Origin of the sequence: Lysinibacillus sp. NPDC094403, from assembly GCF_050278745.1 — a bacterium.
GTDB lineage: Bacteria > Bacillota > Bacilli > Bacillales_A > Planococcaceae > Lysinibacillus.
Genome location: NZ_JBNNTL010000002.1, coordinates 173,015 through 230,062, shown reverse-complemented (window position 1 = coordinate 230,062; position 57,048 = coordinate 173,015). Strand labels below are relative to the sequence as shown.

67 protein-coding genes (2 of these 67 only partly in view) are annotated in these 57,048 nt (G+C 35.1%); 7 read left to right on the top strand and 60 right to left on the bottom strand.

The window, feature by feature from the left end:
• The 4 genes from ACQKMV_RS05400 to ACQKMV_RS05385 all read right to left on the bottom strand — a co-directional run.
• Positions 1-470, bottom strand: partial view of a DUF2785 domain-containing protein gene (locus tag ACQKMV_RS05400; RefSeq protein ID WP_427502753.1) — the 5' portion only. It extends 376 nt beyond the left edge of the window; 470 of the gene's 846 nt are visible here — the first part of the coding sequence; its start codon is at positions 468-470; the stop codon falls past the left edge of the window.
• Between the two features lie 175 nt (positions 471-645).
• Positions 646-1,608 carry a DUF3221 domain-containing protein gene (locus ACQKMV_RS05395; RefSeq protein WP_427502751.1) on the bottom strand — a complete coding sequence of 321 codons (963 nt, stop codon included), beginning with the start codon at positions 1,606-1,608 and terminating at the stop codon, positions 646-648.
• On the bottom strand, positions 1,601-2,122 hold the full coding sequence (locus ACQKMV_RS05390) for a sigma-70 family RNA polymerase sigma factor (protein WP_427502750.1): 522 nt from the start codon (positions 2,120-2,122) through the stop codon (positions 1,601-1,603). Before ACQKMV_RS05390 ends, ACQKMV_RS05395 begins: the two co-directional genes overlap by 8 nt.
• A 111-nt stretch (positions 2,123-2,233) precedes the next feature.
• On the bottom strand, positions 2,234-2,671 hold the full coding sequence (locus tag ACQKMV_RS05385) for an Lrp/AsnC family transcriptional regulator (RefSeq protein WP_427502749.1): 438 nt from the start codon (positions 2,669-2,671) through the stop codon (positions 2,234-2,236).
• 141 nt (positions 2,672-2,812) lie between these two features.
• On the opposite strand from ACQKMV_RS05385, the gene ACQKMV_RS05380 reads away from it, so the two are divergent.
• Positions 2,813-3,397, top strand: coding sequence for a DJ-1/PfpI family protein (locus tag ACQKMV_RS05380; RefSeq protein ID WP_427502748.1), 585 nt, complete (start codon positions 2,813-2,815; stop codon positions 3,395-3,397).
• A gap of 48 nt (positions 3,398-3,445) precedes the next feature.
• Here ACQKMV_RS05380 and ACQKMV_RS05375 read toward each other — a convergent pair whose 3' ends face one another.
• A complete protein-coding gene (locus ACQKMV_RS05375) occupies positions 3,446-4,297 on the bottom strand; it encodes a LysR family transcriptional regulator (protein WP_427502747.1) in 852 nt (283 codons plus the stop codon).
• 169 nt (positions 4,298-4,466) lie between these two features.
• Here ACQKMV_RS05375 and ACQKMV_RS05370 point away from each other — a divergent pair, with 169 nt between their 5' ends.
• Complete coding sequence (locus tag ACQKMV_RS05370; protein WP_427502746.1) at positions 4,467-5,609, top strand: MFS transporter; 1,143 nt, start codon at positions 4,467-4,469, stop codon at positions 5,607-5,609.
• Between the two features lie 353 nt (positions 5,610-5,962).
• On the opposite strand, the gene ACQKMV_RS05365 is transcribed toward ACQKMV_RS05370, so the two are convergent.
• The 4 genes from ACQKMV_RS05365 to ACQKMV_RS05350 all read right to left on the bottom strand — a co-directional run bounded on the left by ACQKMV_RS05365 (position 5,963) and on the right by ACQKMV_RS05350 (position 13,129).
• Positions 5,963-7,375, bottom strand: a complete 1,413-nt coding sequence (locus ACQKMV_RS05365) for a YcdB/YcdC domain-containing protein (protein WP_427502745.1) — start codon at positions 7,373-7,375, stop codon at positions 5,963-5,965.
• 74 nt (positions 7,376-7,449) lie between these two features.
• Positions 7,450-10,155: an aconitate hydratase AcnA gene (gene acnA / locus ACQKMV_RS05360; RefSeq protein WP_427502743.1), complete on the bottom strand. Its 2,706-nt coding sequence runs from the start codon at positions 10,153-10,155 to the stop codon at positions 7,450-7,452.
• 630 nt (positions 10,156-10,785) lie between these two features.
• Positions 10,786-11,718 carry a DUF4435 domain-containing protein gene (locus ACQKMV_RS05355; RefSeq protein ID WP_427502742.1) on the bottom strand — a complete coding sequence of 311 codons (933 nt, stop codon included), beginning with the start codon at positions 11,716-11,718 and terminating at the stop codon, positions 10,786-10,788.
• Positions 11,708-13,129 (bottom strand): AAA family ATPase, encoded by a 1,422-nt coding sequence (locus tag ACQKMV_RS05350; protein ID WP_427502741.1) that lies wholly within the window; start codon positions 13,127-13,129, stop codon positions 11,708-11,710. Before ACQKMV_RS05350 ends, ACQKMV_RS05355 begins: the two co-directional genes overlap by 11 nt.
• 293 nt (positions 13,130-13,422) lie before the next feature.
• On the opposite strand from ACQKMV_RS05350, the gene ACQKMV_RS05345 reads away from it, so the two are divergent.
• Both ACQKMV_RS05345 and ACQKMV_RS05340 read left to right on the top strand, forming a co-directional pair.
• Positions 13,423-13,674, top strand: a complete 252-nt coding sequence (locus ACQKMV_RS05345; protein WP_427502739.1) for a hypothetical protein — start codon at positions 13,423-13,425, stop codon at positions 13,672-13,674.
• Between the two features lie 311 nt (positions 13,675-13,985).
• Positions 13,986-15,251, top strand: coding sequence for a hypothetical protein (locus tag ACQKMV_RS05340; protein WP_427502738.1), 1,266 nt, complete (start codon positions 13,986-13,988; stop codon positions 15,249-15,251).
• A gap of 200 nt (positions 15,252-15,451) precedes the next feature.
• On the opposite strand, the gene ACQKMV_RS05335 is transcribed toward ACQKMV_RS05340, so the two are convergent.
• The 35 genes from ACQKMV_RS05335 to ACQKMV_RS05165 all read right to left on the bottom strand — a co-directional run bounded on the left by ACQKMV_RS05335 (position 15,452) and on the right by ACQKMV_RS05165 (position 43,280).
• Complete coding sequence (locus ACQKMV_RS05335) at positions 15,452-16,114, bottom strand: EcsC family protein (protein ID WP_427502736.1); 663 nt, start codon at positions 16,112-16,114, stop codon at positions 15,452-15,454.
• A 329-nt stretch (positions 16,115-16,443) separates the two neighbouring features.
• Positions 16,444-17,178 (bottom strand): lysozyme, encoded by a 735-nt coding sequence (locus tag ACQKMV_RS05330; protein WP_427502735.1) that lies wholly within the window; start codon positions 17,176-17,178, stop codon positions 16,444-16,446.
• Positions 17,175-17,597: a phage holin family protein gene (locus tag ACQKMV_RS05325; RefSeq protein ID WP_427502734.1), complete on the bottom strand. Its 423-nt coding sequence runs from the start codon at positions 17,595-17,597 to the stop codon at positions 17,175-17,177. Before ACQKMV_RS05325 ends, ACQKMV_RS05330 begins: the two co-directional genes overlap by 4 nt.
• A 62-nt stretch (positions 17,598-17,659) precedes the next feature.
• A complete protein-coding gene (locus tag ACQKMV_RS05320) occupies positions 17,660-17,965 on the bottom strand; it encodes a hypothetical protein (RefSeq protein WP_427502733.1) in 306 nt (101 codons plus the stop codon).
• Between the two features lie 171 nt (positions 17,966-18,136).
• The gene (locus ACQKMV_RS05315) at positions 18,137-18,334 is read right to left on the bottom strand and encodes a hypothetical protein (protein WP_427502732.1); all 198 of its coding nucleotides are present in this window, start codon (positions 18,332-18,334) and stop codon (positions 18,137-18,139) included.
• A gap of 405 nt (positions 18,335-18,739) precedes the next feature.
• Positions 18,740-19,225, bottom strand: coding sequence for a hypothetical protein (locus ACQKMV_RS05310; protein ID WP_427502731.1), 486 nt, complete (start codon positions 19,223-19,225; stop codon positions 18,740-18,742).
• 254 nt (positions 19,226-19,479) lie between these two features.
• Positions 19,480-19,785: a hypothetical protein gene (locus ACQKMV_RS05305; RefSeq protein WP_427502730.1), complete on the bottom strand. Its 306-nt coding sequence runs from the start codon at positions 19,783-19,785 to the stop codon at positions 19,480-19,482.
• 21 nt (positions 19,786-19,806) lie between these two features.
• Positions 19,807-21,000: a phage tail protein gene (locus tag ACQKMV_RS05300; RefSeq protein WP_427502729.1), complete on the bottom strand. Its 1,194-nt coding sequence runs from the start codon at positions 20,998-21,000 to the stop codon at positions 19,807-19,809.
• A gap of 2 nt (positions 21,001-21,002) precedes the next feature.
• On the bottom strand, positions 21,003-21,632 hold the full coding sequence (locus tag ACQKMV_RS05295) for a putative phage tail protein (RefSeq protein ID WP_427502728.1): 630 nt from the start codon (positions 21,630-21,632) through the stop codon (positions 21,003-21,005).
• Positions 21,616-22,725, bottom strand: a complete 1,110-nt coding sequence (locus tag ACQKMV_RS05290) for a baseplate J/gp47 family protein (protein WP_427502727.1) — start codon at positions 22,723-22,725, stop codon at positions 21,616-21,618. The genes ACQKMV_RS05295 and ACQKMV_RS05290 overlap by 17 nt, the downstream gene beginning before the upstream one ends.
• Positions 22,703-23,167: a DUF2634 domain-containing protein gene (locus ACQKMV_RS05285; protein WP_427502726.1), complete on the bottom strand. Its 465-nt coding sequence runs from the start codon at positions 23,165-23,167 to the stop codon at positions 22,703-22,705. Before ACQKMV_RS05285 ends, ACQKMV_RS05290 begins: the two co-directional genes overlap by 23 nt.
• Before the next feature lie 14 nt (positions 23,168-23,181).
• Positions 23,182-23,520 (bottom strand): hypothetical protein, encoded by a 339-nt coding sequence (locus tag ACQKMV_RS05280; protein ID WP_427502725.1) that lies wholly within the window; start codon positions 23,518-23,520, stop codon positions 23,182-23,184.
• Positions 23,517-24,548 (bottom strand): XkdQ/YqbQ family protein, encoded by a 1,032-nt coding sequence (locus tag ACQKMV_RS05275; RefSeq protein ID WP_427502724.1) that lies wholly within the window; start codon positions 24,546-24,548, stop codon positions 23,517-23,519. The genes ACQKMV_RS05280 and ACQKMV_RS05275 overlap by 4 nt, the downstream gene beginning before the upstream one ends.
• Positions 24,545-25,198 (bottom strand): LysM peptidoglycan-binding domain-containing protein, encoded by a 654-nt coding sequence (locus ACQKMV_RS05270; RefSeq protein ID WP_427502723.1) that lies wholly within the window; start codon positions 25,196-25,198, stop codon positions 24,545-24,547. The genes ACQKMV_RS05275 and ACQKMV_RS05270 overlap by 4 nt, the downstream gene beginning before the upstream one ends.
• 4 nt (positions 25,199-25,202) lie before the next feature.
• On the bottom strand, positions 25,203-28,418 hold the full coding sequence (locus ACQKMV_RS05265; RefSeq protein ID WP_427502722.1) for a hypothetical protein: 3,216 nt from the start codon (positions 28,416-28,418) through the stop codon (positions 25,203-25,205).
• Positions 28,419-28,591: 173 nt separating this feature from the next.
• Positions 28,592-29,077, bottom strand: coding sequence for a phage tail assembly chaperone (locus ACQKMV_RS05260; RefSeq protein WP_427502720.1), 486 nt, complete (start codon positions 29,075-29,077; stop codon positions 28,592-28,594).
• A gap of 58 nt (positions 29,078-29,135) precedes the next feature.
• The gene (locus ACQKMV_RS05255) at positions 29,136-29,579 is read right to left on the bottom strand and encodes an endoglucanase (protein WP_427502719.1); all 444 of its coding nucleotides are present in this window, start codon (positions 29,577-29,579) and stop codon (positions 29,136-29,138) included.
• 53 nt (positions 29,580-29,632) lie between these two features.
• Complete coding sequence (locus tag ACQKMV_RS05250) at positions 29,633-31,033, bottom strand: phage tail sheath subtilisin-like domain-containing protein (RefSeq protein WP_427502718.1); 1,401 nt, start codon at positions 31,031-31,033, stop codon at positions 29,633-29,635.
• Between the two features lie 3 nt (positions 31,034-31,036).
• On the bottom strand, positions 31,037-31,222 hold the full coding sequence (locus ACQKMV_RS05245) for an oligoribonuclease (protein ID WP_427502717.1): 186 nt from the start codon (positions 31,220-31,222) through the stop codon (positions 31,037-31,039).
• Entirely contained in the window at positions 31,219-32,064 is an 846-nt protein-coding gene (locus ACQKMV_RS05240; protein ID WP_427502716.1) for a hypothetical protein, read from the bottom strand. Before ACQKMV_RS05240 ends, ACQKMV_RS05245 begins: the two co-directional genes overlap by 4 nt.
• Positions 32,061-32,483 (bottom strand): hypothetical protein, encoded by a 423-nt coding sequence (locus ACQKMV_RS05235; protein WP_427502715.1) that lies wholly within the window; start codon positions 32,481-32,483, stop codon positions 32,061-32,063. The genes ACQKMV_RS05240 and ACQKMV_RS05235 overlap by 4 nt, the downstream gene beginning before the upstream one ends.
• The gene (locus tag ACQKMV_RS05230) at positions 32,483-32,863 is read right to left on the bottom strand and encodes a hypothetical protein (protein WP_427502714.1); all 381 of its coding nucleotides are present in this window, start codon (positions 32,861-32,863) and stop codon (positions 32,483-32,485) included. The genes ACQKMV_RS05235 and ACQKMV_RS05230 overlap by 1 nt, the downstream gene beginning before the upstream one ends.
• Complete coding sequence (locus ACQKMV_RS05225; protein ID WP_427502713.1) at positions 32,863-33,216, bottom strand: hypothetical protein; 354 nt, start codon at positions 33,214-33,216, stop codon at positions 32,863-32,865. The genes ACQKMV_RS05230 and ACQKMV_RS05225 overlap by 1 nt, the downstream gene beginning before the upstream one ends.
• Positions 33,217-33,229: 13 nt before the next feature.
• On the bottom strand, positions 33,230-34,288 hold the full coding sequence (locus tag ACQKMV_RS05220) for a hypothetical protein (RefSeq protein WP_427502712.1): 1,059 nt from the start codon (positions 34,286-34,288) through the stop codon (positions 33,230-33,232).
• Positions 34,288-34,689, bottom strand: a complete 402-nt coding sequence (locus tag ACQKMV_RS05215) for a capsid cement protein (protein ID WP_427502711.1) — start codon at positions 34,687-34,689, stop codon at positions 34,288-34,290. Before ACQKMV_RS05215 ends, ACQKMV_RS05220 begins: the two co-directional genes overlap by 1 nt.
• A 13-nt stretch (positions 34,690-34,702) precedes the next feature.
• On the bottom strand, positions 34,703-35,887 hold the full coding sequence (locus tag ACQKMV_RS05210; protein WP_427502709.1) for a hypothetical protein: 1,185 nt from the start codon (positions 35,885-35,887) through the stop codon (positions 34,703-34,705).
• The gene (locus ACQKMV_RS05205) at positions 35,884-36,258 is read right to left on the bottom strand and encodes a hypothetical protein (protein ID WP_427502708.1); all 375 of its coding nucleotides are present in this window, start codon (positions 36,256-36,258) and stop codon (positions 35,884-35,886) included. The genes ACQKMV_RS05210 and ACQKMV_RS05205 overlap by 4 nt, the downstream gene beginning before the upstream one ends.
• The gene (locus ACQKMV_RS05200) at positions 36,258-37,220 is read right to left on the bottom strand and encodes a hypothetical protein (RefSeq protein ID WP_427502707.1); all 963 of its coding nucleotides are present in this window, start codon (positions 37,218-37,220) and stop codon (positions 36,258-36,260) included. Before ACQKMV_RS05200 ends, ACQKMV_RS05205 begins: the two co-directional genes overlap by 1 nt.
• The gene (locus tag ACQKMV_RS05195; protein WP_427502706.1) at positions 37,217-38,713 is read right to left on the bottom strand and encodes a phage portal protein; all 1,497 of its coding nucleotides are present in this window, start codon (positions 38,711-38,713) and stop codon (positions 37,217-37,219) included. Before ACQKMV_RS05195 ends, ACQKMV_RS05200 begins: the two co-directional genes overlap by 4 nt.
• Positions 38,706-40,133 carry a terminase B gene (locus ACQKMV_RS05190; RefSeq protein WP_427502705.1) on the bottom strand — a complete coding sequence of 476 codons (1,428 nt, stop codon included), beginning with the start codon at positions 40,131-40,133 and terminating at the stop codon, positions 38,706-38,708. The genes ACQKMV_RS05195 and ACQKMV_RS05190 overlap by 8 nt, the downstream gene beginning before the upstream one ends.
• Positions 40,126-41,079: a terminase small subunit gene (locus ACQKMV_RS05185; RefSeq protein WP_427502704.1), complete on the bottom strand. Its 954-nt coding sequence runs from the start codon at positions 41,077-41,079 to the stop codon at positions 40,126-40,128. The genes ACQKMV_RS05190 and ACQKMV_RS05185 overlap by 8 nt, the downstream gene beginning before the upstream one ends.
• A 124-nt stretch (positions 41,080-41,203) precedes the next feature.
• Complete coding sequence (locus ACQKMV_RS05180) at positions 41,204-41,674, bottom strand: hypothetical protein (protein WP_427502703.1); 471 nt, start codon at positions 41,672-41,674, stop codon at positions 41,204-41,206.
• A 146-nt stretch (positions 41,675-41,820) separates the two neighbouring features.
• The gene (locus ACQKMV_RS05175; protein WP_427502702.1) at positions 41,821-42,315 is read right to left on the bottom strand and encodes a hypothetical protein; all 495 of its coding nucleotides are present in this window, start codon (positions 42,313-42,315) and stop codon (positions 41,821-41,823) included.
• 162 nt (positions 42,316-42,477) lie between these two features.
• Positions 42,478-42,759, bottom strand: a complete 282-nt coding sequence (locus ACQKMV_RS05170; protein WP_427502700.1) for a YjcQ family protein — start codon at positions 42,757-42,759, stop codon at positions 42,478-42,480.
• 284 nt (positions 42,760-43,043) lie between these two features.
• A complete protein-coding gene (locus tag ACQKMV_RS05165) occupies positions 43,044-43,280 on the bottom strand; it encodes a DUF3953 domain-containing protein (protein ID WP_427502699.1) in 237 nt (78 codons plus the stop codon).
• A gap of 439 nt (positions 43,281-43,719) precedes the next feature.
• Here ACQKMV_RS05165 and ACQKMV_RS05160 point away from each other — a divergent pair, with 439 nt between their 5' ends.
• Positions 43,720-44,916: a hypothetical protein gene (locus ACQKMV_RS05160; protein WP_427502697.1), complete on the top strand. Its 1,197-nt coding sequence runs from the start codon at positions 43,720-43,722 to the stop codon at positions 44,914-44,916.
• Between the two features lie 92 nt (positions 44,917-45,008).
• Here ACQKMV_RS05160 and ACQKMV_RS05155 read toward each other — a convergent pair whose 3' ends face one another.
• Together ACQKMV_RS05155 and ACQKMV_RS05150 are read right to left on the bottom strand one after the other, a co-directional pair.
• Positions 45,009-45,446 carry a LuxR C-terminal-related transcriptional regulator gene (locus ACQKMV_RS05155; protein ID WP_427502696.1) on the bottom strand — a complete coding sequence of 146 codons (438 nt, stop codon included), beginning with the start codon at positions 45,444-45,446 and terminating at the stop codon, positions 45,009-45,011.
• Between the two features lie 328 nt (positions 45,447-45,774).
• A complete protein-coding gene (locus ACQKMV_RS05150) occupies positions 45,775-47,097 on the bottom strand; it encodes a PIN-like domain-containing protein (RefSeq protein WP_427502694.1) in 1,323 nt (440 codons plus the stop codon).
• A 287-nt stretch (positions 47,098-47,384) separates the two neighbouring features.
• Here ACQKMV_RS05150 and ACQKMV_RS05145 point away from each other — a divergent pair, with 287 nt between their 5' ends.
• Positions 47,385-48,587 (top strand): AAA family ATPase, encoded by a 1,203-nt coding sequence (locus ACQKMV_RS05145; RefSeq protein WP_427502693.1) that lies wholly within the window; start codon positions 47,385-47,387, stop codon positions 48,585-48,587.
• Between the two features lie 31 nt (positions 48,588-48,618).
• Complete coding sequence (locus tag ACQKMV_RS05140; protein WP_427502692.1) at positions 48,619-49,170, top strand: hypothetical protein; 552 nt, start codon at positions 48,619-48,621, stop codon at positions 49,168-49,170.
• 307 nt (positions 49,171-49,477) lie between these two features.
• Here ACQKMV_RS05140 and ACQKMV_RS05135 read toward each other — a convergent pair whose 3' ends face one another.
• The 14 genes from ACQKMV_RS05135 to ACQKMV_RS05070 all read right to left on the bottom strand — a co-directional run.
• Positions 49,478-50,641 carry a helix-turn-helix domain-containing protein gene (locus tag ACQKMV_RS05135; RefSeq protein WP_427502691.1) on the bottom strand — a complete coding sequence of 388 codons (1,164 nt, stop codon included), beginning with the start codon at positions 50,639-50,641 and terminating at the stop codon, positions 49,478-49,480.
• Positions 50,642-50,674: 33 nt separating this feature from the next.
• Positions 50,675-51,430 carry a DUF5986 family protein gene (locus ACQKMV_RS05130; RefSeq protein ID WP_427502690.1) on the bottom strand — a complete coding sequence of 252 codons (756 nt, stop codon included), beginning with the start codon at positions 51,428-51,430 and terminating at the stop codon, positions 50,675-50,677.
• A gap of 286 nt (positions 51,431-51,716) precedes the next feature.
• A complete protein-coding gene (locus ACQKMV_RS05125; protein WP_427502689.1) occupies positions 51,717-51,896 on the bottom strand; it encodes a hypothetical protein in 180 nt (59 codons plus the stop codon).
• A 175-nt stretch (positions 51,897-52,071) separates the two neighbouring features.
• Positions 52,072-52,644: a single-stranded DNA-binding protein gene (gene ssb / locus ACQKMV_RS05120; protein WP_427502688.1), complete on the bottom strand. Its 573-nt coding sequence runs from the start codon at positions 52,642-52,644 to the stop codon at positions 52,072-52,074.
• Positions 52,641-52,865 (bottom strand): hypothetical protein, encoded by a 225-nt coding sequence (locus ACQKMV_RS05115; protein WP_427502687.1) that lies wholly within the window; start codon positions 52,863-52,865, stop codon positions 52,641-52,643. Before ACQKMV_RS05115 ends, ssb begins: the two co-directional genes overlap by 4 nt.
• 104 nt (positions 52,866-52,969) lie before the next feature.
• Positions 52,970-53,947 (bottom strand): DnaD domain-containing protein, encoded by a 978-nt coding sequence (locus ACQKMV_RS05110; protein ID WP_427502686.1) that lies wholly within the window; start codon positions 53,945-53,947, stop codon positions 52,970-52,972.
• Positions 53,948-54,128: 181 nt separating this feature from the next.
• Positions 54,129-54,854 carry an ERF family protein gene (locus ACQKMV_RS05105; RefSeq protein ID WP_427502685.1) on the bottom strand — a complete coding sequence of 242 codons (726 nt, stop codon included), beginning with the start codon at positions 54,852-54,854 and terminating at the stop codon, positions 54,129-54,131.
• A 312-nt stretch (positions 54,855-55,166) separates the two neighbouring features.
• Positions 55,167-55,340: a hypothetical protein gene (locus ACQKMV_RS05100; protein WP_427502684.1), complete on the bottom strand. Its 174-nt coding sequence runs from the start codon at positions 55,338-55,340 to the stop codon at positions 55,167-55,169.
• A 79-nt stretch (positions 55,341-55,419) separates the two neighbouring features.
• Complete coding sequence (locus tag ACQKMV_RS05095) at positions 55,420-55,554, bottom strand: hypothetical protein (RefSeq protein WP_427502683.1); 135 nt, start codon at positions 55,552-55,554, stop codon at positions 55,420-55,422.
• A 60-nt stretch (positions 55,555-55,614) separates the two neighbouring features.
• Positions 55,615-55,827, bottom strand: a complete 213-nt coding sequence (locus ACQKMV_RS05090) for a hypothetical protein (protein ID WP_427502681.1) — start codon at positions 55,825-55,827, stop codon at positions 55,615-55,617.
• The gene (locus ACQKMV_RS05085; RefSeq protein ID WP_427502680.1) at positions 55,824-56,099 is read right to left on the bottom strand and encodes a helix-turn-helix domain-containing protein; all 276 of its coding nucleotides are present in this window, start codon (positions 56,097-56,099) and stop codon (positions 55,824-55,826) included. The genes ACQKMV_RS05090 and ACQKMV_RS05085 overlap by 4 nt, the downstream gene beginning before the upstream one ends.
• A gap of 182 nt (positions 56,100-56,281) precedes the next feature.
• The gene (locus ACQKMV_RS05080) at positions 56,282-56,584 is read right to left on the bottom strand and encodes a hypothetical protein (protein ID WP_427502678.1); all 303 of its coding nucleotides are present in this window, start codon (positions 56,582-56,584) and stop codon (positions 56,282-56,284) included.
• Between the two features lie 59 nt (positions 56,585-56,643).
• Entirely contained in the window at positions 56,644-56,802 is a 159-nt protein-coding gene (locus ACQKMV_RS05075) for a BC1881 family protein (protein WP_427502677.1), read from the bottom strand.
• A 66-nt stretch (positions 56,803-56,868) separates the two neighbouring features.
• Positions 56,869-57,048, bottom strand: partial view of a helix-turn-helix domain-containing protein gene (locus tag ACQKMV_RS05070; protein WP_427502676.1) — the 3' portion only. It continues 81 nt past the right edge of the window; 180 of the gene's 261 nt are visible here — the last part of the coding sequence; its start codon lies beyond the right edge, outside the window; its stop codon occupies positions 56,869-56,871.

Genomic DNA, 57,048 nt, shown 5'->3' with positions numbered 1-57,048 from the left:
GCAACACTATGAGCCCATCCTTTCACCGGCACGTAGCCTCTTACATCCGTTTCTGCAGCTAAATAAGCTAGTACTTTATCTTTACAATCAGCGATTTTCTGTTGGGATAAAAAATCGTCTGCGTTATCTCTAAATAATATTAGGGCAATCAATAGCGACGTAAATGTACGGGTAAAAACTAAATCTGATTCACTTTCTTCAATACCCTTACATAATAAATTATTTAAAGAATCCTCTAAAAGCTCCGTTAAAAGTGAATGCTCTAGTAAGTTTTTTTCATGGATCAATTCATAAAACAATCCATAAATTAAGTTATCTCGTAGTTCACTATCTAGTGAGCCGATATGTAGCATCATTGATTGTACGAGATGTGTTTGGTCTTCTTGTTGCCACGTTTTATTTCCACTGTTTATGTCTGTTAATATTTTTTTTAATTCAATTTCCTTCAGTAAGTTTTTATTTAGTATCATATTCAATCATTCTCCCCATACCTTTTTGTTTTGGTAAAGAACTTGCATAATCATCCTTTACTACTCCCCCCTGATTATACAAATACTTACAATAATTGTACCATAATACAAATGTAAAAACAGCTTAACAAAAAAAGCTAGACATTCTTGAAACTTTTGAATGTCTAGCCTTGATTCATTGATGCTCTTCCAATATTTCCATACTCTCTATATCCGCAATTCTTACTATATTTTTACCTTCTATGTTTAAATCTTGGTTATATTTAACTTCTACATAATCCCCAGGTGACAATGTTTTAGGAGGATCGATTAACGGGAACCACATACCATTACCATGTTTTTCAACGATTTCATCTATTGATAATTTCCCAATATTTGATTCATCAGCATGTGAAACTACTAAAAATTCATGTTCTTTGATTGCTACAACTGCCCCACGTTTTGAATGGATTCCTTTTTCGCCCACTGGAATATCATATTTTTCACGTAGGGATGCTATTTCTTGACTATAATGTTCTTCAAAATAGTTCAAAGCATCTCTTTCCACTAGGAAAAGTAGCATCATTCTTTCTACGTCTTTGTATTGATTTTTTTCCTGATCTAATAGTGAATTGATAGTAGTAAATTTATAATTCATTGGTTTAGTATATTGTTCAATATATTCTTCTTTTGTAAGATTCACCTTCTCCAATTGTTCAGTGAATTTCGCATTGTTCTCATTTATACTAAGTTCAATCAATGTTTCAAGCTCTTTATCTATTTTTTCTTGAGTAGGTACTATCCCCTTTGATTGTGCGTAAGCATATAAAGATTCCAACTGTAAATAGGATTCAAATTCTAGTTTTTCATCAGACGTTAATATTGGATCCTTTTCCTCAGGATCTATTCCCAGAGAGAACTTTAAAAACTTTTCATCAAAAACAATTGGTATACTTGCTGATTGCTCCTGACTTCCGCTGAATTGAGTATACAGAAATATGCCAATACAAACTGTCAATATTATAGACATTACACTATATTGCCAACGCCAAGACCTTTTTTTCATCTCACGCTGTTCTAAATGCTGTACAACATTGGTCATAACACGTTTTTTGCTTTCGGTTAAATCCTTTATTACCCTCACATCTACCTTACTCATGCAGCAGGACCTCCCATTCTATATGCTGTAGCTTTGGCTTTAAAAGCTCTCGTCCACGACGTAGCCTTGTTTTCACCGTACTCTCAGGAATACTTAAAAGCTCGGCAATTTCAATAACAGAGATTTCCTCAAAATAAAAATAAATAAGGACCTCGCGCTGTTTTAATGGTAGTGCTAAGATGGCGTTTTCTACTAAGGTTTGTTCATCCTGTTGCACTAGCATGTCCCTTTTCGTGACAGCCTGCTTGGCAAAGATCTTCTGTTGCACTTGTATTTTACGGTATGTCCAGCTACGTAAATAGTCTTTACTTTTGTTAATGACGAGCCTCGATAAATATGCCCGTAATTCTCCTCTTTCTTCATAGTTTTGCTGATTATCGTAAAATTTAATAAATACATCTTGAACGATATCTTCAGCACTTTGTAAATTCTTGACGTAATAAAAGGCAAGTCGGATGAGCCTTTCTGTATGCTGCTGCATTATTTCTTCGAGTTCGTTAATTTCAAGCAACATCTCTCCCCCTCTCTGCCCTATAAACGGTGCTCAATGAATAGAGGTTTGCTTTTTTTGTATTTTTTAAATAAAGATCTGGATTTAAGGATTACTCGAGCAACTCCGAATTCACTAATTTTTATCAGGAAAAGGAGCAATGACCGCTTTTTCATTTGAAGAAAGCACAATATTTGTTGATGGGGTCCCATAAGGCATGGCTTCATCAATAAACTGCTCCAATGTTTCCACTGAATTGGTTGCAATTTTTACAATATAACTTATTTCACCCGCTACACGATAGCATTCTAGGACATCAGGATGTGCATTACAAAAATCCGAAAGACTTTTACAATCAATTGATTTAAATAAAATAATGGCTTGAATGTCGCGATTCAACTTTTTTAAATTTACCTTTGCGCTATAAGCCTCAATAATCCCCTGTTCTTCTAGCTTTTTGACACGCTCAATAACTGCTGGAGATGATAAATGAACCTTCGCTGCTAATTCCTTCATCGACATTTTTGCATTTCGCTGCAATTGCTGTAAAATTTCTGTATCTATTTGATCCATATGTATCCACCTTTTTAAATAAATTAGATTTAATAAAATTCCTTTTATTATAAAGCAATTCATCTAAATTACATTATACAGATTCTGTCATTGAATAGCCTTATTCATTAAAATTAAACATATAAAGGAGGCATTTACAACATGAAAAAAATATTATTACTATTAGCAAATGGATTTGAAGCTGTTGAAGCGAGTGTTTTTACTGATGTACTTGGCTGGAATAAATGGGAAGGCGACGGCACTACAGAGGTCGTGACCGTTGGATTACATCAACAATTGCAATGTACATGGAATTTTAACGTAGCCCCCGAAAAATTGCTTCATGAAATTTCATTAGAGGAGTTTGATGCACTAGCGATTCCTGGAGGCTTTGAGGAAGCTGGTTTTTATGATGATGCCTTTAGCGAGGAATTCCAGGCGGTCGTTCGCCATTTCGATGAACACAAAAAACCGATTGCTACGGTTTGTGTAGCTTCCCTAATTTTAGGTCAAAGCGGAGTACTACAAAATCGAAAAGCTACTACTTATAATCATCCAACAAGTAAACGATTAGCACAGCTACAATCCTATGGTGCAAACATCGTCAACGAACGAATTGTTCAAACTGGACATATTATTACATCCTCAAATCCCGGTACTGCATTCGACGTTGCATTCAGCTTACTGGAAATGCTGACATCTGTGGAAAATACTAAAAAGGTAAAAGATTTAATGGGGTTTAATTAATTAAATGAAGCTGTCTCAAAGCATTAAGTTGAGACAGCTTCATTACGTTTAATTTGATAATAAATGATGTAACTTCGATCCAAATTCTTTATTTTTTGTAACCAATGCAATTGTTCTAGTTCTTCCAAAATTACTAATTGGTAAGGCAAAAAGTTGAAGATGACCGATATTTTTAGCCATTAACTCCGGTACAATCGTAATCCCCATTCCAGAAGTTACAGCACCAAAGATAAAATCGCCAAAGTTCACTTCACTTATAATATTAGGCTTATAGCCAAGCGATTGTATTTGTTCTACTATATCCTTCCTTGAATCACAAGGAGCTTGATGAACAATAAGCGGCTCCTCACACAATTCTGCAAGCTCAACTGTTGTTCTTGATTTGAAACGATGATTCAAAGGAAACACAGCATAGTATGGTTCCGTAAACAATTCGTTACTCCACAAAGATTCTTCTATATATTTTGCATCTACAAAGACTGCATCAAGTCTCCCTTTTTCTAAAGATTGTAACAGTTCATTTGAGGTATTTTGAATCATTAATGTTATAGGTCGATCAAGTTGCTTAAGTTCATTCATTTTGTTCGGCAAATAGTAAGTAGCTAAACTAGACAGACCACCGAGGGCAATTGGATTGCTCTGACTAAATTGCTGTAATTCTTCACGAATAGCTGTTATTTCAGTCAAAATTGGTGTAATGCGAGTGTAAAAACGTTCGCCAGCTTCTGTTAATTCGATACCAATGGATGTCCTATGAAATAACTTGATGCCAAGATTATTCTCTAAGTTTCGTATATGTTTACTTAGTGCAGGTTGGGAAAGATTAGTGAGTTGAGCGGCTTTAGAAAAACTTTTTTGATTGGCAGCAGCAATAAAACTGTGTAACCATTCTACATTCATTGTATTCCTCCATACCCTATAACGATTTGTTATATCCTTATAAAATAGTGATTGTTCCATATTCTTGGTTTTCTAGTAACCTATTAAATATACAAGGTGCTTCGATTATAACATAGCGTTATAGGTCGTCTATACTTAACATCTTTAATATTTTATGGAGGTTCAATATATGAAAAATGTTTTATTATTATCATTCGGTATGTTTGCTCTTGGCTTTGATGCCTATGTAATCGCAGGGCTTCTTCCAGGAATTAGCGATACATATCAAAAAAGTACATCTCAGGTTGGACAGGCTGTGAGTATTTTTACATTATTTTACGCTATCTCAGCACCGTTTTTTTCTTCTTTACTTGCTGGAAAACCAATTAAAAAAATCTTAATTTGGTCAATGCTACTCTTTACGATTGCGAATAGCATCACAGCTCTAGCGCCGACCTTTTCTATACTTCTACTATCAAGAGCAATTGCGGGAACTGGGGCTGGTTTATTTTCACCATTAGCCGTAGCAGCCTCTACAAAGTTCGTTTCTAGTGAAAAGAGAGGAAGAGCTCTAGGGTTGACTATTGGAGGAATGAGTATGGGAACAGTGCTTGGTGTTCCTTTAGGTATTTATATATCAAACTTATTTGATTGGAAACTTACACTCTGGCTGTTAGTTATGATCGGTGTAATTTCTGTTTTATGTATGTATATTTTTCTTCCCGATTTCCCAACAACATCACCCCCTGCACTAAACGAACGATTAAAGATGTTCCTAGATAAAAGAGTCACTATAACTGTAGGTATAACATTTTTCGCCAGTGTAGCAAGTCTTGGGTTGTACACATATCTATCTCCCCTATTAGAAGAAATGACAAGCTCTAGTAACATAACGATGTATCTTTGGGCATGGGGATTCGGTGGCTTGGTTGGAAGTTTAATGATCGGTTACTTAATCGACTATTTCGGAAAACCAAAAACTTTGATTACAATATTTTTATTCACTTTAACTTTATCCATTATTTGTATACCCTTAATGCTTAACTTACCTATATTAAAGTACTTACCGTTCTTTATCTGGGGAGCAATGGGTTGGGCATGTCAAGCCCCTCAACAACACATTTTACTATCTTATCAGCCAAATAACGGAAGTTCAGCAGTAGCATTAAACAGTTCTGTAAATTATTTAGGCAGTGCAATTGGTGCAAGTTTAGGCGGGGTTGCACTGTCCTTACAAATAGGAACAATATCATTGATTTATTTTGCATTAATCTCTATGTCATTCGCTATTTGTTTACAGTTCTATAGTATGAAGAACAAATTTAGCTTATAAACTGATTTAACAATTACAATTCTAACTGTCGATTCGATGGTTAGAATTGCAACAATAGAGACTCTATTCGTTATTTTGACGGTTCCATCCATCTTTTTTTAGGTTCTGATCCTCAACTTTGACGATTCTATCCACGATTTCGGAGCTTCTATCCATCATTTTGACTGTTCTATCCACGATTTCAGAGGTTCTAACCATCACTAATTTCGGAAGTTCCATCCGTCAGTTCGATTGATTTCTATACTGACCACTTCATCTTGACAAAAGTGGATAAAAAAACGACCTCCGAGGAAATCGCTTTTATATTTTATTTCAGCAGTTTTTGCGCGAAGAATCGATACCAGCATGTACTACTAAGCCAGTACATTACTGACAATAATTTCGCCAGTTGTTGCGTCAATATACCGGATAGGTGACCTAGTATGTCGATCACAAGCTTGATATACAAGTTGATAAGACTCTATTTCGTCTTCATAATTTTTGTCCCAAACCAATTGAAAATCGACATTTTCTAGAAATAGACGATACGCTTCTTCCATAGTAATAGCTGGAACTGTAGGAATTTGGCTAAATTCATCCAAATCAAAATTCGGTCCACTATAATAATCAATGTGACCTGTTGTACGATTAACAACGATGATAACCATATCAAGAATAGCTATACCTTGATTATGGGCATGGAATATAAATGATTTTGATTTTCTTTCATCCTCTTCCTCATCTTCTTGAATTAAGCGTTGAAGATACGGATAGTAATCAGGAATTATTTTCAGTAAAAAGTCTATTGCTATTTGATAACATGCTTCTTGATTAAGCTGTAGATTTCCTAAACGTTCATGCATCCAACCAAAGCTTCGTATTTTACCAGTTTTCTTTGAAATCATAGCTTTTACTGTATCTTCTGACTGCATGTTAAAAAAGCTATTCATTGATAAATCTTTATCGCTCATCTTCCAATCACGCTTACGCCACACAATCCCTATCTCTGGTCCCCTGTCTACTTCTCGAATAAGCTCCAGTTCACCTGTTATACCAATGATTTCTTCATTCGTAAATTCATTGACAATTAAGTTAGCTGGTAAATGTGGAAGAGCAGCATAACTTTCAGGCTCATTTTCATCACGCATAATCGTTAATGTTGGTTCTAAAGAATCTGCTTTAAAGTGTAAAAATGAATTTACTTGATACACGAGATGGAGTCTATCTTTCTTCACATTGTAAACATCACGAGATAATTTTGTTATTACTAGTTGTAACGCCAATGAATTCCGCACATATTCCATCAAAGCTTCCTTCGAAACTAGGCTTGAAGGGATATTAGGGCTTATTTTCACTCCGTTGTATCTAAATCCAACAATATTTCCTAATGGATCAACATCTATAAAACAACCAGCATGTTCTAACGGTAAATCCATGACAATCTGTTCAAAATAAAAACGTTCCACTCCAGATAGTTCTATAGCTTTTGAAAACGTTAAATCTTCCAGTGCAGATGGATAATGACTAAGTAAAATTTGTTCGGCACATCTTCTTTTTTCATCAAAAGATAAAGAATCTGCCTCAGAAACAGAATCATTTTTTTCAATTGATAAGTATGTGAGGTTTCCAATGCAGTCTAACTCAACAGTCACACTTTCATCTTGTTGTTCATTCGCCCATGAGAACAGTACTCTTTCGTCTTCAGAATACTCTTCTATGATTAGTTTATAGTTACTTGGCAATGGAACAATTGATAAAGCTCGTTCTTTTAGTTTATCTTTTTGCAAAACAAAGCCCCCAATAATATATATGTATAGACAAAAACCGACCTCCTAAGAGATCGGTTTTTATATTTTAATGATTACTCAGCAGCTTTTGCGCGAAGAACCATTTGTAGGATACCACCGTGACGGTAGTAGTCTACTTCTACTTCTGAGTCGAAACGAGCTAAAGCTTGGAAAGTTTTAACTGATCCGTCTTCAGATTTAGCAGTAACTGTTAAGATTTCACGTGGTTTTACGCTGTCAGTAATGTTAACAGAGATTTCTTCTTTACCAGTTAAGCCTAAAGTTTCAGCTGATTCACCTGGCATGAATTGAAGTGGAAGAACACCCATCATTACTAAGTTAGAACGGTGGATACGCTCGTAAGATTGTGCGATAACAGTTTTCACGCCAAGTAGGAATGTACCTTTCGCAGCCCAGTCACGAGAAGAACCCATACCGTAGTCGTTACCAGCAAGTACTACTAAGCCAGTACCTTGCTCTTGGTATTTCATACATGCGTCATAGATGTACTCTACTTCACCTGTTGGCCAGTAAGTAGTGAAACCACCTTCTGTACCAGGAGCAACTTGGTTACGGATACGGATGTTTGCAAATGTACCACGCATCATTACTTCGTGGTTACCACGACGAGAACCGTATGAGTTGAAGTCACGGATTGCAACACCGTTTTCGATTAAATATTTACCTGCAGGTGTATCTTTACCGATTGCACCAGCTGGTGAAATATGGTCAGTTGTGATTGAGTCACCGAACTTCGCCATAATGCGTAAGCCGTCTAAGCCTTTAATAGCTTCTGGCTCTTTTGCAAGACCTTGGAAGAATGGTGGGTTTTGGATGTAAGTTGATTTGTCATCAAATGTGTATAGAGACTCAGTTGATGTTTCAATTGCATTCCATTTTTCGTTAGCTGTGAACACAGTTTCGTATTCTTTTTGGAATAATTCACGGTTAACTACAGTACCTAATACAGCGTTAACTTCTTCAGTTGTAGGCCAGATATCAGCGAAGAATACTTCGTTGCCATCTTTGTCTTTACCGAATGAATCTTTTTGTAGGTCAACATCCACAGTACCAGCAAGTGCATAAGCAACAACAAGTGGTGGTGAAGCTAAGTAGTTAGCTTTTACAAGTGGGTGTACGCGACCTTCGAAGTTACGGTTACCAGAAAGAACTGATGTTACGAATAAGTCGTTCTCTTTGATAGCGTCTTCGATTTCAGGAAGTAATGGACCTGAGTTACCGATACATGTTGTACAACCGTAACCTACAGTGTTGAAACCGATTTGGTCAAGGTAAGTTTGTAAACCTGAATCTTCAAGGTAACCAGTTACTACTTTAGAACCTGGTGCTAAAGAAGTTTTTACCCATTTAGGCACAGTTAGACCTTTTTCTACAGCTTTTTTCGCCACTAAGCCCGCAGCGATTAATACGTATGGGTTAGATGTATTTGTACAAGAAGTGATTGCAGCGATTGCTACAGCACCTGTTGGGATTTCTACATCACCTTCAGCGAATTTAGCTACAGAAGTTTTTGCGAATTCATCTTCAGTTAAACCGAAACCTTGTGTACCTTGTGGTGCCACTACTGCTTCTTTGTAACGAGTACGCATTTGAGATAGTGGAATTAAGTCTTGTGGACGTTTTGGACCAGAAAGGTTTGGTTCGATTTCAGCTAAGTTTACTTCTAATACGTCAGTGTAAACTGGCTCTAAAGTTGGATCGAAGAACATGTGGTTAGACTTTAAGTAAGATTCTACAACCGCGATGTGCTCTTCGTCACGACCAGTTAAACGCATGTAGTTTAATGATTCTTCGTCAATTGCGAAGAAACCACATGTAGCACCATATTCAGGAGCCATGTTTGAGATTGTCGCACGGTCAGCTAGTGGTAATTTAGTTACGCCAGGTCCGAAGAACTCAACGAATTTACCTACTACGCCACGTTGACGTAATACTTGAGTTACTTTTAATGCTAAGTCAGTAGCAGTAGTTCCGTTTGGAAGATCGCCAACTAATTTAACACCGATAACTTCTGGGATTGGGAAGTATGAAGGTTGACCAAGCATACCTGCTTCAGCTTCGATACCACCAACGCCCCATCCAAGAACGCCGATACCGTTAATCATTGTTGTATGTGAGTCAGTACCTACTACTGAGTCTGGGAATGTTTCGAAAGTACCGTCAGCATTTTCGTTTACGTGTACAACTGGAGCTAAATACTCTAAGTTTACTTGGTGAACGATACCAGTTGCTGGTGGTACAGCACGGAAGTTATTGTAAGCAGTTTGAGCCCATTTTAAGAAGTTATAACGCTCAGCGTTACGTTCGAATTCAAGGTCCATGTTTGCTGCTAATGCAGATGCATTACCGTATTTGTCAACTTGTACTGAGTGGTCAATTACAAGGTCAACTGGAATAGCAGGGTTGATTTTGCTTGGGTCGCCGCCCATTTCTTTCATAGCAGAACGTAGAGAAGCAAGGTCAACTACTACTGGTACACCAGTAAAGTCTTGTAATACTACGCGAGAAGGTTTGAATGGTACTTCAGCTTCTGGATCTGCACCGTTACCCCATTTTGCTAATTCGTTTACGTGCTCTTCATTGATAACATATGCATCATATTGACGTAAAACAGATTCTAATAATACTTTGATTGAGTAAGGAAGGTTTGAAACTTTTGCAACGCCAGCTTTTTCAATCGCAGCTAAGTCATAGTAATTATAAGTTTTACCATTAACTTCGAATGATGCGCGGCTGTTGTGTAAATTACCTTGTGCCATTTGCGGATCCCCCTAAATATCTTTTTGAAAAGGCCTATATAAAAATTTAAAGCATCTTTTCTCCAACACCCATGATAGCTCATTTATATTCATAAGTAAATTACATTAATATTATCTTTTTCAATAAGTAATCCTTATGACCCTGGTTTGTAGCTTAATGTATTTAACTTTTTGATGTGCATAATATGAAGGTTTCGCTAAAAAGAAGTTTTTATACCTTTATAATGAAGTGTATTTAAATGTTTTTAACTGGGGCACTTTTTGGGGCACTTTCTGGGGCGCACGTAGTTTTTTTATAAATGGTGCCCCAGCTAAAAAATCGTAATTTTAAAAATTGTTTCGGACAGGTGCGTTATGATAGTAGAAATCTAATCAAAAATAGCAGTTACAACAACCAGTAAACGAATTTTATATAAAAGTCACTCGTTTGGAAAAATTAAAATGAGTGATTTTTTATCAATTAATTTGTTTTCAATTCCCTTACATATCCACTTCAAATTTTTTGAACTTACGATAAACCAAAGTAAAGATTATGTTGTAGAAGTTATTAAATTATGCAATTTATAATTTTAAAACATCGTTATCTTCCATTCTTACATATTTAGGGATAATCAATATTTAAACTAAAAATTATACACATTCTAAAACTTGACTCTTTTTATTCCATTTTGTATTTATATACTCAATTAAACATTCAGGTGTATCTGCATATTGAGAAAACTGTGAGATTGGATCATAAATTGTTAATGGAATTTTCTTCTTATCTCCAAATTTTCTTATTGATGAATCTTTTGATCCTAAATTTTCTTGAATTAAGCACAAGAATTTAGCTAAAAATTCCATTTCATATTTACCTCTATAGAACGTTTGAGGATTTTCTTTAGAAATATCAATACATTTTTTTTGAATATCCTGGTGATTAATTTTTTTTGCATGTGGAAATTTTCCCTCAATAAATTGTAATGTATAGATACTTGTAACATTCTCTAGAGTTATATTTACTAAATCTTTTATTTTTAAATCTTTTAAATTTAATCGGATATTTTCTTTACAATTCTTTTGCAAAAAAATCCATGCAGTAAAATACTGTATAGCTTCATGGAACTGACCTTGCAATATTTGATAAAGTTTTAGTATTTTTTCAACTATGTTATCTTCCAACTTAAATAACCCTTCAAGTATTTTTTTTACAGCTTGACAACTGGTATATAAATTTTCAATTGCATAGCAAGGTGTTTCATATATGGATGGATTTTGTAACGAATCATCAAAATCTGAATCCACAAAAAACATAAGTCTCCCTTTTTCATATTCTATCCGGCTACTAACCTTATCAAAAACCTTAGTTACATTTTCTTTACCGCCACAATTGATAAAATATGGAGTTTTATTAGAGCATCGTAATTGAACTCTTAACTGATAATAATCAGAATCATATCCCTCTACAAAGCAAATTGGATTTTCCCTATATTTAGGGAAATTAATACTTAAACGATGTATTATTGCCGAAGTGCAAGTGGTTTTATTTTTATAACGTTCTTTCCTTTCATCTCTAATCGTCATATTCTTCAACCTCTTTCGCAAAATAATCGTTTTGCGTTATAAATAATTCCATACTATGTGCACACTCTTCAAATTTATTATTAAAAATAAATGGAGAATGAGTTACGGCTGTTAAAAACTTGCATTTATTAGAATTCATAATGTCTTCTATTAAAGTTTCCTGCCATTCAATAGATAATGAAAGTTCTGGTTCATCAAATAATACAATAAAGTTATTTGAAAAACTTAAATAAATTTTTGAGTATAATGAAACTATCTGTTTTTCACCAGATGATAGTGCCGTTAACGGTATTTTATCTTTAGTTTCATTATCTATGACGTATATTTGTAAATTATGATCTTCATAAATAACTGTTTTGTTAACTAGATATTTATTGACTATATTTTTAAAGTTATGGATATGTTCCTCCATATACATATTCTCTTCATATTTATCAATTAATGCACATAAAAAGAATACCAATGGCTCATATTCTTTTTTATAAATATTTGATTTATCATTAAATAAGTTAATTACACTTTCTTTAACTTCTGAATTGATTTTATTAGCTAGCCTTGACAAAATTATTTCAACTGGGCTGTTTTCAATTTTTCTCTTTCTTTCATCAGAAATACTTTTATTTAAACTTAAATATTCAATCATATCTCCAGTTAAGTTAGCATAAGTATCGTTAATAGCTTTAGATATTATTTTTTCTATTTCTTTAAATCTTTTTTCTACATCTTCCATTCCAAATTGGATTATATCCCCAGGAAGCTTATTTAAATCCTTTTCACTTAAACCAAATTTTTTAATATCCTCTTCAATTCGTCTATAAGTAGGGAAGAAAAAGATTTCTTCAATATCAAGGCTTTCTATAATTTTTGTTAAAAATTTCACATTATTAGAAATGTCTATTTTATTTATTATCCCATGCAAGTATTTACGTAATCTAATAGGACAATTAGGAGAAGAAGATATCTCTACTAATAAGTCCACCACCTCAATATATTTACCATTTTTTATCATTACTTCCAATTTTTCAACATATTCATTACCCAGATGTAATCTTATATCATTTATTGCAGGAGCTGAAATTATTCTATTTCTAACTATGTTTCCATGTCTTTCTGGTATAACTATACTTTCAGGTATACCATTACTTTCAGGTATAATTATGCCTTCAAATAACTCTTCTCTTCTTATTGTCGCACTTTGGTTATTACATAATGTAATTGTTATAGAATTAAAAGGCATTTTTCTTAATTCTATAAATTTCAAAGATAAAGTATAGTACATAATATTTAATATTGTTGTTTTCCCAATACCATTTTGCCCAATAAAAATATTTACTTTATTAAAGTCATTAAAGGTTAGACAAACATCTTTCCTATTAAATAATCCTTTAATCTCAAATTCCCTTATTTCCATTTATTTTTCTCCTCCTTTTATTTCTCTTTTAAATTATTTATACAAACTGCCTATTATTTTTTCATAATTTCCCCTCCTACAAAATCATTATACACAAATGGTTTAAAATTGGTATAATTGCATTATATTAGCATGAAAATATAAGGCGTTTTGCGCTAAAAACATTATTCATTTTAACATCAAATTTTTGGTAGTCTTCTTACAGAAGAAAGTCGATTATTAATTAATTTTAATGGGATTTTCAAATTAAGGGTTTGAGAAAGAAGAAATAATACTCGAGAGGTGAATATAATATGTTTTTCGGTTTATTTAAGCCACGTACTTATCATGAAATTTTAGTTATCACAACAAATGGTCAAGAATATCTTGCTACTATCCCAGGAAAAGATCCTAAACATGCAGAAGGTAAATTCCATTATATTAAAGTAAATTCAAAGGAAATTAGAGTCAGACATATTAATAATCCTAATGCACTTGTTCATATTGCCGTTGACCAAATTGTATCGTATCAATGGTACAAAGACACAGAGGTAAGTGCTTATTAATTTTTTTAAAATTAAATAAGATTTTATTAGAGTTTCATTTCGTCTTTAGGGACAAAGTCTTTTTGGGAAGGATAAATCGGTAGCAACTCTTTTCCTTATACAAAAAACGGAGATAAATCACCTTTAGTTATTAAATGTGACAAGAAGAATCTCGGGAAGCTTTCTCTATTAATTGTTGCTGAAGAGGAAGAAGTTTCACAAACAACTGTAGTACAGAAATAATCATTTGTTTAAATATTTATAAAGATTGTTAGAAATATTATTTTAAATGAAAATGAAAAAAATACTTAAAGGTGGCATAATTTTTAAAAATGAATAAGAATCTTATAATAAAGAGGTTATATGATTTATTAGAAAATAATTACCCTACAGGTTTTTTTTCGCCTATCTTTTCCTTAGATGAAAATTCTAAAGAAAAAATAAATGATATTATCAACGGTATTGAATCGATAAATACTAATAAGCTTATATTAAATTATATTAAGGAAGAGTCAAATATTGTTGAAGTTGCTCTCCCTTATAGTAATAGAATCATATTACAAGATGACGGAGAATCATTAAATCTATTTGATGATGAAAATGAAATTAACTATACTGTAGGGATTTCAAGTGATTTCTATGTTGTATGGTTGTTCATAGAATTATTTAAAAGATATGATAATTCATCAAAAGTTATCAGTACCTTACAAAATAGGGTCCGAACATATAAATATAAAAGAAATCTTGTTACTGGAAATTCAAATATTACTATTGATTGTTTAGATTTAATGAAATCCATTATAAATTTACAAACTATAAAAATATCCAGTTCAAATGTGTTAATGGATACCTCTAAATTAACTATAATGTTAGATTCGTTTGCATATACATATATGTGTAATAAAGGTCGAGAAACTAAAGTATATAGTATTGAAGAAATTGTTGGAATTAACAGTTCGAGAAAGGAAAGAAAAACTAGAGAATTCGAAGCGCCTAAACGAATATATAACAGTGAATTAATAGAATACTATAATCTGGCAATTTCATCCGATGATCCATTTATTTCCTTTATTTCATATTACCATATACTAGAGTATTTTTATGATGAAATTTTTAAAGAATTCCAAATTGATAATTTTAAAAAATCTATAACATCTCCCACTTTTAGTACAAAAGACAATAATCAAATGTACAAAATAATAAAAAAAATAATTAAAGATGGTAAGGAAATTAAAGAAAATGGGAGTGGTAATGAACAAAAATCACTTAATTTTGTATTGAATAAATTTATTAATGATATTGAAGATTTTAAAAATAAACTAAGTGAAACTGAAATTGAATATTATAGCGAAAAAAAAGTACCGTTTTCAGCAGGTGATATAATTGATTTCAATAGCAAAGATACATTTATAAAAAATATATCTAATAGAATTTATAAGACTCGAAATGCACTCATTCACAGAAAAAGCGGAGAACAATATAAAGATCTGACTTATAATCCATATATGCATAAAACTGAACTCAGAAAGGAAATTAGTTTAATTAAAACTATTGCAGAAATGGTTATTGAAAATAGCTCTTCATATATTGATTTTTAAGCATCTATTTATTATTAATCATCTATATAAGAATACTTAATTGCATAAAACACAGAAATATTAGCTATTTCAATAAAGCTAATAAAAATTGATATTTTCCTTCATTAACAGATAACTAATCATAGTTGTCTGTTTATTTATATACAAAAAAGCACCTGCTTAACAGGTACTTATTAAATAATAAACAAATTTAAGTAGTTTTATTGAATTCCTACAATCATGCCATCGCCATTATTGTATCCATCTTCTCTAAATGTCTCTTTAGCTAATTTTCCAATCACGTATGTAGAAGTTGCATCAAATGTACCGCCTATAACTCCACCAATTAAAGGAACTGCTTTCCCCAAATTTAAAACTCCCTTTTGTCCAAATTTAGTAATTAATCTAAACCCAACAGCTTTGTTAATTGCTTTAAGAATTTCACTTGGTATTCTCTTAATTTGCGCCTGACCAACTTTAACTCCTATTTTTATAGCACCTTGTTTAACAATCTCAGCAACACTCCGACCAGTTAAACAAGAATAAACAAATGTCTGAACCTGGTCATCTTTCAGATCATAACCCCTCATGTGCGCAATAGATGCAATCATTCTAATTTGTACGTATAAAACAGAAGCAAGATTAGTTGGTACGGCAACTGGTAAAGTATTTATTCCTCCTAGTCCTGTTACAAAACCACTTGTTGCACATTTTGCTTGTTGCCATTTTATTAAACTATCAATGGCATCCTCTAAGGAACTAGACTTTCTCATATAACTATCTGCCATTTCATAAGCTGATAGAGTTTTTGGTAAACCATTAATAGCACTATTATAAGCCCAATCTAGTATTTGAAAAACTTTACCCTCAGACAACTCATCCATTTAATCACCCTTTAAATTTTTTAATAATAATACCACAATTTACCGATTCTCTATACACTGTAATTAAGAATCTTGAATCACTTGAAGTCCATGAAGAAATATTTGATGGAAGAATATATGAAGAATCACAAAATAAAATCTCTTTTTATTCTATCCCTTACCCCTTTTGGGAGAAGATTTAGAAATGGTAAAAAAATATTTTCAGGAAAAGCATGGAATACAGGAATTTTATTATCTTGACATAGACAGCGATGAAGGTTATGTAAAATTTTAATCATGAATTAAAAAATGACCAAGACGGCAATTAAGCTATCTTGATCTTAGACTTTTTATCTAGTTGTACCACGAATTGTAGCATAACTTAATTTACCTGCTAAAATAGTACTTTCTGCAATTTGTTTAGCTTCAGGCAAGGTGCTACTCCATCCACTAATAAAACGCCATCCATTTTTATTTGAATTTGTCTTTACCGGCTCTGCATAGGACAAATATCCTTGTTGCACAGCTGCATTCATTGCAGCAACCATTGCTTCACGGCTACTATAATTCCCACTCTGGATACGGAACTTCTGTGGATTTTTATCGATCTCCACATACTGAATTTTATTACTTACATCAACAGCTGGCTTTTTAAATAAAGCAACTTCTTCTTTTCGGCGATTGACAAGTCCTTGAAGTCGCTTACCACCAGAGTTGCAATAAAGTAGCATCTCGTTTCCTGCTTTATCCCATTTACGAGCATTTAAATATTTTAATAGTGCGCTATTTTTTAGGATATGGCGACCAAGATTATATTGGAATGAAGCAAGCGCATCATATTGATTCTGATTTAGTGGTACTTTAACATATTGTTCAATTGTATTGGCATGCTCCTGTACTTGTTTTCGTAGCAGTCCCCATGCTTCATCTTTTTTGATTGTCTGTCCTTTTTTTACTGCCTTTCCATTTGGCCATCTTGTCGTACCATAGCCAATTGTCCAAACATTAGCTGGACAAAGATAAGCGTTAGTGTAATATCCTTCCCATTTTGCGATTAGTTTAAGAGCAGCGTTTGAAATTTTCATTTCATATTACCTCCTGTTTTGTTATTAAAAATTTCTTTTAATTTCTCAATAAAAAAACTCAAAGGCGTTGGCATTGCTAAACCAAGCTTCTTTGAGTTTTCTTCTAATGAAATTAGTTCCAATATAATGAAATAGAGTGTTACAAAATTCGGTAATACTTCCCCTGCGTCAAAACCAAGCTCAAAAAGTATTAAATAAATTAGATTAGATACTCCAACCCACATCCACATGATACCTTTTTTAATGCCACCTCTAAATGCTTTATTTGACGAACGTTTGCGCCAGTTAGCTATTAGGCCGGTTGCATAATCAAGTACATTAAAAACGATCAGAGTAGTTAATAAAATAGACCATCCACCTAAAAAATAGGTGACAAAACTAGTTACCCATAAAATAACTAACCGTTCAATTTGCTCCATTACAACACTTCCTTTTTATGCGTAATAAAAGCCCTCCACATTTAATTGCGGAAGGCTTGATATTAAAACATTTTATTTAATTCAATTACAAATTCCTGATAAGCTTCAATGTTCCCACTTAAGCGAGATTCTTTTTTAGTAAGCTCTACTACTTCACTCACAACCATATCAATATTTGCCTTTACTATTTCTGTTTTTGCCCCATGAGTAACATGTTTTTGTAACTCATTTAACAACGATACTCGTTCTTTACATTTTTCCAAATCTGATTGCACCTGCAATAATTCTTGCTCCCATTCATCAATAAATTCTAGGTACACTTTGATTTCTGCATTGATGGTTTCTAAGCTAAATTTTACTTCTTGCATAGTCATCATCTCCTTTTGTCTACAAACATTCGACAAAAGGATAGGGTTTCCTTTCATTTCAGGCAATAACTATAACTAAAAACATATCTAGAATCAGTGACATGTACTGTCACTTATCTCTATTACTCTCATAGCGCAAAATAAGTGCACCCTCGCTTGAGAGTGCGTTGCTTAATTTCTGAAATACCAACCTTTTCGTTCTTCGATCTGTTTTTGTATTGCCCCTATTTTCCTTTGCATCCCAGCTGCAATATAAGGAGAAATTTTCTCCATTTCCTCTCGATCAGAAATTACTTTAGCTAAATTATCAAAAAATCCTTTTTCTTCCTCTGAATATGTCAATCCGTTACGTTCCGTGCTAAAAGACATGTGATCATCTCCTTTCATCAAATAAAATTCGACAAAAAGAAAGGATTTCCTCTTAATTTAGACAATAAAAATAGCGCTAAGCTTCTGCTTGCGTACTGAACAAAATGGAGCTTTTAATAAGTTAACGGTTTTTATTGAGTAAACATAATTTTTAAAGTATGTCGTGTTTTTACATAAGCAGTAGATTAAAACCTACCTATCTGCAATTAGTAGTAAAAATATTAATTGGAGGCGTAAGTTATAGAATATTTAATTACATTTATTTTATCGTTAACAGCAAACTTCTTTTTCGCGTTAATAATAAAAATTTATAATAAGAAGAAAAAGTAGCGATTAGCGCTACTTTTTCTGGTAAAACCTATACTGGTTAACAAGTAATCTTTGATCTTGCACAATATGAAACATTTAAATCGTATTGAATTTGTATACATCTATCAAATGTTTATCGGTTAAGAATTTTTTGAGAGTTATATTGTTTCTAGGGTCTTTGATTATTTCTTGATACTCAGAATTACTTCTAATCTCTTCACCGGTTATCGAATAAATAAATAACTCATCTGTGTCTAAAGAAAAACGCATCCAATATAATAAGTCAAATTCTTCAGTACTAATAGTTGTAGAACTAGATTTCGAAGTTGTAGCTTTAATTTCTATATTATTCCCATGTTCATCTACTGCATCAAACGCTTTTTTATTAGTATCCTTAGTATTATCTTTAACTTCATATTTCTTTAAGTTGTATAATTGTCTACAAAGCTGTTCTGTAAATCGACTCGGAAGACTAATCCCAGCACCAAAATCATACTCTAAAATTAAGTTATACAACTCTTTACTTTTCCAATAGAGTTTACAGAATTTTTCTTCTTTAATTAGTTTAATATTATTTGACATTTTTTAAACCTCCCATCAATGTGTCATTTTAGATGGTAGTAAACAATCTTGCAACATAAATTCCTATAAACAACAATTTTCTATCCGCCTGTAAGTACGGCAATTTCTCGTTCAGAGATTTCTAACTCTACATATTTCTTTAAATCGTCAGGCTTTACGCTGTCAATCGTCCTTTACTTCTCCCATTATTGATGTAGCGTAAGCTTTCGTTAATCGCTGTTGCACCAACGTTAATCCTTCTAAATGCGAGCCTGTCATTGAATAACCCCCATTTCCCTTAGCATTGTAATCATCTTTATTTCTAACTCTGCATCTGCGATTTCTGATGGAGTAGGTTTTAAGGATTCTAACAGTTGTTGAGATTCTCGCTCTGTTTTTTCTTCTTCAGTCTCGCCATTAATCCATTTAGTACCATTCCATTTTGGTTTATGAATGATGTCTAAAGGTATTGGGTCAGCGATTTCATCTTCTTTTAAATTTTGTGGGTCTGCCAAATCACTATCTATGATATACCCGTTTTCATCTATTTTAAATACATACACCACTTTATTTTCGAGCATAATATTTATCTCCTTTATAAATTATGTTCTTGATCTTGGTAACATATATGTGACAACAAAATATAAATCTAATTTAAGTGATAACTCTGAAATCGGATGTGATATGATAGAAAACGCTCCATCACCAGCAATATTTCCTTGTAGCATGATTTGGTTACTATTGGACGAATATCCAAATGCACTAAAACCTATCATGTCAGTAGTTCGTCTATATTGTGATGGAACAGATAAAATTTGCCTATAAGAAGATGTAGATGTCGGTCTTGCATATCCAGAAATTGTTATAATATCGCCAGACTTCTCAAGTCTAGCAAGACCAGTCCAACCACTTGACATATTAATATTAACTGGGGTGTCGTATTTTGGTTGACTTAAGTCTAACCAGTCAGACCAATACGGACTGCCATACCTTCTTCTAACAAAAACTGCACTACCCACGTTTCCTTGCATTGCAGTTTGGTAGGCTCCATATTTATCTTGATTATTAACCACTGAAGTTACCAACCACACCCTGTCACTTGATTCATTGTTAGGTAATCCAGTTGTATTTGTACTATAACAAGAAAAAGTTCCATTTTCGTTTAGCGCGTTTAAATCTCCTGAAAAAGACTTAGTTTCTGTAGAATCAGCACTAGCTATACCAGTAGAAGGGTCAACTGTGATTGTTTTACCATCTGGTTTAATATGTCCTAACTTTCCTGTGGTTGCAATCTGTGCCGAATGTTCAATAAGTACTTTTTGCACTTGGGCGACTTTTCCATCAACATAAGGACGAGAAGCAATAATAACGTTAGGATCTATTTTTAAAGTGACACTAGACGCATTATCTACTTCAATAATGGTTCTAATGGTTAAATCCATTATTGAACCGTCACCGACAACTGGTTTATATGTGTCTGGATAATTACCAATTGCAATTAAATCACCCTCTATGTCAAACAATCCAACCTCTCGGAGGGTGAACCCTCCAATATTCCCAGGTAAGATAGCATCCACAACTACCCAATTAGGATTGGAATTATCTACTGAAACACTAGTAATCGCTCCCCGCCATTTTTCATTTTTAAGAGTAGTTTCTTTACCAGTAGGTGCGTAACTAGCAGCATTTCCATCACCTACTGCAATTTGAGTAATAGCAACAGTACTTTGGGTAACCTGAGCATTTGCAACTTTTGCAAGGCCTATCGGTGTTAATAAAGTATAATATTGAGACATTATTAATCTCCTTTCGGATAGATTTCAATGCTTTGTGCACTTTGAGTTATTGCTCCAAATATCATTTTTGTTTGCATATTAGAGTTTTTTGGATAATATGGATAGATCGTCGTAGTTCCTCCACTTAAACAGGCGGTAGCGAGATATTCTTTAGCATTTGTATCTAATTGATAACTTGCCAACAAATGAGCGGGTTTAATTTCTTCAACGGCTTCAAACAACCCAGGACTAATCTTGCTATTTGATTGAGGCAAAACAATAATAAATCTGTACTCATTATCTACGTCTATTACTTTTGCATTCTTGTTTTCAACAAATGTATTAACAACCGTCTCCATCCTTTTAAGAGTTACGGTAAAGTATTTATTTAATTCGTAAATAACCCTCTGAATTCGTTCAACATGATTTTTCTGCACTATATCTTTAATCCCTAAAAATTCTTCCCAATAGATGAGACTCCAGGTAGCATTTTGAGGGAACAGCTCACTTGTTAGATTATTTGCAAATTCTGATATCGTCTCCATACTAAATCCGTTTGCTTCAAATATTGATAGTGAATACAAATCATTTGAGTATATAGGTGTAACATCTTTTAACATTATCTTTGTTGTTTCACTAAGTTGTAGGCTCATAATGTAATACCTCACTCACTGTTGCACGTTCACCTTCCAACAAAATAATATTCTTGATGTCATTTTCAATTAGTAAATTGCTATAATCCGCAACCCCTGCCGTTTTAATAATTCTTGCACCAACTTCTGTATATTTAATAATAGATTGATCTGCAAAATACTCATTAATATTCTTTCCGACTTCCGGAAGAACCTCAAAGAGCTCATAACCCTTTTCTAATACAAAAGTTGCTTTGATAGTTATTGATACGAGAGTAATAGTGTCAACCGTAACATGCGCTCCTATAGGCGCTTTCCCTTCTCCCATACCATCCACTGGATCAATATAGGCTTTCACTTCATCGATTAACTGATGAGTTGCGACTTGCCGATTACGGTCAGTTATCAATACTCGGACGGTTTTAGGACCTCGCCATAAGGGCTGCACAATCACATCTCCAACACCATCAATTTCTTTCGCCCAACGCAAATAATCACTTTTTGCCCCACTTAGTGGTTTGTTACGATGTCTTTCTAAAATGCGTGTTCGATAGCTCTCATCTTCTTCTACAGCAGCACCATCAGTAACCGGCTCAGCATTATACAACTTTTTAAGACCTTTGATTGGTTTTTCAATTCCGACAATTGTGTTTGGAGGCACGTTACCACTTAACCCCGCTTCTACAGCTTCAATAGGTAATTTTATCTCACCAGTGGAATCAATAATTCCACCTTTTTTAACCTGATAACGTACACTTTCCTCAAATTCATCACCAATGGTTAAGATAATTGTTTCTTTTGGAATCTCAAGACCAATATCTCCAACAAAAGTTTCTATGGTTGTCCCTTTTACAGCTTCTTTCCTTGTCACCCCAATAGGATAGCCATGATAATCTAAAAATGGTCCAACAGCAAATTGCGGAAACATAAGCATTAATGTGAGAGGAAGTGTATACTCTACAAGCTCACCCGCTATCATAGCTGTTGGTTTCGTATGGTCCCAATACATGTGACCTTCTGACGTATCAACACCTTGTGGCGCCATTTTAAGCATTTTTTCATGTATTTGAGATTCTGTGATTCGTAGATGTTCAGGCAGCTGAAACCCTAGCATTCAATTCCCCTCCTCGTTGTATCTCAATTCGATCAATGCCATAAATACTTTCCAACAAAAAATGAACCCAGCAGCTATCGCCTTCCCATTCAAACTTAAATGAGGAAACATTAACTGTGCGTTCATCAATCATTAGTGCATCTTTAATTGTCCGTTTCAATTCACTTTCCGCAATACCTCGAGGATAATTAGCTCGAACAATAGCATCAAATTCTATTCCAAAATCTGAACTGTAGCAAGCTCTCTCATACCGCTCCGTCAAGCAACATTTAATAGCCCAAAAGCGGTAAGCATCTACAGCTGTATCTTCCAATGTTTTTCCTGTACCGGTGATAATTAATTTACCTTCTTGATAATCATATCTATATGATCTGACATCATATAAGGTTTCAATATCCTCACCGAACATTAGAGCTGGCGCATCAAAAGTAGCATAGCCCATAGTGCTAAACCTCCTTACACATGTCCAATAACCACAAATGTATGACCATCTTCAATAGGTATACACAAAACACGATCATTGGGCTTCAAGATCAACTCAACTAGATATTCTAAATCTAAAGCATTACAAGATGATTCATGTAAAATCTCACCTGTTTGTGCAATTAATTTAACTTGTGGTTTATAAAGATAATAGTCACTATTTGGTATGCTTTTTGAAAAACCATCTAACATCAAATTGAGTTTACCATCTATAGTACCTAAAACAGGGAAGCGGATTTTTTCGTCTGACACACCTGTTGAAATTTTGGTCATTGCCTTTGCTAAAGCATTACCCCCTAAGTTTTTAGTCATTTATTACCCTCCAATATAAGTGTCATAATACCTTTTTCAACGTCTCGGCTCACACTTTCTACGATGCAATTAATACTTGTTTGCTTACCATCTTTCATACCGCCAATTGTTCCAGATGCGACCATAATAACATCACCCTTGCGAACCCAAGGTATGTCAGGATGATTTACACCACGTTCAATTTCTGGTTTCCCACGCTCTTTTAACAGTGTGTTTGCAGCTTTATCGGCCTCACCAGCATTTTTGAAGTTTGATTTATACAAGATTTCTTGCACTTTTCCAAACTCAGTTTTACCGGTTTTAGTTGCTGATACAGCTGGTCGTTTATCCTCACTCGAGTTACCATAAATTTTTACGACTGTGACCAAATTTTCGCTAGAATGCATATCATATCCACCATCTGCTGTTGTGTCTGTGATTTCATAAACGGTAGTATTAGATCCTTTTTTAATAGACTCCAACTTTCCTTTCGTTGAACGTACAACATAGTCACCATCACCTTTTTCTTTTGATTCTTCAAGGCGTTGTGCAATTGTATTTCCCACGTTTCCGTTATACATTTTTTTAGTCAGTGCAGCATTTGGTCCGTCGATTTGTCCTAGTGGTACCCCCATATCATTTGCAATTGTTTTAATCGATGTGCCTCCGCTAATACCATCTTTAAAGTAAAAATGTTCTTTTGACTGCATAATATTATAGTTTGGATCATAAGCAATGAATTCAATTGTGTGATTCTCAGCTATTGTTTTCCAATTATAAATAGAACCACGAAAAATTTCAGTGAAGCTTTTTCCGGCACTTTTAGCCTCTAAAACTAGCCTTTTCGCAAGATAGACGTGTTGATGAATCCATCCGTCAGCGCGCTTAATATTTTTCATTCGTACATTTACCTTTGCGGATAGCTCTCCGTCCAGTTCTTCGTGGTGGCATGATTCTATAAGATTTGTAATATCAATCGCCGCTCCAGTAGGTGGTAAAATCACAAGACGATATTCAACTTTTGTAAGATCAAATAACTTTTCTGTCACTTTAACCATTCCTTCGGTATTGTTAAGACCTCACCCGGATAGATTAAGTCTTTATTTTTACTTTTTAATTTATCTTTGTTTAGATTCCAAAGCTCAGGCCATTTGTTTCCGGATCCGGTTAACTTTCTTGCTATGGTCCAAAGACTGTCACCTTTAACCACAGTGTAAGTTTTCGGCATTGTTTTCGTTTCTTCACGCTTTTGCTGAGTTACATTTTGAGTATTTGTAATTTCTTTAACCTCAAAGTTACGATACTCGCTTATGGTTAATGAATATGGTAGGTTGCCACCTGCTTTTTCAAGAATAGGATCGAAATTACCAAAATACACAGGCAAGTTCCAATCGGTTTCACTTATTACAAGTCGGAGCTTCTTACCATAAGGACCGGCATCACTCCAATTCTTAAACTTTTCAACAATTTCATTAGGCTCTAAGTCAGAGGATCGTTTACCTAATGGGGTTGAGCTTTTTGGCAGTATCCCTGTCACTTCAAAGGTAATAGGTTGACGACCACGTGGTATTGTGACGCTGCCCATCACAATAGGCTCAAAGGACATTGTTTTTGTACCAATGGAGATTTTTATTTGAGACGGTGCAACAGGAAAGATAACAGAATCTTTTGTTTCTGGATCGATTAAAGCAAAATCCATAACATCACCCCGGTACCATCATATTTGAGAAAGCTTCAGTTACTTTATCAGCCAATTTAACGCCAATAGCATCTAAAACTTCATCAGAAAGATTACTTAAATCAACTTGCCCATTCTCATTGGCTTGGACAGTTATTTGTACTTGCGGGATAATATCGCCTACACTAATGGATGCCACACCATTCGCTGTAGCTATATCGCCATAGCCTTTTATAATATTCCCACCAACTAAGCCACCGTCTGCATACGGTTGAACTCCTAAAGCCGATGCAGCTCTGTATAGTAATTCTCGGCCACGCCCTTTACGACTTGGTGATAATGGAATAATAGCTTCCGGACCAGCTTCTCCAACTAGTCCCATGTGCGGACGATTGATTAAACCACCATTTGCGTATGGCACATATCCACCGCCACTACTTCGTGCTGGTCCTGAACTACTTTTTGATCCTGCAGGTGCTGCAGAGGGTAAAGAAACATTATTGATTCTTGTTCGTAGACCATCAATGGCACCTTTTAAAGCATTCACTTTTTCTGAAATGCCCGCGAATGACGATACAGAAGCGGATGCCTGTAGAGTACTAATAATTAATGCAGACATACCAGCATTCAAAAGAATCCCCTTCGGTGCAAGTGGTGAGTAAGTGCCATTAACATAAGCATTAGATTGCGTTAATGTCATAGTCAATGCATCCATACTAGCACCTAATATCACACCTCTAATTTGTAATGGAGCAAAAGTGCTTTTTAAACTTCCTGTTACTTCACTACTTGATTGCACCAAATTATCAAAGTTTGTTTTAAAAGATTTTATACTCACATTCACTTCCGCGAATGATGTTAAGACGTTATATACGCTTTGATGTAAAGCGCTCGTCACATCTTCTAATTTCTTAGCTAATGCTTGCGCTTTTTGTTCAATCAATGCACTACTACCGGTGCTTTCAATGTTTGTTGAGGGTGTATATTTTGTAGTTGATGCAGGTGACTGAGAATTAGAATCTTTTGCTGTGACTTCTGCTGCAGAAGCGGTTTTGCTACTAAACAGACTACTAATTTTACCAATAATCCAGTTACCGAATTTTTCACCACCATAGGCTCCTCCAATGCCCCCTCCAACACCTCCAATAATTGTACCTGCAAGTGTTCCAAGAGGTCCTAAAAATGAACCGAGTGTAGCTCCACCACCAGCACCTAATTTTGCACCTGCCCATCCTCCAGCAGCACTACCAGCAATCCCACTCCAAGAAGAACCTCCACTTAATCCGTCAAAAATAGAAAGTACAGCTCCAATAACAGGAATACGCTTTGTCCATTTACTTACGCCTTTAGGAATCTTAAAATCTTTTATTTTATTCATAAATGATTTTGGTATTTCTTTCGCTTTATCCATAAAGGATTTATTTTTAGGTGATTCTTTTTTGTAGCTTACTGATTTTGTCTTACTGTCATCTGGAGATTTTTGATTTTTCGTTCTTCGTTTAGATTGTTCGGAATAATTACCTGTTGTTGGTTTTGTGCTTGGTGTTTCTTTTGTTTTTGTTCTGCCAAATTTATCGTATATATTTTTACCTTTAGACAATACATATTTACCACCTGATAAAATTGGCTTTAAAAATTTAAAGGCTCCCCAACCAGCTAAAAAAGTAGGTACTGCAGCTGTTAAAAATGAGCTACCGGTCTCTTTACTGAATAAACCTTTATCTTTTCGATTGTTTTCAACATCACCCCATAGAGTACCTAAAATTCCAATACCTTCTTTAAGAGCAATCCCCATACCTTCTATTATGGCTTGCCCCATTAGTTTACCTTTATCAATCATGAATGGTTTACCTGTAGAGTTCCACCATTCACTAATAGCAGGTTTAATATTTTCATCCCACTTTTTCTTTACATATGCCTTGGCATCATCAAAAATAATTTCAAATTTTGCTCCTATAGATAAATCATGTCCATTAATATCTTCTGCCTGTGGTATTTGTCCACCTTTTCTAATTTCAAATTGATTTTTAGGCTTAAATAAGTCATTCAAATAATTGAATAATCCTTCACCTTTTGTAAATACGATATCAGAAAAAGCTTTACCCGCGTCACTTACAGTCTGCTTCCATCTGGCCCATGTTTCTTGATTTTTTTCAAGCCATAGGTTGATTTTATCAAGACGAGGTTTCATAGGTTCCAGGAACCCAGTACCTATGGATCGAAATAGCGAACTTCTATATCCTCGTAATGTTGCAAGGATACCTGATGCAGTCTTAGATAGCTTTACTGCACCGTCTTTAAATGATTTTTCTACTTCATTTATAAAACCATCATACCCGCCCATCTTTTTTAACTGCTCTTTTGTAACTTTCATGCCAAACCCCTTCATCATCTCAAAGTTACCCATTTGAGCGTTTCCTAGTGCTAACATTGCATCTTCTACAGTTCTACCAGGGGTTAATGATGCCATGTCTGAAGTTATCTTTAATAATCGTTGCGCTTTTTTTACATCACCATTCGTGATACTTATACCATGTGTTAGAGCTGGGAATAACTCTGCAGAGCTAAATGGTGTAGTATCAGCAAATTGCCCCATCCACTTTGTTAATTCTTTAGCTTGTTTTATATTACCTCCAAGCCAATGGGTCATAGATACCTCATACTCTTCCCATCTCATTGCGGCACCTACTGTAGCATCATTAAATTTTTGAATACCTACGTACGATAGAGCTACCGTTATCATAGCTGGAATACTTGTGATAGATCGTCTGATACCACCTAATACTCGAGTAGCCCTATCAATAGCCTTTATAGTAAATGTGACAACCCTAGCATTCCGAATGTTATTGAGTTTGCTCTGTACATAACCGATCGTCCTTGATGCTCTATCTCGAACACCTATCTCAATCATTTGTTTACGTCGTGCAATACGCTGCATAAGATTCGCTTTTTCTTGCATGCGCTTTTCAACTCGGGACATCTGCTTATCAACATTTGTGCTTACTTTGGCGACTTCTTTACTTGCTGATGCGGAGGCAGTTTTTACTTTCTTCACTTCTTTTTCTAAATTAGAAGCACTCTTTGTTGCGCTATCAAAATCACTGATACTTTTAATCTTTATATCTTTTCCAAGCTTTTTTTGAAGAGCTAAGATAGCTTTTTCGGCTTTTTGAATCTCTTCAGTATAGTTATCTTCAACTGTGATAGGTATCTCTATTCGATATACTTCTTTACTAGACATTCAATCCACCTACTTTCTACCATTTAAAATTTCTGCTCGTTTTCTAGCTATCTCGTTCTCTCTTTCCAACGCATAAGTCATTGATGCATAGCAAAATCGCTGAATATTTTTCGGTTTGCTTAATATTTCGTCCGGAGTTTTACCAGTTCGTTGAAAAATCTCATGCAGAAGGGTTATTCTTCCTCCTGCACCGATGAGTTTTTTAACATGTCCTCCGCTTCAAGCATATAACCTGAAATGTCATCAATTACTTGTACTACTGCTGATTTTTCGCCAGCTCTAAGTACCTTTTCAATTAAATGCATGCCCGTTAATGATCCTGTTGCGTCCCAATATTTTTTGTTATCCCATAAACGAGCTCTATCTTCTTTTGTAGTTGCTTCATAAATTAACATTGCTCGCATTTTCGGATGATTCGTTTCGATAGGAACCTTGATTCCAGCTTTATTATTTTTAAATTTCGTTGCTTTGTCTTGAATTTCATCGTATTTTTCTTCCGATACTGGCTGGACATTAAAAGTAAACAAAGTTTTTCCTTTTCTCGAAATGACAATTTCTTTTGTTTCCTCTTTGTTATCCTCATAAGCACGTAACAATCCGTCAATGATGCTTGGTTCCATTTCTAATAATTCTTCATTGTCTAGATTTTTATCATTCATTTTTCATTCGCTCCATTTCTTTTGTAATAGAAAAAGGCGCCTACTCAGCGCCGTTAAATTATTTTTTATGTGATCGTAAAACACCTGTGAAATTTAAGTCCGGTAAGCCTTTCCCACCCTTTTTAAAACCATTCAGAATCTTTACTAATAACATGTCATTTACCACTGTTTCTTTAAATGTCAGTGTAAAGGAGTAGCCTGTTGTAATACCCCAAATAACCCATCCAGCAGCGGGTTGATAATCAGCCGTTTCAAATGACATTTGTGCTTGCCATTCATTGACAGCAGCTAAAAAATCACCATCCTCGTTGTATAGTTCACCATCTACACCATGTAGGATATTTCGTGGATCAAATTCACCTGAATCTAATTCTTCTTGTAACTCAGGTGGCATATTAACACGAAACGACCAATCACGTTGTAGTACTTCCCCCGGTGCTACATTTGCCACATCGATTGTATCTGTAGGAATGCAACGGCGGAATACATAACGTCCATCCATCTGTAAAACCTCCTAAAATTAAAAGAGCCACTTTTTAGGCGACTCTCATTTTTTTAATATTTAAATCCAAATGCAAGATAAGCTTTTTCAAGTCCATCTAGGTCAACTAAGTTATCAAATGTAAACCATGCTGAATCGCCTTGTGGTGGTGTTTTTGGATCAACTATCATTGCTCCTGATTCCAATCCACCATCTTCAATCATTTGATTGATTTCACCATTTGCTAAAGTAATAACATGTTGGCGTCCATCGGCATTATTGTCTACATTGTTAGACATAGCCTTATCCACTTTGCGAACAATACGGTCAATTAACTCATAACGAGTTCGCATTCGTCGTATCTTCTTCCAACCCTCATCTTCATCCTCACCAATTGAAACAAGTGTGTTAATACCGTAATCAATTTGCGGAATGCCATCAGAGTTTAATGAAAATACCATTAATCCATTATTGGCCGCTTCGATATATTCTTTAGATTTTAATTCTCCAACAACTTCAATAGCACCATCAATTGTATTTTTAGTAAGACTAGATTTATAGGATCCAGAGATCATCATCCCCATAACACGAGCAGCAGCTAAAGCACCTTTTAATACTCGAGTTGTGGTACGTACTGCATTGCCAATATAGACGATGGCGAAATCATTAAACGCCTTCGCTTTCTGGATTCTAGTGTTAAAATCATCCTCTAGGTCATTTGCAAACACCGCTGACGTGCGATACCCTTCCTGAATACGACGACGAATAAATGCTTGAGCAGATGCTTGTAAAGCTGTATTTTCAGTATCTAAAATTAATGAATCGAAGAATTTTGTTTCCAGGAGCGGCATAGCTGATGTGTAATCTTCGGCTGTGACTGTTGGGTCACTTCCTCCTGCCAATGGTTGGCTCACAACAGAAGGCAATTTACCATCAGCTACTTTTTTAACATCTAAATAAGCACTCTTAGCAAGCACCTCTGTTAATGCAAGTGTCTCATTGTCACCTTCTTCATAACTATAGCTTTCTAGTTGTCTGCCTTCTTCGGTTACAATAATTTCACGCTTTGAAGGGTCTAACGCATCTCGTAATGTCACTTCAAACTTGCGTGATGATGGATATTTGGTTGTTAATTCAACATTTCCTGCAGATGTCTCAGAAACTACGAGTTTTCCCTTTGCTCCTCCTTTACCAACACGAACTGTATGCATAAATACCGCTCCACCCAAGAACGCTTCTTCTAACAATTCAGCAACAAGACCAGATCCGATTAACTTTTTTAGTGTAGCTGGATCATTGTCTGATGCCTCAATTGTTTGAACTGTCTCAAGTGGTCCCCAATTCGATTTAACAAGTGCTGCACCTACACCCAGCGGGCGAGCATAACTTTTATAACCACCAGCATTGTACCAACGCACATAAACATTTGGACGAGCTTTTTGCTCACCGAGCTTAAACATTGCTCCAATTCCCATGTATTACACCTTCTGTCCTTTAAATTTTTTGATTGCAGCCTTTACCTGGGCGCGAGTTAATTTATCACCTTCGACAAGGGTTAATGCACCGGCCAAAAATTCAGCCGATACCTCAAACACACCTGCAGCTGCTAAGATCTCATCACGACTGAACTCTTGTTCAGGTACTTTTTTTGTTTGCATTGTCATTTATGCACCGCTCCCTTCGCCTTATCGCTATCATTTGTATATACATGACGTAGCGGATTTCGTGGTCTTTCTTTTAAAATTCCATATCTAACTGACAGATGTATTTGTCCTTGTTTAAAAGGATCGTAACCATCATTTACTGAAACATTTTCAAAATTCATCGGTGACTTATCAGACATGTAGGCTCTGTTATCTAATAACAGTTGGCGGGCTACCATTTCAGATACCTTCTTCCGCTTTGCAACATCCGGATTGATTACATGCCCTTTAAGCGTTGCAGTAATCCAAGCGCCCCATGCTGTTGGGTCTGTTGCTGTGATAGCCTCCTGACGCCAATATAATGCTGGACGTTCATCTGATGGCTTCCATGTAGCAGGATTAGTTTGTAAATCTATGAATTTCATGCTTGAATAGGCAGTCATTGTTGTAACCGGATCAGGTTCGACAGGTTCATGAACAAGCCAAGATAAAGAATGTACTTTGAAGCTTAAACCTCTAGTTAGTGCATCCCATTCTTCATCTACAATATCCTCTGTAGAGCCAACAAATTCGATATAGAAAGGTTTACCAGCCACATCAAAACGTTTTTTATCAATAACTTTTTTTACTTCTTTTGCAAGATTATCAACGTCCTGAAATGTTGTCCGCTTCACATAAGGCCATACTTCAAAATCAATAGAAAAATCCGCATACTTTTCTGTTTCAGTTTGCGGACCTTCTCGAAGTACTAGGCATGGCTTCTCCATTTTTGGACCCGCTGCTGAAGGTTCCCACACCTCACCTTTAACAGTTGCAACACCTTCAACAAGCAAGTCATACAACGCTCCACGTACTGTTGTCATGACTGCCAATACCTCCTGATAGCATTTTCAATTTCAGCTTTAATCTTTTTTGCTGTATTTTCAAGTACTGGATTAGCTTTAATACCTTTTACAGACTTAACAAAAATGGTTTTACCGCCAATTTCGAACCTTAATGCCTTTTTGTTTTTAGGTGTAATTGGTCGTTTGTTTGGACCGTAAATACCTGTGCCAAGTTCATGATACATACCAACCTTAGAACCGTGAGCAACATATACTGTTGTTCCTTTGTCAGTTTTATCAGCTCCACCATGTATAGCTGCACGAGTTGCACCGGTGCGGTCAGTCCAACTAGCAATTGATTTCGCTTCTGATTCTAGCTTTTTACCTAGATGCTCACCAAGTGCATGTAAACCAGCAACCTTCCTATCCAACTTTTCTTTAAATGAATGAAGCGGCATTATATCACCCTCTCTAGCTCACCTTGATACCCAACTACCTCGCCATTAATTTTCTGAGGATAAATAGCCTTCACTAGATACCTAATACCATCTACTAAAAATTCATCTTTAACGGTTGAACTTGCTTGTATGTCCGCTTCAAAATCTGCCAATATACCGAAATACGTGTCCGTTTGCTTCTCCCCAGCAAGAGTTGTAATAGCTTGGGGGCTAGATGAACCCGAGTTAAAGATACGAACAACAAAAGGGCCAACATCAATGTTTTGCTCATCGATGTAGCCCTGTGCCTTTTTCTTTATTGTTCGGTTAATAGTAATCGTAGTGGGATTTTGCTTGATGTTCCATTTTGTATGCTTTCGTCGCATTTCTACATGGTCCATCACATCACATCCGGACCCTTAAATTTTAATAAAAGACTAGGTTGTTGTTCTTCCACTTCTTCCGATTGATCTTTATACTTTTGAGCCATCCGCAAAGCATGTGCCAACCTATCTTGTAACTTTGTTAATTCATACTTTTCATTACCTGCAGAATAACCCTCGATGTCACCTTCGAGTAAACCAGCCTTTATGGTCCATCCTTCAGAAGCGGCATAATAGATACTCTCAGATTCTCGTAACATATCATCCAATTCAGCATTTGAAAAAGTTGTTTCCTTATCTGTGCCGCCTTTTGGAATCCTGTCATTAATCATTTTCCGAAGTCGTTCACGTAAAGCAACTGTCGGCTCCATCTAACTCACCACCTTATCGCCCTGGTAACGTGATTTCTTGAACGTTTTCCTCAACTGCAGCAAATACTCCACGCCAGAAGTCTCCAACGACCTGAGCTTCAACTAGACGAGTCAAATCGCCCATCGTTGCATTGATTTGTAAAGCTTGTTTGATTAATTCTTTAAACCCACGTTTCGGACGGATTAGATATACCTTGCCTTGTGGAACACCTTCATAAACCTCTGATTTTTTAGATACTTGTGCTTCCCAACCATCGTAATAGATGATGTCGTTAATACCAGTTGTAGCTCCATATGGCGTCGCTTGTAGTGTCATGCTACTCAGTGCATCTTGAATATCTTCTTTATGAGCTGAATTGGCAAGAAGGACGGTTCCTGGACGCTTTGCAGTACGAGCATCCTTTAGGCCTTGGCGTAACGTAGCACGTAATGACAAGATGTGGTGTGCGTCTGTAGCTGTGCCAGTACTTCCATCTGGTTTTACAAAAACAGGAGCGGTTTTATTTGCTGCTTTATAGCTATGTTTTAGAATTGGTGCTAGGTGCAAATGATTTAACAAAGCGTTGTGTGCCTCTCCAAATGCTTTATTTAGCAATTCAAAATTAAATGTTTGATTAAACATTTGCATCTCTTTTGTATACTCGAATCCAGTTGCATACCCTTTGAGTCGAGCGATTGGTCCTTGTTCAGCTTGTAGGCTACCAAACTTAACTTCTTCACCTTCTAAGTGTTCAAAGAATACCACAGTACCATACTGCGCCCATTTCGCTTCAAATTCACGCGGGAAGTTTGGGTCCTGCAAAGTTTCATAAATCGGCTTGTAAAGGACAGGCACATCCTCACGCCCTAATTCAACATCAAGAACCACTTTTTGGAGCAATTCTTTACGAGATGTTTCAGATGTCATCATTTCACCGATTGGCGTTGATAATTCGTAAGTCTCTATTTCCCCATTAACAATTTTTTTCGTTACTTCAGATTGTTGTCCATTAATTAAAAAAGGAACCACCGCTTCGTGAGTTCCTTGTCGTCGTTGTTCTTTTAATGTGTCTACCGAGTGTACCCTTGCCATTATGCATTGCCTCCTTGTGGTGCTAAGATGAACCAAATAACGCCATTAGCATCTTTGCCTTGTGTTACTGTACCAGCAAAGCGAGCTGTATCACTTTTTGTTTCAGTGAATTTGCCTTTATCAAAATAGATTTTCGTTCCCAATTTGAACGATTTTGTTTTTTCAATTTGATCCGTTTCGTATTCAGCTTGTTCAATGTTTAAAATAACCTCTGATGTTTCACCAGTTAGCGTTTTAACAGACTGCATAGCAGAACCGAAGAAACCACTTATTTCATAAAAAAGTCCCGCTTCAATGGTTGTCTTTTCAGTAACTGGCACTCGAACACTTTTACCGTCACTAACTTTTGCTCGATACGCATTATAAACTGTGCTTGGTACTGGTTGTCCTGTAAATGGCATTTAAATTACCTCCTTATAGCGCTGTACGCTTTGTTTTTAGTCCCTGTGGTGTGTTTGCATTTCCACTCAGGTTACCTAATCCAGCATGCTTTTCAGTGTGATAAGCACTGATGATATTCTTTACAACTCCATCATTCAGGAATGAATCCATTTCACTAGCAATTTGATCTTTCGTCATATCAGCTGTAATTGAGTTCGAATGATATGACCATAGCTTTCCGATTGCTGTTTCAGTATTCAAAATATCTTTTCGAACATTCTCAGATTGAATTTTTGTATCTATCATTTCACCGATAATCTTCTCAACTCCAACATTTCCTTGCTCTTTTAAAGCTTTGGCCGCTTCATTAGCAAGGGCTACAACATCCATTTCTCCTGAAACACCAAGTGCTTCTTCGACTTTTTGCAATTTGTCTACTGATTCAGTAAGGTTTTTTACCCAATCAGCATCAATATCTGATGCAATTTGCTCTGGTTTCAAACCCATTTCACCAGCAATCATAGAAAAGGTAATTTGTTTATTTCCCAACATTTCTTTCAAAGCATTTAATACATCTTCTGGCTTCATGCCAGCACCTCCCTCATAGTATTCCATTTCACCTGTTGGTCCTTCTCCTTCCAAGTCCCACATTTCGCCAGACATTGCCACAATTCGAGTATTCATCCCCGCTCGATCTAGTGGTGTCCAGTCAATTGACATTGGCTCATACCCGATAACATTGGTTTCTCCCGCTACTCTTTGAAGCTTAGGAATACCAAATATACTTACTTGCCGTATTCGCTTTGATCTAATCCAACGCTTTAAATCTTTGGCCGATGCATCGACTATGCCACGAAAAAAAGCAATCTCTCCTACCATTTTTGCCCCGACCCAATGGGTAACAGGTGGTAAGAATTGATTGCTTACGTCCTCAGCCTTCTGGTGGCCAAGGAAACCATTTAATGTTTGTGTGTTAACCGCATCAACAATATTTTTTAGAGAATTGGCGGTATAGTTCCATCCGCGTTTCGATTTAGAAGCGGGTATTTCAACGATAACCTCAAGTGGGTCGTCATCTCCTTTTTTTAATTCATTCACATCAACTCCAGGTGCAGTTGGAACATCTTCTATCCTCATTTCCCCGGCAATATTGCCAAACAATTGAAAAATTTTGTTTTTCTCTTGTGCCATTTCGCCACATAACATTAAGTATGTCATGATCTCACCCCCTCTCGATACGCTGTTAAAATACCCGATGCAATACTTTCGATAGCTTGTTCTTCTGGTATATGATTGTCACCGTCATATTTAAGAGCAGCAAAATGCAAGTGTAAAAGCTCATGTATTAAAGTGTTTTCCATGTCTTGCGGCTCCATATTGTCAGGAGGGTAATCGATTGAATCAAGAATCTTTATTGTAGCCATCTTCTTCTCGATAACCCAGAACACCTCTCCTTGTACTCCTTCTAAACCCATATCACGTTCTCTAACGAGCTTAATCGATATGATCCAATCTTGAAGGCGTAACCGCTTCTGCCATTCGAGTAATTTTTGTTGTAATTGATCTTGAGTAAAAATGACTTCTCGCACTACAACGCCCCCATTTTATAATGTTGTTGGTACCATTGTTCAATGTCTTGCTGTGAAATCGGATTATTGGTCCACTCAATCAGTCGGTCCACAAATGAGTCTGTATTCTCCAACTCCGGTGTAAGTTGACACATGCAATTAGGATGTGCAGGATAGTCGGGCAATTCATCAAATCTATACACACCCGCTCCCATACCGTTGTCATTTGATGCATTTTCTTGACACTTTTTGCATGCAGTATTTGAGTTTGATGTGGACCATTTTATTCCTTGGGCTGATGGTAAGGTCTCAGCTGACATTTTGGAGCTTACACCATAAGCGCCCATGATTTCGGTCCTTGCAAGGCGTAACGCTTCGTATGATAGGTCATCCGGAACCATGTGCCCAATTCGTTCCATCATGTTAGGATACTCACTCACCAAAGTGCCAGCACCTTTTTTGACGTATTGCTGCATACGTTTAGCAACCTCAATTGGATGCTCACCATTTTGTATCCCATCTTTAGCTAATGTGCCTAAGATATTGTTTATCCGCTTGCTATGCCCCCATATCCGCTCCGACAAATTCAATCCTTTTATTCGTCGTCGCTCCATTTCGTCAACAGCTCGCTCGCTGATACGGAAAAAGGAGCTAATAATTGGTTTAACATTTATATTCGCTTTAATTAACAAACGTAAGGTGATTTCTCGTGATTGGTGCATACCAGCATTCACACCGACAATAGCAGAAGCCGAAAACACCGCTTTTAACTCTTTTTCAGTGATTACAGCATTCTCAGTAATAATTGCGTCAAGTAGCTCCGGAAGAGCATAATAACGTCCTTCCGCTTCTAGTTGTTTAATTTTCTCAATCAACCTATCTAACGAGCGCAAAACAACAGCGCGTACCTCAGCATCTTGCTTCAATACCCGCTCTAAGATTAATTTTCGTGATTCAAGTTTTAGCTTTTCGAACTCGTTCATGCCGCATCGCTACCGATCTGTTTAATGATCTCCAACAACTCTTTTTCAAGTTCTGCAGAATCAGGCATTTTCGTCTTGGCGATTAACGATTTGAGAATACGTTCCCTTTCTCCTGCGCCCTCTTCCTCCTCATACTTGTACATGGTATCAATAAATTTAGACAGGAAATTTACTGCTGATTCATCAGAAATAACATTAGCTTCAAGTGCCGCTTTCAATGCATTCACAACATTGAGCAATTCCTCACTAATTTCTTTTGATGTACGAGGATCAATATTTGTCCACTTCAATTCTGTGGCAAACGTCTCAAATGCGATATTTTCTGATTGTGCGGTCATTGCTAATACAATTCGAGCCAACCGCTTCCAGCTGTCTGCAAAATGCTCTCGTTTACGCTCAATGGAGCGAATTAGAATTGGCATTTGTTCTTTAACAGATGAAAGACTAGACGGTGTATGCACACCAAACACAAATTCCGGTGTTTCAGAAGTATCAACGATACAGTAGAAAAGGAATTTTAGTAACTCTTTGGCGTCACCAATTGCCGATTTAACCTCTATAAACTCCGCTTCATCTTCTGGAGCTAACAATAGCATTTCATGACCATCTAACTGTATAGTACCTCCATCCTTAGCGAATTTAACTGGATCTGTAATACCAAAGTTATTCTTTAAGAACGTTGTAACTTCCTTAATTTTAAGTTTTAGACGAGGTGTGCTGTGCATTTTCGAGCCTTGCATAGCATGTAACATAACATCATGATAGGCCTTTAAAAACGGCTCAATTGGCTCTATATCCGACTGTCCAAACAACCCTTCGTCTCCTTCATTTTTGAAGTGAATTATCGGAATGAAGTCCCAAGGAAGCGGGATTGTTTCGGATTTTACTCCTGGAGGATTATCTCCATCGACTTCGATAATACGTTCTCCCTTCCGGATACGTTGTGTGATTGTTGCTTTTTTCTTGTCACCTCGTTCGTCCTCCCACTCATGAGCGGAAACTAGCTTATACTCATATATTGCACCGGTTAAAGGATGGCGTAATATATCCTTGACCTGTCCAGGAGGGATAATGTTATATACCAGTCGGGTTGTTTGCTCTGGATAGAGGGCTGCATCTTCTTCCTCCTCTCGGGTAAACCAAACAAAGCAATCACCATCTCGTAATGAATCACGTATGGTTCGTTGCATATTAGAAATGTTATTTTTAAAGAAGGTATCTAATATTTCTCGAGCTTCTTTATCTACAATTTTAAATTCAGGTATCCCCATGAAACTTACTGTATTGTTGATAACGGATTTAGCAAACCCTGCACCTAACTTGTAATCATCATGCGTGTTGTAATAGAGTTTTTTCGCCATTTCATAATCAACACGGCTACTGTCTAGCTTATATCCGCTTCCTACTGATCCAGTGGAAATACCGAAGCGGCCCATAATGTTATCACGTAGCTTTGACATCTCACCTACGGCTTTGTTCCACCATTTAGCCATATACTCTACCTCCTCTCAATAACGCAGCAACATCGTCAGCCAGTGGTTCTTGACCTGTCTTAGCAAATGCCAATACAAGTGCGTCGGCTCTGTCCGGAGAACGTAAACCACGTTTTTTCATTTCTTTTTTGCTTTCCAATCGAATCTTACCTTTTGAAGTTATCTCATATTTTCTTGTAGATAACTGTCCAACTAAATCATCGTCATTAGGGATTTGAATGTCACCATCATGAAGCAAATCGCGTACAGTTGCCCATGCCTCCGAACCCCAATTATCATAATGCTCCGCTTCAATTGCTCTTCCACCATTGTGGCAGTCAATTACTGTTATATGTAAGCCATCTTCGCTTACAACCTCACGTAATCGGTCAGTTACTCCGCCACCGACACCATCATCATCGACTTTGATAATACAAGATGGTCGCCCAAATTGAAGCATCAGTTCTTTAGCAAGCTTTATGGTCTTACCAGCCGTTGGCATTGTATCCTGTTTTGAATACGTTTTAATAACAGGAACGTAGTTGCCTATACGGGGCACAATAACTGTTTCATCATCACCGAACCTTGCAACGTCTACACCAATTTCTAATGGAGCGGATTCAGGTATTACTCGTATGCCATCTTCATTAAAGTAGACTTCTTTAATAGTGGCCGCTTCTACTTTTTCAAGATGAATAAATGTATCCGGTTCAGATTTTGGAAACTCACCGAAGACACGAACACGAACAACATCACTGTCTTGTCCATATTTCCGAATAAGACGCGCTATGTTTTCTTCACTCGCTCTAGAAGAATCATAACTCGATACCTTATGTGTCTTGTAATCAGTCCTGTCACGATGATGGGAATCATAAAAAACCCCACTCGTTCGAGTCGGGTTACCGCACATCAATAATTTGTTTTCAGCGCCTGAGAGTGTACCAAGAATAGCCTCCATGATGTTATCTGCTACCCCTGACGCTTCATCAACCACAAATAGCATATAATCTTCGTGGAAGCCTTGCATGTTTTCAGGCTTTGTAGCTGTACGGGCAGTCGCAAACCAACGTTCCTCATTACCCGTCATGTAGACCTTCGTTTTGGTCCATTTAAGAAAGTTTTTGACGAGTGTTCCTTCTAGCCATTTTGCTATTTCAGCCCATAGCACATCGTTTAACTGTTGCCTAGTTGGAGCTGTGCATATCACCTTTGGATTAGGACGACAGCAAAGGTACCAGATGACCGTTACCGCTTCAAGACCCGTCTTTCCAACCCCTTGACCGGAGCGGACACTTACAAAAGGATTATGAGCCAGATCATTTAAAACATTACGTTGCCACTCGTCAGGGTAAAACTCTAATATGTCCTCGGCAAAAGCCACAGGATCATCCCAATAAACGTCGATAAGGTCAACTAGTACATTGTAAGGCTTGTTACTCATGAGCCTTCACCTTGCGTCTTTCAGCAACTTTGCCGAGTGCAGCCACCCAATCTTCGGCACTTTGATTTTTATTGCCAGCTTTGATGTTCTCTATTTCTACCTTTGTCTTATCGATGTTCAACTTGGCTTGCTCACTCTGCAATTGTTTACTTACGGTTTCATCTAAAACATCTGTATATTTTGCCAGCATAGCAAGTGCAGCCATTTTGTCGGCAAGTTTGACACTTACACCATCTTTTCCTTTCTTCACTTCGGTGATTATCGTGCCATCTACTTCATGTGCTTCTTTTAAACCTACAAAGGAATATTCATGAGTTTCTTCTTTAAATACTGATTTACCTTCATCATCCTCTCCAGCATACTCTTTACTGGTATATGTTCTTGTACCGAAATCAACAAAATCTGTAATATCAGCAAAAGCAATATCGATGTACATTTGAAGTACGGTTCGAGCATTTAACATTATCCCATTTGCGAGCTCAGCTTTGAGTCTGGCAATTTCGTCTCTCACCTTATCATTTCTTAGCAAACGACTGCCGTTGGACATTGCAGAAGCATAGTCACAGCCATACACTTTTTGATAGGCCTTCGTAGCATTCCAGTACTTTGTATAGTACATACAAAAAAGCAACTGTTGGCTGTTGAGACCGTCACTTGGTACGATTTCAAACTGTACAGTTGCCTTTGTTTCCGCTTCCGGTTGAGCTTTGCTCCGCTTCGGGTTCTTTTTTACGGAACGTTCCGTATTATTTGCCTCTTTCTTTCGGAACGTTCCGTTTGATTCTTCTTCTAACCTATCATCCCAACGGTCTTTATTTTTCCATCCTCTTACTGTACCTTCTGCTACACCTAATCGCTCAGCAACATCCTTTAATTTAATATCACCATTTGCAGATTTATACAGTTCATAGGCTTCATTACGTTTTGGATCTCTAGCTCTAGCCATATCTCATATATCACCACCACCTCTATCAATATGTTTGTTTTGTAATCATCCCTTTATGCTAGTTGCTTTTAAAAATAAAAAAGCTACGCGATTATTGCGTAGCATAAAATGTATACATATAAAGTTATCGATAAATAGAAAAAGCACTTTTAAATATCTTTTCTACATCCTCTTGCGTGAAGATAACATCTGTCATTATTTCATTAACAATATCTCGATATACCCAGGTAGGCGTTTCATTAACGTGACCCAATAATAAATTATCGAAATGAGCATTACCTATTCGGTTCGAATTTAGATATTTGATATTTACGTTTACAGTTCCGTAGTAACCACCCATTTTTTCTACTTCTTCAGCATAACCACGAATTTCAATATCGCCAATAACTATTTGCATTTCATTTCCTTTTGCTGAAAACACTTTGCTGCCATCAAATTTATCCTTAGCCAAATCATAAAAACTTTTAAACATATCCCAAAGTTCCGCTACTTTCTTCGGGTAACTCTCTTTGATAACCCTTTCAATATACGCCTCACTCTTCTGAGCTTTTACAAACTCGGAATGTTTCTTTGCAGCTTCATCTAACCAATCCATATTATCACCTCCTATCTACCCAATAATAAACCAAGAGATGAAATATATGTAATAACTTTTTGCTCTCAAAAGTAAATACAGTTGCCCTAGCAGTCAAGCGGAGGAACTGCTCGATACTCACTTTTTAGGGCAAAATAAAAACATCTCTATTGTTGAGATGTTTTTAATGTCATATTAACTTCTGTACTTGTTACTGTGTGTTTTATTCTTTTTCTATACATATTTCCATTCCCACTACGGAAAAATCCATAGATGGTTAAATTTTCACCAGTTGAGTACCCCATACTGATTAACTCTTGATTTATATCATTAACTAATACTTGATAGTAAACCACATCGGACATTTCTACTTTTTCTCTAGAATCATTACCTTTAATCACTAATTCCTTTTTTCCTTTTTTTATACTAAACCCTCGTCCTATTACAGTTATTGAAACTGATCTTTTGTTAAAAAGTTTTATGTTGTACTTTGGAAATCCACTACTATTTTCTTCTTGGAAATATACATTCCCTTTTTGATAACTATTCGTTATAACTGTCCACAAACTAATGCTAACAGCACTAAAAGTTAAAATAGCTAAAACAACATTAACAATTACTCCAATAATTGACCATTCATTACTTGATAAGCCTAGAAACATTTAATATCACCTCCAACCCAATCATAATCCAAGAGAAAAAATATATGTATTAATTTTTTGCTCTCAAAGCCACACCAAACTCGGCCCTTTCATCACATTAAGTTTGGGCTGTTTGATGCAGTTTTCACAGCAAAATAAAAACACCCCGAAGGATGTTTATAATTAAAACCATTCTCTTATTTCATTTGTGCCGTTATACGTTTTAGCAAAGGCACTATTTTCACGTAAATAAATCTCACCCTTTTCTGTTAAGGAAGGACCTATTTTAAATAAATGAGCTCTATCTCCAGCCCAAAAATCACCGACCAAATACTTTTCTCTAGACAAAAAACCAACAGCCTCATCAAACTCATCTTCGGTTACACCAAAGCTATCTTCTGTTAAGGGTAAGTTATTTGATTCTATTTCTTTTAATATTGCATATCGTAGTTGTTCCTTGTTCATATTGTCACCTCCCATTTAATAATAACTTGAGAGATTACAAATTTAAACAATTCCAACCATAAAAAAATTCAAAAAATCATTACCGTACTAGGTGTAAGGCTCGTCTACTGAGGTAAAATATTTAATTGTCGAGTTAGCTCACTTGCGAAACCGTGGTAGAGCTGTACCACGTATATTTGTAAAGCAAATTGTGTTTTTATTTATAGTGCATTTCCGTGCACTTGTTACTCAGTAAGTTTGACTGAATTATGGAAAGTGGACGAAGTTCACACAATAATCACTCCTTATTTAGTCCATATGAAACTTTGAATTGACACATATACTGAAAATAAAAATAGCCCAATCAGTAACCAACCATAAGCTTTTCTCTCTCTTTGAAATTCTTTAATTCCTAAAGTTAGGCCAAATAAACCTAAGAAGAATATCATTAGGAAATTCAGCTGAAAATCACGTGTGATAAGCGAATAAGCTGAGAGTGATATTGCTATGATTCCAAATACAATTTGTAAAATTTTCAGCATAACTTTCTACTCCTCTTTAAATTTCATATTTATTTATCATACAATAAAAAAGAGATTATGTAAATAACTGTAAATTTTTAGCCTTTTATATTAATTAAGATACCTAATCTCTTAAAAAATATGGGCCGGCCAAGTTTGTCGCGCTCCGAACTAGTCTGCCAAGCGTAGGTCGGTTGTCGGTCGGTCTTTCCCTAATATTTAGGTTTTTATAAATACCAAGGGAGAAAAACATTGCCGCGCCGTCCTGCCTCCAATTTTACAAGATAAATTTTCTATCACAAACTATCGTACATGTTTTACATTTGTTCCTTTTGTTACATCTGATACATTTGCTCCAAGATCTTATTAAAATAATCTTGAGTATAATTAATGATAACTATTTATTTTGAAAAAATGTTAAAATGAATTGTACATTTTAACATTTAAGGGGTAATTTACGTTGATTAATAATAGTATTGTATCTAAGAGTAAACAATTAGGACTGTATACTTCTATGTATTTATCAAAAGATCTATGGTTAGAAAACTTAGAAGGTTTTGAGAAAGAACAGGCAATTGATATGATGTCCCAAAATCTTGAAGGTATTGAGTATTTATTGAAATTATTAAAACTAGATTTTAACAAATCTTCTTTCTTAGATTCCATTCAAAATCATGACCGTGATTCATTAATAGATGAAATTACATGGTTCTTTCAAAAAGATGTATTCGGAAAGCAACTCAAAAATAAATATGGGCTTTATGCTAGCTTAGTTTATGCTATTGCTACTTTGACTACATTAAATAAAGGGGTAGTATCCTCTTTAGCATTGGATGTTACCTATGATTCTTTAGATGATATAGACGGCTGGTTCGAAGTGGTTAAAGAATCTATATATTCATTCTTTTCATACCTAGATTATATGAATTCAAATATAAACAATATCAAAAACTTTCTTCCTGAAATTTTGCCAATGGTAAATGATATTAATAATTTAGAATTTATTCATGAAGAATTCACTCTAGAAAATTCAAATTTTTACTTAGAATATTTCAAAACAATTAATAAAATTTTTGACCGTGCTTTAAATGCTTTAAGTCCGTCCTTTTTTGAACAACAAGATAGAATAGAACGTGGGAAAGAACTAATTAATAATTTATTGGCATGTAAACCTGGTAAAAGACATTGGCAAGATTATGAGGAAATTTGTATAAAAATATTAAATTTTTTATTCGTCCCACCTTTTTCTGAAGTTAAAGAACAGTCTAGAACTGATTCTGGTGATACAAGAAGAGATGGTGTCCTACCTAATAATAAGTATTCGGGTTTTTGGGAAATTATTCGACATGAATTTCAAAGTAAACATATTATATGTGAGTTTAAAAATTACACCAATGATGTAAGCAAAGATCAATTAAACCAACTAAGAATTTATCTTTCCAGACCAACAATTGGTAGATTCGGTATGCTTTTTTTAAGAAAGAAACCAACAAAAAAGCTTTTAGAAGCTAGAAAAAGAGCCTATGAAGAAAATAACATATTAATTTTGTTATTAGATGATGAAACCGTAGTAGAGATGATAAAAATGGCCATTTATGCAAATTCAGCTGAAAAAGTACTTGAAGATTTAAAAATACAATTCGAACTAACTTACTAAATTATTATTATCCATACACTATATATGATTAAAAAATAAACCTTGAAAACCTTTTAAATGGCCCCCAAGGTTTATTTTATATTATTCCCGCTCTATTCCACTATCATTTGATTCAAAATGTTATTTCTAACCCTGAATATCGTTGTACTAGAAAGCTTCATGTGCCTACCAATGGCTCGCATGCTATCACCATCAAGCAATCTATGAAGAACCTCAACCTCTCTATCACCTATCACGTAAGGAATGCGTTTTTGCACCTCTGCAATCTTTCGCTCGTATTCCTTAATTCGATAATTTAGCGAATATACACGACGTTGCACCTCAATAAAGACTGGATCACTTGTACTACTACTTGCCTTTGGTAGTGTTGCCTCAATTCCATATAAAGCTGTTTTAGCCCCAATGTAGCTGTTGTTATCCACCTTTGCTACTGGCTGTCTAGCTTCTTCAATCGACTCAATCATCCAGCTATAATCCTCAATCCACTGCAACAAGTTTCCTTTCGTTACCTCTTTCTGCCCTTTTAACATAGGTTTGCCCTCCTAAGTTGTGGTATAATGATATTGAATAAATCCTCAAAGGGCATAAACCAATTCTGAGTTGTAGCGTGTGTCGACGCTGCGGCTTTTTCTTTTCCTTAAAACGTTTATTAATTAAATAAACATGTTTGTAACTTCCTTATTTCCGCCACTCCTTTAATAGAATAAAAGAGGCACCAACAAAACAGGTCATTTCCCTGTCTGTTAGTGCCTCCGGTTTTTTCCGTCAAGGCTTTTATTTAATTGTTGATGAAGTATATCTATCCTTTACTTTAATGGAAAATTTGCCACCTCTACTTAATTTAATGACTAAATTCCATTAATCATTCATTTCATATAATAAATCAGCATGTTTACTTCTCATTTTATTTAATGCTTCCGTTATGAAATCTAGATGTGTACTACATTTTAAAATTTCCTCTTTTAAAAGTTCCTTTTCTATAATTTTTAGATCCGTTGTTGGCACTGGATCATCTGAGACTAACATATTGTAGGAATCTTCTTTTCTTTGTAAACTGTCTACTAAATACGTCTTACGCCGACTAAAAATTCCTATTTTCAGTTCTAACTCATTTAATTCTTGTCTTAAAAAATCTTGTCTATATGAATCCTTATTAGGAGAAAACTCTGTATCGTTAGCTTGTTTTAAAACTAAACTATTTGATGTTTCCCAATTACTTAATGACCTCAATGCTGAATCTAATTTGTTACTAAATACTGGATCATCTAAACGAGATTTTGGAGCTACCTCATTTTCGATTAAATCTATTGTTTCTTCAGATTCTGAAAAATTGTTTAGAAAGCTATTTGCATTTAACATATAAAAATCAGCATTAGCCACTCTATGCATCTCATTTTTCAATTCTGCACGGGGACCAATTGTTTTGCGTTCACAACTGTACCACCAATCTTCTTTATTATCATCTGTGATAAACACAACTTTATTTATATTCTCAACGCTCGCTTTATCCAAAATTTGATTCCAGACAATTAAATCTCCATATTTCTGCTCAAACTCTATATCATTATAATACGTCACTTCGGTTTTCTCTGAATCTTCGTATCCTGGAGGAATCTTACGTTCATATCTAATTGCAGCATCTTTAAGTTTTTTATTTAATTGCTCTTGAGTGTAACATTCTCCAATTCTGCCCTCAAAAATTATAGCTATTTCAGAAGCTAAATCTTTTTCCAAATCTAACATTCCATATAATTCTTCAACCTTTTCGACTAGTTCATCGTTAAATGTTGATAACTTTTCTTTAATAAAATCGTTAATCTCACTTTTCTTAGATTTAGCATCAGTACTTTTTAGACTAACGTCTGTAATATGCTGACATAAAACATTAATATTTTTTTCTACGGTTTTATGTATATCCTGTTTCCGTTTCTCTTGACCATTCTTTAATTTCTCAATAACACTCCTACGATTTAAATTAAACTCTAGTCCCACTTGATAAGGCATCCAAATGTTATTACTTATATGATTAATTGCTTCAATCAACTTAGTCCTGGTATCATTTGAATAACGATAAATATTTAAGAGTGTATTTGTATCGAAAATTACAATCGTATCTTCCCCTAAATTTTTAAAATCTAATTTTTCATTAAAGAAAAACTCACGAAAGACTTCTGAAGTCATCTTAATCCTCCTATTACCACTTTTACTTAAATTATCCCATAATCCTATTATAAGTAAAAGCATTTACAGATAGTTACGTAATAGAAAATTAATTATTGGTTATAATAAAAAACTATAAAAAAATGGTATCTGAGCATTTAGCTAATAAAAAAAGAATGTTCTGAGACATTAATAATAATAATAAAATATAAAGTATATGGTTATCCTAACCAGGAAATATATTTTATACGTATTTTTCGTACAAAAAGAAAAAAATAAGATATAATAAAAACAAGAGGTGATATTGAATGAAGTTAAAACTTTTAAAAACCACTATTAAAGGATTGAAGCTATATAAAGACAATTGTTTAGAATTTGATTGGATTGCAACAAAAAAAGTATCACAAGATGAAGTTGAAGAAAGGATAGTTGACCACTTATTCGGTAGCATTTATAAACAAAATTTAATAGCTATTGCTGGGATTAATGCTTCAGGTAAAACATCCACATTAAAGTTGCTAACAATGATGTTAGAGCTGTTTATTGAAAATAAAACACTGTCCGATTTATCAAATAAAGAAATATTAGAGCAACTAGATGATAAATGTACTTTTATTAATGTATTCTTTAGTGAAAATACATTATTTGAATTAACGTCAAATGTAATTAGAACAGAAGAGGGATTATTAGAATTTGAATCTGAATTTATAAAAGAGAAAAAAACTCGGAACAACATTGGAAGAGACAGTTTATTAGATTTTAGTGAAATAAATCCTCAACTTATTAGAAAAGATTTAGATGAAATGAGCATGGGATTCTTGCGATCTGATTCAAGTATTTTTATGCTTGTGTTAAAGAACCTGGGTTTGCTTAATCATGGTAATTATATTCATGATTTAACTCAATATACAAATATGAATATTATGGGTTCACTATCGGAAATCTCCAGCGGTTATATACAATATTTAGATCCAGATATTGAATCGATAGAATTTTTACGTCCTTCTGATCAAAAGACTATCAATTCGAAAAGTCTTGCTAAGATTTTAGTTCGCATAAAATTCTCCGACCAAGAGCCAAAAGAAATCTCTTATATGGATTTAACAAAATACCTATCTTCTGGCACTATAAAGGGAATAAATATTTTATTAAGAATAGAAAGAGCCCTTAAATATGGAGGATATATTTTAATTGATGAATTAGAAAACCATTTAAACAAAACTGTAGCAATTACATTAATTAACCTATTTAAAAGTGAAATTAATGAGAACAATGCTACACTTATTTTTTCAACACATTATAGTGAAATCTTAGATGACATTGAAAGAAGTGATAGTATTTATTTTAGTACTAAAAAAAATGGTAAGATTAATTTAACAAATTTATCAGCACACAGTGCACGTACAGATAAAAAGAAAAGTAACATTTACTTAAGTGGACTTTTAGGAACAGCCCCTAAATATGATGCGTATGTTGCTTTAAAAAATACAATAAAAGCCAAGATACATTAGTAGTTGCATTGGTCAAGGGGGAATAATCTAAATGTATGAGCACAAAACTAAAAATAAAGTGTTATGTATATGTGAAGGAAATGCAGAGAAAGAAATAATGCGACTGCTAATGGAACATGGTTTATTGAAATTTACAATAGATGATTTAATTGATAATGATTTTCTAACAGGTACTAATCGAAAAGCAAAAAATATCGAGACACGATTTTTAGGGCAAACATACAATGAAGGACAATTAATTGAAATAATAAGAATCACTGATTCGAAGAGGGAAAACTTTAAAATAAATAAAGATTTCAACCATAAAATAGAAGGAATAACTAATTGCTTTACTCGCCCCGAAATTGAAATTTTAATTATTATTCATGAAGGGCATTACGATAAGTTTAGTAAACAAAAAAGTCATATAAAGCCGAGTATATACTGCGAAACTAATTTTAAAAATTGTAAAAACATAAAACAACAGGGATTTATACTAGATTACTTTTCAAATATAGACGATTTAGTAAAAGCTTTAAAAAAATACGATGAGATATGTTCTGATAAAAAGGGAGAGACAATTTTCTCATTATTGAAGATATAAGATGTTATTTCTGATTATATTTTTGAAGTATTGAAAAGCTAATTCTCTTTTTAATAGAATCAGCTTTTTAGTTTATTTACATTGTTACTTATACCTCTTACCTTCTTAAAGTATTCCTAGACTTAAGTCTTTTTGACTCTTGGATGATCAATTCTTTACTTAATCCTTTTTATCCTAACTCTATTTGTAACTTTCTCAGACAATACACCTTCAAATAAAATAAAAAGATGCACCAACAAACAGGGCATTCACCTGTCTGTTAGTGCATCCAGCATTTTCCTTAAAGGCATATGAATATTAAACAACTCTATACGCTTCTAATATTTTTAAGCTGAACAATATTATTAGAAATAGGTGTCTCTTTGACTATCAAATAACCTTCTTCAAGTCCTAATAATTTTTCTACCTCATTCGGTAGAACTGTTAATCCATATTTTTTAGAAAGAATTTTAAGCAGCTCATAGCCAGAAAAATAATCATTCTCAACTAAAAGTTCCATAGCTTGTCTATTTGCCATTGGCTCAGCAATTTCCTTTATATCATCGTAAGGTTCTTTCTGCCTCCAACCCTTTTTACTTATTAATCTTTGCATATACTGATAAGTTCCATCATTAATAGCTTCTAATTTATAAGCTCTCATTAACATTGCTGATATAGAAACTCCCCATTTTTTCTTTAACATCTTATAATATTCTAAATCATTAGGATGCATCAATACATCTCTTAAAAATGGTTCTTTTGGCAATAAGAAAGCTGCCGCAAAATCATTTGCTTCTTTTTCTATTTGTTTTTGCTCTTCTTTATCTAAATCATTAAATACTATTGACGATTCATGTAGCAAAGCATGTCCCAACTCATGAGCAACATCGAATTGACGTCTATAAAACGATTGCTTATCACTACTTAATACAATTGAATAGTAATCTTTATTCCCTATAGAACAGTTTGCACCAAATGCATCAATGTTCTTATTTTCAAGATAAATAGAAGATAGAATGAACCCTTTTTCTTCCAACAACAATACAATATCTTTTATAGGGTTTTCTCCCAATCCCCAATAGTGTCTTAGCTTCTTAGTAAAAATTTCCATGTCATCTTGATATTCAAAATCAATTAATAAATCTAATTCAGGAAAATCTATATATTCCTCTAACATTCTTCTCAAAATAGTAATATATTTAATTCGATCTAGCTGCATCTCCCTATCTTTTTTCCCTGTACTTAATAACGATCTAAAATACGTATTACCAATACTTACTTCTACTGATTTTTCATAAAAATACTGTACTGGGAAATCAAGATAACTAGCGATTTTATGCACTGTTTCAAAAACAGGTTCTACATGTGCATTTTCATATTTAGATACCATTTGTTTACTTACTTCTAAGTATTCGGCTAATTCCGTAATAGTGTATCCTCTATAAATTCTTCCTTCTTTTAATCTAGCTCCATTAAATTTACGGTTCAACACCATAGAATCCTCCTTTAGACACCAAGGTGCTTATTAACTTTTTAGATACTCTTTTTCTTTTTCTTTTTCTTCTTGTTTCCAATCTGCAATTTGTTTTTCGCTGCGTTTTTTCAAGCCATTTTTAATTCCCACAAGTGGTTTGGCAGTTGGTTTATTATTATTTTTACCCACCCTTGGTAAAATATCTTCATATTCACCCTTAGTGATATATTTTGAAAAATCAACCTCTTTGAGAAATTCGAATTGATGATTAAAATGTTGTACCTTTACCTCTACAATTTGTTTATTTTTTTCAGTTCCAACTATAAAGTATACCTGTTTAACTTGAGAGTAATACTCCATCAAAATCTTTTGGACTTCTATTTCCCGACGGCGTTCAAAGCTTTCATCATAGAAATTAAATAAATCAAGCTGCACATTGACTCCAACATTTTCGACATTTAAATAGACGAGGGCATGAAAATAGTGGATTTTCTCTGTGTTGCTTTTCTCTTTGATTACTTTATCTAAATTTTTTTCTTTAGTAAATACGAACAATGTACCTGTTGATGCAAATAAAATAGCTTTATACTTCCAAATACCACGTTCTCGATTTAGAATTGCAACATCATTTTTATTTTTAACTGAATCCTCAATCCTACCGAATCGAAGGTCCCAAGAACCTCCTTTTCTGAAGTTCCCAGTATCCATGTTATAGTTAAATTCTATTTCATCTAATGTATTCTCAGTATTTTGAGAAAATGCCATTACCAATTTTTTCATTTGTAGTTCATCTTTTATAAATTCCATTCATTTTAAGCCCCCTTTTCTATAAGTAAATATAATTCTACTACATATTTTATAGAAAAGTAAACCGAAAATAGAAAGAATGTTCGTTTGTAATTATTTTGAGAACTTAATGCAATTTTTCCACTTAGCCTCTTCACTCTTCTCTGCCCATCATCTTTTACTCCTACAACCAAATGTTCAGCTCGTGCTTTTCCTCAATTTAAAGTTGCTATTTCCTTTACTTTTCTTAAAGAAGCTTCCATTTGTTCTTCCACCATTTTCAGCAAATTCAATCCCCCCCCTCAAATCATTTCTTCTTTACTCCAACACGTCTACGGTTGCTCTCGCTCACTTCAAACACCTTGCCATGCTGCCATTGAATCATGTCTTGTCCATATTCTTTAGGCTTTAGAATCTCTACAATTGTCCCCTGTTGTACGATGTATACTCCATCACATAATGCACCGAAATTAACTGTATTGCTCATCTAAGCCCCTCCCTGCTATAATTGCTGCTGTTCTTTGTAGGGATACGGTCGTAACCTACACTATCCATTCCAATTCACGAACTTCACTTAATTCACTAGGATCTCGCTCTAAATACCCTGTCATAAAAGGCAAACTAACAATAGTTCACTTTAAACATGAGAAATTCCTCCAATTTTAAAAAGGCAAATCACCCTCTGATACCTCAATAGGTCCTCTGCTGTTTGCAAATGGATCTTCATCCACTCGTGCATAGTTCGGCTGATTCATCGGTGGTAGGTTTTGCTGATAAGTATTGTTTTCAAATGAATTTTGTCTAGGCATAGCTCCACCAAATTGTTGTTGTGGTTGACCACTGCTATATGCAGGTTGGTTATTTCCGAATGGTTGTCCTGAATATTGAGGTGCGTTCGGTTGACCACCTGAGTTTGCTCGTGGCTCTAAAAACTGAATGATGTCCGCTACCACATCAGTAGTATAAACACGCTTACCATCCTGTCCCTCATAACTTCCTGTTTGGATACGCCCTTCAATCCCTAGCAAATTTCCTTTTCGTTGATAGTTTGCTAGATTTTCTGCTTGTTTACGCCAAGCCACACAATTTACGAAATCAGCATCACGTTCTCCATGTTCGTTAGTAAATGTACGATTGACTGCCAATGTGAATCTACATGATGCAATACCATTTGGTGTGTATCTAAGTTCCGGATCCTTAGTAAGACGACCAACTAATACAACACGATTAATCATTTTATAACCTCCCTTTTTGTTGCAATGCCATTGCTCACACTCTCTTGTACCTTAGTCACGCGCTTTGGCATTCCATATCGTTTTCTTACTTCATCACGTGTCATATTGTGCACTAATTTACAGTGAGTCTTAGTGATGATGGTACCAATATGACCACAATTATCGACTGGACATTTCACAAATTCATTACCAAGTGCATTCCACGATTTATTTACAGACAATTTGTCATGTTACCTCCTAATGCTTTGTAATGGCTTTAATCAAGGCTCTATCGGTTAGATTGCTCACAGATTGACCTTTTGCTTGAATGGTCTTAATCAGATAGTTACGAATTTTTTTGTGTTTGTTCAAACTGCTTATGCCCCCTATCTAACATGGTTAATATTTTTTGTCGCTCTGCTTCAAAGTCAACTGGTTCTGTATTCTTCGATGACTCTTCGGGCTTTGGAACAGATTCATTATTTCTGTTTTTAAACCATTCAGGTACAATCTCTTCACGTCTAGGTTGCTGATAAGCCCTTTGAGGTCTATTTTGTTGTTGAGTTACTTTTATACGTTGATCCCTCCAACGCAAGTCCTCCGCTTCGATAGCCTCAAGTGTGAACAGTTTCTTATTCCACCAGTCTTTTAATATCGTTTCAACGTAACCCCAATTGTTTCTACCGTTAATAACAGCCTTCTCCATGGCATGTATAACTATCGGTTCTGACATGTCATTAATCCAAGTATCAATTTTGTATGTGATTAGAGAGCCTAATGCACCAAAATGATTTTGTTCGTAAAATGCAAATGCATTTTGTTTTGGTGGAGTTGGAGGTTTTGAAGCTGCGTAAGCAGACCCCTTATCATCATCATTATTATTTATTGTTTTAGTACTTAGTGAATCAGTACTTAGTGTATTAGTACTTAGTAGTTGCGGGTTTTCCGTTAACGGTTTATCCGTCGACGGTTTTACCGTATGCGGTTCTTCCGGTGACGGGTTTTCCGTATGCGGTAAATCCATACACGGTACTTCATAAACAATTGTTACGTAATCAAATTTCCCACCTTCAACACGACGGCGTTCTTTTTTTACATATCCATATTTCTGCAACTCTCTTAATCCGGCTGTAAACGAGTCCTTGCCATCTTTTGCCCATTGCTGTATCTCCTCGTTATAAAAAGTCCAATTATCAGGCTTGGAAAGCATAAATACATGTATCGCTTTAGCTTTCCAGCTAAGTCTTATATCTTGGATGGACGTGTTGTTTATAACTGTATAATCTTTATTTTTTTCTACTCTTACGATGCTTCTACTCTCCATCATTGCCCCTCCTATAAAAATCCGTCTAAGCGCTCACAAACAGCAAAACTACCACTTACTTTGATAACTTTGTAATTTGGATACCGTTGCATGTATTGGAGCACTAAACGTCTTAATTCTTCCTCATTTCCTTGCGCTTGGTCGAATACCCATCGTGGTAAAAGAACCCTATTCGGCACATTCATTGTGCTTGTGGCGGCTTAAGATTTAATACATAGTTGATAACCATAGCCGCTTCTCTTTCAGTTAAATACTTCGGATGTTTGTCAGGTATCCTACATTGTTGAAGTGCCCCGTTGAAAAACGCCATACCATCTGCATTAAAAGTGTTGGCTACTTCACTTACCACCTTTATTAGATGGTTATATTGTTCGGTATTAACAGCTTTAGATCCCTGATTTTGATCTCCTTGTTGATTCGTTTGTGTTTGTTGCTGTGGGTAATTATTCTGTTTTTGTTGCTGATTCATATATTGATAATCATTGCCACTAGCCCCGTTTGCGTCATCGTCTTTTTCTGTGGCGATTCCTAGCATCGCCGCTAAACTATATCGCTTCATGTAAGTGATTTGCCCACCAAAATCCTGCATACTTTGTGCCGCTGGGAATTTAAGAGGATAAGATTTCACATACTCACCTGACTCATGTAAAAAAATTGTTTCCACACAAGCCATTGTTAAATTGCTTTCTACAGTTGAATAACTGTTCTGCATAATTGATAATTTATTGTTAATAAAAATAGGTCTAACTGCATCAAGAATTCCGTTTAAATCGGTATACTCAAATTTGTAAGTACCACCCCTTTTTGTCTTTACATTCACTGTTGCATTGTGCTTCGGTGTCTGAATAGCCGACCAAGCTTTAGCTAGTGCTGCTGAAATATTAGAATTACTCTCAGAAAAAATCATATCTTCCCTCCTAGTTGATTTTTTGAGGACAGTGACGTAAAATACATGGTAACTAATTTTGTAAATTTTCTTTTAAGGACTGCTGCTGGAACAGTAGTCCTTTTTAAATTCTCTGTCCTTTCTTGATGGTTGTCCCATCAAGCAGCTTGCAAATTCCAATGAGAAAACGGCTAACCAACCATTTGCAAACTGCTTGACGGGAGCGAGATACTCTCGCAAACGTCTAATGAATTTGTTGACTTTTTCCTATTTTTTGTTTTATATTTACAATATCCATGTGCTGTTTAACAGGAAACTGTTAAGCAGCTTTCTTTATTTAAGGTCATACACCGTTGTCATGGCTTGACCGTATGTTTTTCTTTCTAAAACATTCACCGCATCGATGATATTGTGTATTGCTTGTGCTATATCGCTTTCTTTATCAAGTGCATATATTTCATATAAAGCTCGTGCTTCGTTTTTGAGATTGTTTATGATTTCATCCACTGTTATGACCTCCTTGTGGTATACTGGACTTGTATAAGTAGTCTGCTGTTTAATCACTGCACATGATTAAGCAGCTTTTTTATTGCCAGCATGAGATAATCACTGGTACTCCAATGGCTATGATGATTAACCCACATATCACACAAAACTCCTTATGTTTTTGATCTCGGCCATCATCTGGCATATAAAGATAATTCACTAGCCATTTCACCATCTGATCCACCACTTACCCACTAAAACCAAGCGCTCTTGTAAAGATAAATTTTCCCATTTTTTAAACTTGAACATTTGGCACCTCCAACTTTCGAAGACTATTAATAACAATATCTACTTCGTAATTAATTTTCTGACTAGCCTGTAATGCTTCTAAACTACGAATAATGTCGTAGGCTCTTTCAATCGCTACATCGTAATCTTCCATAACCAGATTTACTTCCATTGCACCGATAGTTCCGTAGATTGCCTTGCGATGCTTGATTATTTTCATAACATCCATCTGAACATACCTCCTATAAACATTGGTACTGTTTGTAAAAATTGTATTGCTGCATCAGCGCTAAATAACGCTGCTATTACAACATCTTGTGAATTTGTTATTGCTGCTGCTTTAGCTAAGAATGTTGCCTCACATGAAATGAGGTTTTGTTCTATACGGCTAATCGTTGATTGTGTAGTGTGCATCAAATCTGCAAACATCTCTTGCGAAAGTTTCGCTTTCTTTCGGCACTTTCTGATTAGTCCTCCAACATCTGATTCCATATTTTTTCACCCTTTTTATGCAGTTTGTGCATATTATGCATCCGTCGCATTGTTTCTCTATTAAGTTAGCTTTAATATTGAGATAAGAGGTTGATTTGCCCCAACCTCTTAATAGATTGGTAGTTTGACGAGGCCATTTGCCCTGGCCTCTCCTATTAAATTGCACCTGCCAGTGCATCTACTTAATACCATTCATTCATAATGATTTCTTGTAATAATTTTGATGTCGGTTCTTTTAACCAGACACGTTTACCACCTTTTTCACGTTGGCGTTCATATCGCTGTATACGTGGGTCGTTTAAAATGTGGTCTTCCAAAAATTTGCGACTGAATGTCGTCGCTTTAATAATGTCGTTTATATCCCAAAACAGAATTATTGGTTTAGCTGCATCATTAGCGATTGCTATTAACATCTGATTTACTTTTTCAGACGTAATGCCCGACATCTCGAAAAGTGTTTTAACCAATACACTTTCTGTTGACATATCATTGCCCCTTTCTTAAGTGGCTACCATAGCACCTTATTATTTAACTAATCACGAGTTTAATCTTGGTTAATTAACACACGTGCTGGGCCAATAAATTCTTGAGTTCGCTGGCCTTGTACAATGGTGAATTTTTCGTACGGTCCAACAATGATTTCTATTACACCTTCGCGATTTACTAACTCTTCGTGAAGTTGCTTAGTAGACTTCTTTTTCATAACTACACCACCTTTTGATTTATATAGTTTGATTGAAAAAAAGAACACTATGCTGTTTTGACTTGTTCATTTTTTGTGCAAATTTAAAATAGACACGTAGTCTTGAATTGCTGTTTTAGCAACCATTTTAATAAAAAAACTTTCCGTGTTACATTTCAAGATTTTTGCTAGTAAAGGAAGATGCTCTGCTTTGAAAGAATATGTTCCATTTTCATACTTCATGTAAGTGGAGGCATTCTTCATATT

Coding starts and splice junctions, on each gene's coding strand:
- ACQKMV_RS05395 (WP_427502751.1), bottom strand. CDS start 1,608: ATGAGTAAGGTAGATGTGAGGGTAATAAAGGATTTAACCGAAAGCAAA.
- ACQKMV_RS05290 (WP_427502727.1), bottom strand. CDS start 22,725: ATGCTAGGGTTTCAGCTGCCTGAACATCTACGAATCACAGAATCTCAA.
- ACQKMV_RS05090 (WP_427502681.1), bottom strand. CDS start 55,827: ATGAAAATAATCAAGCATCGCAAGGCAATCTACGGAACTATCGGTGCA.
- ACQKMV_RS05175 (WP_427502702.1), bottom strand. CDS start 42,315: ATGTTTCTAGGCTTATCAAGTAATGAATGGTCAATTATTGGAGTAATT.
- ACQKMV_RS05220 (WP_427502712.1), bottom strand. CDS start 34,288: ATGGCAAGGGTACACTCGGTAGACACATTAAAAGAACAACGACGACAA.
- ACQKMV_RS05245 (WP_427502717.1), bottom strand. CDS start 31,222: ATGACAATGCAAACAAAAAAAGTACCTGAACAAGAGTTCAGTCGTGAT.
- ACQKMV_RS05125 (WP_427502689.1), bottom strand. CDS start 51,896: ATGAGCAATACAGTTAATTTCGGTGCATTATGTGATGGAGTATACATC.
- ACQKMV_RS05230 (WP_427502714.1), bottom strand. CDS start 32,863: ATGGACCATGTAGAAATGCGACGAAAGCATACAAAATGGAACATCAAG.
- ACQKMV_RS05270 (WP_427502723.1), bottom strand. CDS start 25,198: ATGGATTTTGCTTTAATCGATCCAGAAACAAAAGATTCTGTTATCTTT.
- ACQKMV_RS05340 (WP_427502738.1), top strand. CDS start 13,986: ATGAATAAGAATCTTATAATAAAGAGGTTATATGATTTATTAGAAAAT.
- ACQKMV_RS05370 (WP_427502746.1), top strand. CDS start 4,467: ATGAAAAATGTTTTATTATTATCATTCGGTATGTTTGCTCTTGGCTTT.
- ACQKMV_RS05265 (WP_427502722.1), bottom strand. CDS start 28,418: ATGTCTAGTAAAGAAGTATATCGAATAGAGATACCTATCACAGTTGAA.
- ACQKMV_RS05355 (WP_427502742.1), bottom strand. CDS start 11,718: ATGACGATTAGAGATGAAAGGAAAGAACGTTATAAAAATAAAACCACT.
- ACQKMV_RS05210 (WP_427502709.1), bottom strand. CDS start 35,887: ATGACATACTTAATGTTATGTGGCGAAATGGCACAAGAGAAAAACAAA.
- ACQKMV_RS05195 (WP_427502706.1), bottom strand. CDS start 38,713: ATGGCTAAATGGTGGAACAAAGCCGTAGGTGAGATGTCAAAGCTACGT.
- ACQKMV_RS05185 (WP_427502704.1), bottom strand. CDS start 41,079: ATGGCTAGAGCTAGAGATCCAAAACGTAATGAAGCCTATGAACTGTAT.
- ACQKMV_RS05310 (WP_427502731.1), bottom strand. CDS start 19,225: ATGTCAAATAATATTAAACTAATTAAAGAAGAAAAATTCTGTAAACTC.
- ACQKMV_RS05315 (WP_427502732.1), bottom strand. CDS start 18,334: ATGTCTTTTAGCACGGAACGTAACGGATTGACATATTCAGAGGAAGAA.
- ACQKMV_RS05300 (WP_427502729.1), bottom strand. CDS start 21,000: ATGTCTCAATATTATACTTTATTAACACCGATAGGCCTTGCAAAAGTT.
- ACQKMV_RS05150 (WP_427502694.1), bottom strand. CDS start 47,097: ATGACTTCAGAAGTCTTTCGTGAGTTTTTCTTTAATGAAAAATTAGAT.
- ACQKMV_RS05110 (WP_427502686.1), bottom strand. CDS start 53,947: ATGGAGAGTAGAAGCATCGTAAGAGTAGAAAAAAATAAAGATTATACA.
- ACQKMV_RS05385 (WP_427502749.1), bottom strand. CDS start 2,671: ATGGATCAAATAGATACAGAAATTTTACAGCAATTGCAGCGAAATGCA.
- ACQKMV_RS05145 (WP_427502693.1), top strand. CDS start 47,385: ATGAAGTTAAAACTTTTAAAAACCACTATTAAAGGATTGAAGCTATAT.
- ACQKMV_RS05080 (WP_427502678.1), bottom strand. CDS start 56,584: ATGTCAACAGAAAGTGTATTGGTTAAAACACTTTTCGAGATGTCGGGC.
- ACQKMV_RS05105 (WP_427502685.1), bottom strand. CDS start 54,854: ATGATTTTTTCTGAGAGTAATTCTAATATTTCAGCAGCACTAGCTAAA.
- ACQKMV_RS05250 (WP_427502718.1), bottom strand. CDS start 31,033: ATGGGAATTGGAGCAATGTTTAAGCTCGGTGAGCAAAAAGCTCGTCCA.
- ACQKMV_RS05320 (WP_427502733.1), bottom strand. CDS start 17,965: ATGCAAGAAGTAAAATTTAGCTTAGAAACCATCAATGCAGAAATCAAA.
- ACQKMV_RS05285 (WP_427502726.1), bottom strand. CDS start 23,167: ATGGGCTATGCTACTTTTGATGCGCCAGCTCTAATGTTCGGTGAGGAT.
- ACQKMV_RS05380 (WP_427502748.1), top strand. CDS start 2,813: ATGAAAAAAATATTATTACTATTAGCAAATGGATTTGAAGCTGTTGAA.
- ACQKMV_RS05260 (WP_427502720.1), bottom strand. CDS start 29,077: ATGAATGATAAAAATCTAGACAATGAAGAATTATTAGAAATGGAACCA.
- ACQKMV_RS05375 (WP_427502747.1), bottom strand. CDS start 4,297: ATGAATGTAGAATGGTTACACAGTTTTATTGCTGCTGCCAATCAAAAA.
- ACQKMV_RS05165 (WP_427502699.1), bottom strand. CDS start 43,280: ATGCTGAAAATTTTACAAATTGTATTTGGAATCATAGCAATATCACTC.
- ACQKMV_RS05235 (WP_427502715.1), bottom strand. CDS start 32,483: ATGCCGCTTCATTCATTTAAAGAAAAGTTGGATAGGAAGGTTGCTGGT.
- ACQKMV_RS05170 (WP_427502700.1), bottom strand. CDS start 42,759: ATGAACAAGGAACAACTACGATATGCAATATTAAAAGAAATAGAATCA.
- ACQKMV_RS05390 (WP_427502750.1), bottom strand. CDS start 2,122: ATGTTGCTTGAAATTAACGAACTCGAAGAAATAATGCAGCAGCATACA.
- ACQKMV_RS05215 (WP_427502711.1), bottom strand. CDS start 34,689: ATGCCATTTACAGGACAACCAGTACCAAGCACAGTTTATAATGCGTAT.
- ACQKMV_RS05140 (WP_427502692.1), top strand. CDS start 48,619: ATGTATGAGCACAAAACTAAAAATAAAGTGTTATGTATATGTGAAGGA.
- ACQKMV_RS05095 (WP_427502683.1), bottom strand. CDS start 55,554: ATGGTGAAATGGCTAGTGAATTATCTTTATATGCCAGATGATGGCCGA.
- ssb (WP_427502688.1), bottom strand. CDS start 52,644: ATGATTAATCGTGTTGTATTAGTTGGTCGTCTTACTAAGGATCCGGAA.
- ACQKMV_RS05305 (WP_427502730.1), bottom strand. CDS start 19,785: ATGCTCGAAAATAAAGTGGTGTATGTATTTAAAATAGATGAAAACGGG.
- ACQKMV_RS05155 (WP_427502696.1), bottom strand. CDS start 45,446: ATGTTAAAAGGGCAGAAAGAGGTAACGAAAGGAAACTTGTTGCAGTGG.
- ACQKMV_RS05345 (WP_427502739.1), top strand. CDS start 13,423: ATGTTTTTCGGTTTATTTAAGCCACGTACTTATCATGAAATTTTAGTT.
- ACQKMV_RS05330 (WP_427502735.1), bottom strand. CDS start 17,178: ATGAAAATTTCAAACGCTGCTCTTAAACTAATCGCAAAATGGGAAGGA.
- ACQKMV_RS05085 (WP_427502680.1), bottom strand. CDS start 56,099: ATGGAATCAGATGTTGGAGGACTAATCAGAAAGTGCCGAAAGAAAGCG.
- ACQKMV_RS05240 (WP_427502716.1), bottom strand. CDS start 32,064: ATGACAACAGTACGTGGAGCGTTGTATGACTTGCTTGTTGAAGGTGTT.
- ACQKMV_RS05200 (WP_427502707.1), bottom strand. CDS start 37,220: ATGAACGAGTTCGAAAAGCTAAAACTTGAATCACGAAAATTAATCTTA.
- ACQKMV_RS05075 (WP_427502677.1), bottom strand. CDS start 56,802: ATGAAAAAGAAGTCTACTAAGCAACTTCACGAAGAGTTAGTAAATCGC.
- ACQKMV_RS05130 (WP_427502690.1), bottom strand. CDS start 51,430: ATGGAATTTATAAAAGATGAACTACAAATGAAAAAATTGGTAATGGCA.
- ACQKMV_RS05255 (WP_427502719.1), bottom strand. CDS start 29,579: ATGGATGGACGTTATGTATTCCGCCGTTGCATTCCTACAGATACAATC.
- ACQKMV_RS05225 (WP_427502713.1), bottom strand. CDS start 33,216: ATGGAGCCGACAGTTGCTTTACGTGAACGACTTCGGAAAATGATTAAT.
- ACQKMV_RS05295 (WP_427502728.1), bottom strand. CDS start 21,632: ATGAGCCTACAACTTAGTGAAACAACAAAGATAATGTTAAAAGATGTT.
- ACQKMV_RS05325 (WP_427502734.1), bottom strand. CDS start 17,597: ATGGAGCAAATTGAACGGTTAGTTATTTTATGGGTAACTAGTTTTGTC.
- ACQKMV_RS05180 (WP_427502703.1), bottom strand. CDS start 41,674: ATGGATTGGTTAGATGAAGCTGCAAAGAAACATTCCGAGTTTGTAAAA.
- ACQKMV_RS05335 (WP_427502736.1), bottom strand. CDS start 16,114: ATGGATGAGTTGTCTGAGGGTAAAGTTTTTCAAATACTAGATTGGGCT.
- ACQKMV_RS05190 (WP_427502705.1), bottom strand. CDS start 40,133: ATGAGTAACAAGCCTTACAATGTACTAGTTGACCTTATCGACGTTTAT.
- acnA (WP_427502743.1), bottom strand. CDS start 10,155: ATGGCACAAGGTAATTTACACAACAGCCGCGCATCATTCGAAGTTAAT.
- ACQKMV_RS05350 (WP_427502741.1), bottom strand. CDS start 13,129: ATGGAAATAAGGGAATTTGAGATTAAAGGATTATTTAATAGGAAAGAT.
- ACQKMV_RS05280 (WP_427502725.1), bottom strand. CDS start 23,520: ATGACTAAAAACTTAGGGGGTAATGCTTTAGCAAAGGCAATGACCAAA.